The organism is Micromonospora sp. NPDC005299 (assembly GCF_042872345.1).
Taxonomy (GTDB): domain Bacteria; phylum Actinomycetota; class Actinomycetes; order Mycobacteriales; family Micromonosporaceae; genus Micromonospora.
This window is the reverse complement of record NZ_JBIAKG010000001.1, coordinates 848,498-903,611: the sequence shown is the minus strand read 5'-3', so window position 1 is coordinate 903,611 and position 55,114 is coordinate 848,498. Positions and strand designations below refer to the sequence as shown.

The 55,114-nt window shown below is 74.4% G+C and carries 54 protein-coding genes, 1 tRNA gene and 4 pseudogenes (2 of these 59 cut by a window edge); 34 read left to right on the top strand and 25 right to left on the bottom strand.

What is annotated here, in order from left to right; all coding sequences use genetic code 11:
* On the top strand, nt 1-284 hold the final stretch of the coding sequence (locus ACFYPD_RS04415) for an HAD family hydrolase (RefSeq protein ID WP_387108697.1). It extends 415 nt beyond the left edge of the window; only the last 284 of its 699 coding nucleotides appear in the window; its start codon lies beyond the left edge, outside the window; the stop codon is at nt 282-284.
* A pseudogene (locus ACFYPD_RS04410) lies at nt 232-650 on the top strand (serine protease); the annotation flags it as partial. The gene ACFYPD_RS04415 and the pseudogene ACFYPD_RS04410, both read left to right, overlap by 53 nt.
* 40 nt (nt 651-690) lie before the next feature.
* Here ACFYPD_RS04410 and ACFYPD_RS04405 read toward each other — a convergent pair.
* Together ACFYPD_RS04405 and ACFYPD_RS04400 are read right to left on the bottom strand one after the other, a co-directional pair.
* Nucleotides 691-1,806, bottom strand: coding sequence for an endonuclease domain-containing protein (locus tag ACFYPD_RS04405; protein ID WP_387108695.1), 1,116 nt, complete (start codon nt 1,804-1,806; stop codon nt 691-693).
* Between the two features lie 153 nt (nt 1,807-1,959).
* Nucleotides 1,960-2,607: an IclR family transcriptional regulator gene (locus ACFYPD_RS04400; RefSeq protein WP_387108692.1), complete on the bottom strand. Its 648-nt coding sequence runs from the start codon at nt 2,605-2,607 to the stop codon at nt 1,960-1,962.
* Nucleotides 2,608-2,670: 63 nt separating this feature from the next.
* On the opposite strand from ACFYPD_RS04400, the gene cysS reads away from it, so the two are divergent.
* Nucleotides 2,671-4,086, top strand: a complete 1,416-nt coding sequence (cysS, locus tag ACFYPD_RS04395; RefSeq protein WP_387108689.1) for a cysteine--tRNA ligase — start codon at nt 2,671-2,673, stop codon at nt 4,084-4,086.
* Nucleotides 4,086-5,207 carry a 23S rRNA (guanosine(2251)-2'-O)-methyltransferase RlmB gene (gene rlmB, locus ACFYPD_RS04390; RefSeq protein ID WP_387108686.1) on the top strand — a complete coding sequence of 374 codons (1,122 nt, stop codon included), beginning with the start codon at nt 4,086-4,088 and terminating at the stop codon, nt 5,205-5,207. Before cysS ends, rlmB begins: the two co-directional genes overlap by 1 nt.
* A 58-nt stretch (nt 5,208-5,265) precedes the next feature.
* Here the strand turns inward: rlmB and ACFYPD_RS04385 are convergent, their stop codons facing one another.
* Nucleotides 5,266-6,357 carry an ABC transporter ATP-binding protein gene (locus tag ACFYPD_RS04385; RefSeq protein ID WP_151463544.1) on the bottom strand — a complete coding sequence of 364 codons (1,092 nt, stop codon included), beginning with the start codon at nt 6,355-6,357 and terminating at the stop codon, nt 5,266-5,268.
* Between the two features lie 365 nt (nt 6,358-6,722).
* On the opposite strand from ACFYPD_RS04385, the gene ACFYPD_RS04380 reads away from it, so the two are divergent.
* A tRNA-Thr gene (locus ACFYPD_RS04380) sits at nt 6,723-6,799 on the top strand.
* Nucleotides 6,800-6,917: 118 nt separating this feature from the next.
* Here ACFYPD_RS04380 and ACFYPD_RS04375 read toward each other — a convergent pair.
* The 3 genes from ACFYPD_RS04375 to ACFYPD_RS04365 form a co-directional block, all read right to left on the bottom strand.
* The gene (locus tag ACFYPD_RS04375; RefSeq protein WP_387108684.1) at nt 6,918-7,505 is read right to left on the bottom strand and encodes a histidine phosphatase family protein; all 588 of its coding nucleotides are present in this window, start codon (nt 7,503-7,505) and stop codon (nt 6,918-6,920) included.
* A 65-nt stretch (nt 7,506-7,570) separates the two neighbouring features.
* On the bottom strand, nt 7,571-8,353 hold the full coding sequence (locus ACFYPD_RS04370) for a methyltransferase domain-containing protein (RefSeq protein ID WP_387108681.1): 783 nt from the start codon (nt 8,351-8,353) through the stop codon (nt 7,571-7,573).
* A gap of 372 nt (nt 8,354-8,725) precedes the next feature.
* Nucleotides 8,726-9,190 carry a carboxymuconolactone decarboxylase family protein gene (locus ACFYPD_RS04365; RefSeq protein WP_387108678.1) on the bottom strand — a complete coding sequence of 155 codons (465 nt, stop codon included), beginning with the start codon at nt 9,188-9,190 and terminating at the stop codon, nt 8,726-8,728.
* A gap of 142 nt (nt 9,191-9,332) precedes the next feature.
* Between ACFYPD_RS04365 and ACFYPD_RS04360 the strand changes: the two genes are divergently transcribed.
* Nucleotides 9,333-10,199 carry a sigma-70 family RNA polymerase sigma factor gene (locus ACFYPD_RS04360; protein ID WP_387108676.1) on the top strand — a complete coding sequence of 289 codons (867 nt, stop codon included), beginning with the start codon at nt 9,333-9,335 and terminating at the stop codon, nt 10,197-10,199.
* Complete coding sequence (locus tag ACFYPD_RS04355) at nt 10,196-10,624, top strand: helix-turn-helix domain-containing protein (RefSeq protein ID WP_387108673.1); 429 nt, start codon at nt 10,196-10,198, stop codon at nt 10,622-10,624. Before ACFYPD_RS04360 ends, ACFYPD_RS04355 begins: the two co-directional genes overlap by 4 nt.
* Here ACFYPD_RS04355 and ACFYPD_RS04350 read toward each other — a convergent pair.
* Nucleotides 10,593-12,476 (bottom strand): hypothetical protein, encoded by a 1,884-nt coding sequence (locus ACFYPD_RS04350; protein ID WP_387108671.1) that lies wholly within the window; start codon nt 12,474-12,476, stop codon nt 10,593-10,595. The genes ACFYPD_RS04355 and ACFYPD_RS04350 overlap by 32 nt on opposite strands.
* Nucleotides 12,477-12,674: 198 nt before the next feature.
* Between ACFYPD_RS04350 and ACFYPD_RS04345 the strand changes: the two genes are divergently transcribed.
* Both ACFYPD_RS04345 and ACFYPD_RS04340 read left to right on the top strand, forming a co-directional pair.
* Nucleotides 12,675-13,094, top strand: coding sequence for a VOC family protein (locus ACFYPD_RS04345; RefSeq protein WP_387108668.1), 420 nt, complete (start codon nt 12,675-12,677; stop codon nt 13,092-13,094).
* 67 nt (nt 13,095-13,161) lie between these two features.
* Complete coding sequence (locus ACFYPD_RS04340) at nt 13,162-13,773, top strand: histidine phosphatase family protein (protein ID WP_387108665.1); 612 nt, start codon at nt 13,162-13,164, stop codon at nt 13,771-13,773.
* Between the two features lie 90 nt (nt 13,774-13,863).
* Here ACFYPD_RS04340 and ACFYPD_RS04335 read toward each other — a convergent pair whose 3' ends face one another.
* Nucleotides 13,864-14,316, bottom strand: a complete 453-nt coding sequence (locus ACFYPD_RS04335; RefSeq protein ID WP_387108662.1) for a protealysin inhibitor emfourin — start codon at nt 14,314-14,316, stop codon at nt 13,864-13,866.
* Between the two features lie 171 nt (nt 14,317-14,487).
* Between ACFYPD_RS04335 and ACFYPD_RS04330 the strand changes: the two genes are divergently transcribed.
* The 4 genes from ACFYPD_RS04330 to ACFYPD_RS04315 all read left to right on the top strand — a co-directional run bounded on the left by ACFYPD_RS04330 (nt 14,488) and on the right by ACFYPD_RS04315 (nt 18,716).
* Nucleotides 14,488-16,887, top strand: coding sequence for a M4 family metallopeptidase (locus tag ACFYPD_RS04330; RefSeq protein WP_387108659.1), 2,400 nt, complete (start codon nt 14,488-14,490; stop codon nt 16,885-16,887).
* 100 nt (nt 16,888-16,987) lie between these two features.
* Complete coding sequence (locus ACFYPD_RS04325) at nt 16,988-17,755, top strand: enoyl-CoA hydratase/isomerase family protein (RefSeq protein WP_387108657.1); 768 nt, start codon at nt 16,988-16,990, stop codon at nt 17,753-17,755.
* Between the two features lie 59 nt (nt 17,756-17,814).
* Nucleotides 17,815-18,423, top strand: coding sequence for a hypothetical protein (locus ACFYPD_RS04320; RefSeq protein ID WP_387108655.1), 609 nt, complete (start codon nt 17,815-17,817; stop codon nt 18,421-18,423).
* A gap of 143 nt (nt 18,424-18,566) precedes the next feature.
* Nucleotides 18,567-18,716, top strand: a complete 150-nt coding sequence (locus ACFYPD_RS04315) for a hypothetical protein (RefSeq protein WP_387108652.1) — start codon at nt 18,567-18,569, stop codon at nt 18,714-18,716.
* 126 nt (nt 18,717-18,842) lie between these two features.
* Here the strand turns inward: ACFYPD_RS04315 and ACFYPD_RS04310 are convergent, their stop codons facing one another.
* The 4 genes from ACFYPD_RS04310 to ACFYPD_RS04295 form a co-directional block, all read right to left on the bottom strand.
* Nucleotides 18,843-19,283, bottom strand: coding sequence for an HNH endonuclease (locus tag ACFYPD_RS04310; protein WP_387108649.1), 441 nt, complete (start codon nt 19,281-19,283; stop codon nt 18,843-18,845).
* Between the two features lie 214 nt (nt 19,284-19,497).
* Nucleotides 19,498-20,640 (bottom strand): hypothetical protein, encoded by a 1,143-nt coding sequence (locus ACFYPD_RS04305; protein ID WP_387108646.1) that lies wholly within the window; start codon nt 20,638-20,640, stop codon nt 19,498-19,500.
* 73 nt (nt 20,641-20,713) lie between these two features.
* A complete protein-coding gene (locus ACFYPD_RS04300; RefSeq protein ID WP_387108644.1) occupies nt 20,714-22,243 on the bottom strand; it encodes an FAD-dependent oxidoreductase in 1,530 nt (509 codons plus the stop codon).
* 38 nt (nt 22,244-22,281) lie between these two features.
* Nucleotides 22,282-22,770: an MSMEG_6728 family protein gene (locus ACFYPD_RS04295; protein WP_387108641.1), complete on the bottom strand. Its 489-nt coding sequence runs from the start codon at nt 22,768-22,770 to the stop codon at nt 22,282-22,284.
* 141 nt (nt 22,771-22,911) lie between these two features.
* On the opposite strand from ACFYPD_RS04295, the gene ACFYPD_RS04290 reads away from it, so the two are divergent.
* Nucleotides 22,912-24,642, top strand: a complete 1,731-nt coding sequence (locus ACFYPD_RS04290) for an NAD-binding protein (protein WP_387109181.1) — start codon at nt 22,912-22,914, stop codon at nt 24,640-24,642.
* Between the two features lie 6 nt (nt 24,643-24,648).
* Here the strand turns inward: ACFYPD_RS04290 and ACFYPD_RS04285 are convergent, their stop codons facing one another.
* Nucleotides 24,649-25,890 carry an APC family permease gene (locus ACFYPD_RS04285; RefSeq protein WP_387108639.1) on the bottom strand — a complete coding sequence of 414 codons (1,242 nt, stop codon included), beginning with the start codon at nt 25,888-25,890 and terminating at the stop codon, nt 24,649-24,651.
* Between the two features lie 9 nt (nt 25,891-25,899).
* Entirely contained in the window at nt 25,900-26,667 is a 768-nt protein-coding gene (locus ACFYPD_RS04280) for a phosphatase PAP2 family protein (protein ID WP_387108637.1), read from the bottom strand.
* Nucleotides 26,668-26,779: 112 nt separating this feature from the next.
* On the opposite strand from ACFYPD_RS04280, the gene ACFYPD_RS04275 reads away from it, so the two are divergent.
* On the top strand, nt 26,780-27,991 hold the full coding sequence (locus ACFYPD_RS04275; protein ID WP_387108635.1) for a DUF4032 domain-containing protein: 1,212 nt from the start codon (nt 26,780-26,782) through the stop codon (nt 27,989-27,991).
* Between the two features lie 15 nt (nt 27,992-28,006).
* On the opposite strand, the gene nagA is transcribed toward ACFYPD_RS04275, so the two are convergent.
* The 3 genes from nagA to ACFYPD_RS04260 form a co-directional block, all read right to left on the bottom strand.
* The gene (nagA, locus tag ACFYPD_RS04270; protein ID WP_387108632.1) at nt 28,007-29,116 is read right to left on the bottom strand and encodes an N-acetylglucosamine-6-phosphate deacetylase; all 1,110 of its coding nucleotides are present in this window, start codon (nt 29,114-29,116) and stop codon (nt 28,007-28,009) included.
* Entirely contained in the window at nt 29,113-30,045 is a 933-nt protein-coding gene (locus ACFYPD_RS04265; protein ID WP_387108630.1) for an ROK family protein, read from the bottom strand. Before ACFYPD_RS04265 ends, nagA begins: the two co-directional genes overlap by 4 nt.
* A gap of 114 nt (nt 30,046-30,159) precedes the next feature.
* Nucleotides 30,160-31,089 carry an SIS domain-containing protein gene (locus ACFYPD_RS04260; RefSeq protein WP_387108627.1) on the bottom strand — a complete coding sequence of 310 codons (930 nt, stop codon included), beginning with the start codon at nt 31,087-31,089 and terminating at the stop codon, nt 30,160-30,162.
* 198 nt (nt 31,090-31,287) lie between these two features.
* Between ACFYPD_RS04260 and ACFYPD_RS04255 the strand changes: the two genes are divergently transcribed.
* From ACFYPD_RS04255 to ACFYPD_RS04180, 16 genes and pseudogenes are all read left to right on the top strand, one after another.
* Nucleotides 31,288-32,073 carry a DeoR/GlpR family DNA-binding transcription regulator gene (locus ACFYPD_RS04255; protein WP_387108625.1) on the top strand — a complete coding sequence of 262 codons (786 nt, stop codon included), beginning with the start codon at nt 31,288-31,290 and terminating at the stop codon, nt 32,071-32,073.
* A gap of 208 nt (nt 32,074-32,281) precedes the next feature.
* Nucleotides 32,282-33,202 carry an ATP-binding cassette domain-containing protein gene (locus tag ACFYPD_RS04250; RefSeq protein WP_387109178.1) on the top strand — a complete coding sequence of 307 codons (921 nt, stop codon included), beginning with the start codon at nt 32,282-32,284 and terminating at the stop codon, nt 33,200-33,202.
* Nucleotides 33,199-34,215 (top strand): ABC transporter permease subunit, encoded by a 1,017-nt coding sequence (locus tag ACFYPD_RS04245; protein ID WP_387108623.1) that lies wholly within the window; start codon nt 33,199-33,201, stop codon nt 34,213-34,215. Before ACFYPD_RS04250 ends, ACFYPD_RS04245 begins: the two co-directional genes overlap by 4 nt.
* A gap of 106 nt (nt 34,216-34,321) precedes the next feature.
* Nucleotides 34,322-34,738, top strand: coding sequence for a DUF3263 domain-containing protein (locus ACFYPD_RS04240; protein WP_387108620.1), 417 nt, complete (start codon nt 34,322-34,324; stop codon nt 34,736-34,738).
* Between the two features lie 88 nt (nt 34,739-34,826).
* Nucleotides 34,827-35,729 (top strand): hypothetical protein, encoded by a 903-nt coding sequence (locus ACFYPD_RS04235; protein ID WP_387108617.1) that lies wholly within the window; start codon nt 34,827-34,829, stop codon nt 35,727-35,729.
* A 151-nt stretch (nt 35,730-35,880) separates the two neighbouring features.
* Entirely contained in the window at nt 35,881-36,390 is a 510-nt protein-coding gene (locus tag ACFYPD_RS04230; protein ID WP_387108614.1) for a GNAT family N-acetyltransferase, read from the top strand.
* A 291-nt stretch (nt 36,391-36,681) separates the two neighbouring features.
* Nucleotides 36,682-37,149 carry a hypothetical protein gene (locus tag ACFYPD_RS04225; protein ID WP_387108612.1) on the top strand — a complete coding sequence of 156 codons (468 nt, stop codon included), beginning with the start codon at nt 36,682-36,684 and terminating at the stop codon, nt 37,147-37,149.
* 2 nt (nt 37,150-37,151) lie between these two features.
* Nucleotides 37,152-38,417, top strand: coding sequence for an SRPBCC family protein (locus ACFYPD_RS04220; protein ID WP_387108610.1), 1,266 nt, complete (start codon nt 37,152-37,154; stop codon nt 38,415-38,417).
* A 35-nt stretch (nt 38,418-38,452) separates the two neighbouring features.
* A pseudogene (gvpJ, locus tag ACFYPD_RS04215) lies at nt 38,453-38,641 on the top strand (gas vesicle protein GvpJ); the annotation flags it as partial.
* Nucleotides 38,642-38,849: 208 nt separating this feature from the next.
* Nucleotides 38,850-39,605 carry a GvpL/GvpF family gas vesicle protein gene (locus ACFYPD_RS04210; protein WP_387108608.1) on the top strand — a complete coding sequence of 252 codons (756 nt, stop codon included), beginning with the start codon at nt 38,850-38,852 and terminating at the stop codon, nt 39,603-39,605.
* A 3-nt stretch (nt 39,606-39,608) separates the two neighbouring features.
* Nucleotides 39,609-39,953, top strand: a complete 345-nt coding sequence (locus ACFYPD_RS04205) for a gas vesicle protein GvpG (RefSeq protein ID WP_387108606.1) — start codon at nt 39,609-39,611, stop codon at nt 39,951-39,953.
* Nucleotides 39,950-40,297: a gas vesicle protein gene (locus tag ACFYPD_RS04200; protein WP_387108603.1), complete on the top strand. Its 348-nt coding sequence runs from the start codon at nt 39,950-39,952 to the stop codon at nt 40,295-40,297. The genes ACFYPD_RS04205 and ACFYPD_RS04200 overlap by 4 nt, the downstream gene beginning before the upstream one ends.
* A gap of 1 nt (nt 40,298) precedes the next feature.
* Nucleotides 40,299-40,499: pseudogene (gene gvpJ, locus ACFYPD_RS04195) on the top strand (gas vesicle protein GvpJ); the annotation flags it as partial.
* A 160-nt stretch (nt 40,500-40,659) separates the two neighbouring features.
* Complete coding sequence (locus ACFYPD_RS04190) at nt 40,660-41,460, top strand: GvpL/GvpF family gas vesicle protein (protein ID WP_387108601.1); 801 nt, start codon at nt 40,660-40,662, stop codon at nt 41,458-41,460.
* Nucleotides 41,451-41,672, top strand: a complete 222-nt coding sequence (locus ACFYPD_RS04185; protein WP_387108599.1) for a gas vesicle protein — start codon at nt 41,451-41,453, stop codon at nt 41,670-41,672. Before ACFYPD_RS04190 ends, ACFYPD_RS04185 begins: the two co-directional genes overlap by 10 nt.
* Nucleotides 41,669-42,022 carry a gas vesicle protein K gene (locus tag ACFYPD_RS04180; RefSeq protein ID WP_387108596.1) on the top strand — a complete coding sequence of 118 codons (354 nt, stop codon included), beginning with the start codon at nt 41,669-41,671 and terminating at the stop codon, nt 42,020-42,022. The genes ACFYPD_RS04185 and ACFYPD_RS04180 overlap by 4 nt, the downstream gene beginning before the upstream one ends.
* Nucleotides 42,023-42,034: 12 nt before the next feature.
* Here ACFYPD_RS04180 and ACFYPD_RS04175 read toward each other — a convergent pair whose 3' ends face one another.
* The 7 genes from ACFYPD_RS04175 to ACFYPD_RS04145 are packed head-to-tail and all read right to left on the bottom strand — an operon-like array spanning nt 42,035 to nt 50,267.
* A complete protein-coding gene (locus ACFYPD_RS04175; protein WP_387108594.1) occupies nt 42,035-44,257 on the bottom strand; it encodes an AAA family ATPase in 2,223 nt (740 codons plus the stop codon).
* A gap of 56 nt (nt 44,258-44,313) precedes the next feature.
* The gene (locus ACFYPD_RS04170; RefSeq protein WP_387108591.1) at nt 44,314-44,787 is read right to left on the bottom strand and encodes a hypothetical protein; all 474 of its coding nucleotides are present in this window, start codon (nt 44,785-44,787) and stop codon (nt 44,314-44,316) included.
* 44 nt (nt 44,788-44,831) lie between these two features.
* A complete protein-coding gene (locus ACFYPD_RS04165; RefSeq protein WP_387108589.1) occupies nt 44,832-45,584 on the bottom strand; it encodes an ATP/GTP-binding protein in 753 nt (250 codons plus the stop codon).
* Nucleotides 45,562-46,011: a DUF742 domain-containing protein gene (locus ACFYPD_RS04160; protein ID WP_387108586.1), complete on the bottom strand. Its 450-nt coding sequence runs from the start codon at nt 46,009-46,011 to the stop codon at nt 45,562-45,564. Before ACFYPD_RS04160 ends, ACFYPD_RS04165 begins: the two co-directional genes overlap by 23 nt.
* Nucleotides 46,008-46,472, bottom strand: a complete 465-nt coding sequence (locus tag ACFYPD_RS04155; RefSeq protein ID WP_387108584.1) for a roadblock/LC7 domain-containing protein — start codon at nt 46,470-46,472, stop codon at nt 46,008-46,010. Before ACFYPD_RS04155 ends, ACFYPD_RS04160 begins: the two co-directional genes overlap by 4 nt.
* Nucleotides 46,469-49,102: a nitrate- and nitrite sensing domain-containing protein gene (locus ACFYPD_RS04150; protein WP_387108581.1), complete on the bottom strand. Its 2,634-nt coding sequence runs from the start codon at nt 49,100-49,102 to the stop codon at nt 46,469-46,471. The genes ACFYPD_RS04155 and ACFYPD_RS04150 overlap by 4 nt, the downstream gene beginning before the upstream one ends.
* Nucleotides 49,089-50,267 carry a hypothetical protein gene (locus tag ACFYPD_RS04145; protein ID WP_387108578.1) on the bottom strand — a complete coding sequence of 393 codons (1,179 nt, stop codon included), beginning with the start codon at nt 50,265-50,267 and terminating at the stop codon, nt 49,089-49,091. Before ACFYPD_RS04145 ends, ACFYPD_RS04150 begins: the two co-directional genes overlap by 14 nt.
* A gap of 376 nt (nt 50,268-50,643) precedes the next feature.
* On the opposite strand from ACFYPD_RS04145, the gene ACFYPD_RS04140 reads away from it, so the two are divergent.
* The 3 genes and pseudogenes from ACFYPD_RS04140 to ACFYPD_RS04130 all read left to right on the top strand — a co-directional run.
* On the top strand, nt 50,644-53,514 hold the full coding sequence (locus ACFYPD_RS04140; RefSeq protein WP_387108576.1) for an alpha/beta fold hydrolase: 2,871 nt from the start codon (nt 50,644-50,646) through the stop codon (nt 53,512-53,514).
* On the top strand, nt 53,514-54,392 hold the full coding sequence (locus ACFYPD_RS04135; protein WP_387108573.1) for an ABC transporter permease: 879 nt from the start codon (nt 53,514-53,516) through the stop codon (nt 54,390-54,392). Before ACFYPD_RS04140 ends, ACFYPD_RS04135 begins: the two co-directional genes overlap by 1 nt.
* 31 nt (nt 54,393-54,423) lie before the next feature.
* A pseudogene (locus ACFYPD_RS04130) lies at nt 54,424-54,537 on the top strand (hypothetical protein); the annotation flags it as partial.
* Nucleotides 54,538-54,842: 305 nt separating this feature from the next.
* Here ACFYPD_RS04130 and ACFYPD_RS04125 read toward each other — a convergent pair.
* On the bottom strand, nt 54,843-55,114 hold the end of the coding sequence (locus ACFYPD_RS04125; RefSeq protein WP_387108570.1) for a DUF4232 domain-containing protein. 379 nt of this gene lie beyond the right edge of the window; the window shows 272 of its 651 coding nt (coding positions 380-651); the start codon falls outside the window, past its right edge; its stop codon occupies nt 54,843-54,845.

Genomic DNA, 55,114 nt, shown 5'->3' with positions numbered 1-55,114 from the left:
TCACCTTCGAGCTGTACGCGCACGAGAACGGCCTGCCCAAGAAGCCGGCGCCGGAGTTCTACGCGGCCGTCGTGGCGGCCGCCGGGATTGCCGCCGAGCACGTCGTTTACGTGGGGGACTCGCCGGAGCACGACGTGGTCGCGGCCCAGCGCGCCGGGCTGCGCGCGGTCTGGTTGAACCGGGGTCGGTTGCCCCGCCCGCCGGGGCTCACCCCGGACGCCGAGGTGTCCACCCTGGCCGAACTGCCGGACGTGCTCGGCCGCCTCGAACCCGCGACAGCCTGATTGCGGTCTACATCGGACGATCATCGAGGCCATGAAGCGGGCGCTGAACTTCGCCCACCGCAAGGGCGTCACCCTGGTCGGCGCGCTCGGCGACAACAACGAGGATCTCGGCGACCCGCGCACCGACGTGAGCAGCCCGAACTACGGGGCCGACCCGTACCCGCGGCCGATCGACAACGCGAGCTGGGACCTGCCGACCGAGGGCCGCACGTGATCGGCGTGTCGGCGCTCGGTCCGTCCGGCAAGAAGGCCGACTACTCGAACTACGGCACCGAGCAGATCTCGGTCTCCGCGCCGGGTGGCTGGTTCCGGGACGGCTTCGGCACCGACACGTACCGCACCGACGCCAACATGATCCTCTCGACGTAACCTTCCGGGTGCCGCCACGTCGGCGTCGGGGCGTGCCTCACGGCCGCCAGCCTCGCGCCACCAGCGCGGCCCGGACCTCGCGCACCAGGGCCGGGAAGTTCCGGTGCAGGCGGTGGTCGGTCACGGGCAGCACCAGCCAGCCGGCGGCGACGAGCTGCTGGATCCGGTGTCGATCCCGGAGCTGCTGATCCGGGTCTAGGCGCCACTGGCCGTCGTGCTCGACGGCGACGCGGAACTCCGGCCAGGCCAGGTCGGGGTGCAGGACGAGACCCGACGGTCCACGCACCGGGTGATGCGCCACCGGGCGGGGCAGGCCGGCCAGCACCAGCCGGACCCGCAGGTGCGACTCGGTCGGGGACTGCGCCCCGGGATCCGCCAGGCCGAACACCCACCGCGCCCGCCGGCCACCGGGTCGGCCGGCGTTCCGGTCCGTGACGTCGGCCAGATCCGCCCGGCTGACCAGGCCCATCAGCAGCAGCGCGTCGACGACTCCGACCGCCCGCACCGGGTCGGACCAGACCGCCGTCTGCCAGGCACAGGCAGCCGGCTCGGTCCGGGGCAGCCGGCAGGGTCCGCTCGGCGGGCTCGGCTCGCCGCCCACCGGCCCGACCGCTGTTGCCCGGGCCCTCCCCGCCAACACGACGGCACCGCCGTCCGCGCCGGAAGTGGCGCCGGCCGCACCGCTAGCAGGGCCGCGCCGGGTGGGGGTGGTCTCCGCCGAACCGCCGGCGGGGCCGTGCCGGGTGGTGGTGTTCACGGAGCGGGGAAGGGTGCCGGCCGAGACGAGGAGACCGATGCGTTCGGGCGACGACGGGGCCTGGTGCACCCGGACGCCGGGCTGGGCGTCGGCCCGCGCCGTCGACGGCAGCAGGACGTGCACGTCGTCCTGGAGGGCGGCGGCGTGCTCGACCCCGTGCAGGTAGGCCGCCGAGGGCCCGGCGAGCAGCGTGCCCGGCGGCAGGCGGAGCAGCGCGGCGCGGCAGGCCAGCGCGTGGTCGCGATCAAGGCGGGCGTCGGCGTAGACGTCCTGCCGGAGCCGGACCCAGGAGGCGCCCCGGAGCTGGTGCCGGGTCAGCAGCCCGCGCCGGACCGCGTCCGAGCCGCGGAAGACCTGCCAGGCCAACTCGGGCGGTCGAAGGGGTTGAGGTGGCATGCCGACCAGCCTGGCGGCGACGAACCGCGGCCCGACACCCCTGTGGACAACGGCTCCCGCCCAGGACCCGGCGTCCTGTGGACAACGACCACCGGGTCCGGCCAATGTGCTAGCGGCACGCGGCGCCCGAGCCGGCAGCGCCCCGGGGCGACGTCAGGACAGCGCCGCGGCGATCGACTCGGCCGCGGCGGCAACCTGAGTGCCGACCTCGGTGACGTCGAGCGGGGTCAGCGAGACCACCCCGACGCTCGCCTCCAGGCCCGGCACGCCCAGCACCGGCGCGGCCACCCCGTACGCCCCGGACTGCAGTTCGCCGCTGGTGCTCACCGGGGCGCTCGCGCCGGCGCGGCCGGCCAGGATGGCCCGTCCGGCGGCGCCCCGCTCCAGCGGGTGCCGCGATCCCGTCCGGTACGCCACGTGGAACGAGGTCCAGCTCGGCTCGACCACCGCGAGGGCCACCCCCTCGCCGCCCTCGACCACGGTCAGGTGGGCGGTCGCGCCGGCCTGCTCGGCGAGCCGGCGCAGCGCGGGCAGCGCCCCTTCGGCGAGCAGCGGCTGGGCCCGCCGGGCCAGGTGCAGAACGCCGGCGCCGAGCCGGAGCCGGCCCTCGCCGTCGCGGCGCAGCATGCCGTGGTCGGTCAGCGCGCCGACCAGCCGGTAGACCGCCGCCCGGCCGATGCCCAGCCGGTTCGCCGCCTCGGTGACGGTCAGCCCGCCCGGCGCGTCGGCGACCAGGTGCAGCAGGCGCAGCCCCCGGTCCAGGGTCTGCGCCGTCTCTCCCGCCCGTGCCGCCGTGTCCACAGCACGCAGCGTACGACCCGGCTCCGGCCTACCCCGAAATGCGCGGACGGCTACCCTTGTACGGTGACGCTACGCCTGTATGACACCGCCACCCGTTCGGTGCGGGACTTCGTCCCGCGGGAAGCCGGCAAGGTGGGGGTCTACCTGTGTGGTCTCACCCTCCAGGCCCCGCCGCACATCGGCCACCTTCGTTCCGGCGTCAACTACGACGTGCTGCGCCGCTGGCTCATCGCCTCCGGTTTCGAGGTCACCTTCATCCGCAACCTGACCGACATCGACGACAAGATCCTCGTTAAGGCGACGGAGCAGGAGCGGCCGTTCTGGTCGATCGCCTACGCCAACGAGCAGATCCTGGCCGACTCCTACCGGGCGTTGAACGTCCTGCCGCCGACCTACGAGCCGCGGGCCACCGGGCACATCCCGGAGATGCACGAGCTGATCGCCCGGCTGATCGAGACCGGTCACGCCTACCCGGCCACCGACGGCTCCGGCGACGTCTACTTCGACGTGGCCTCCTGGCCGGCCTACGGCTCGCTGTCCGGCCAGTCGCCGGAGGACATGCAGTCCGCCGGTGACGCCCCGGAGCGGGGCAAGCGTGACCCGCGTGACTTCGCGCTCTGGAAGGGCGCCAAGCCGGACGAGCCGGCCGACGCCTACTGGCCGTCGCCGTGGGGCCGGGGCCGGCCGGGCTGGCACATCGAGTGCTCGGCGATGTGCTGGCGCTACCTTGGGCCCGAGTTCGACATCCACGGCGGTGGGCTCGACCTGACCTTCCCGCACCACGAGAACGAGATCGCCCAGTCCCAGGCCGCCGACCTGCCGTTCGCCCGCTACTGGGTCCACCACGGCCTGCTCGGCATCGGCGGCACCAAGATGGGCAAGTCGCTGGGGAACACCCTCGACCTCGACTACGTGGCGTCCCTCGGGGTGCGCCCGGTGGAGCTGCGCTACTACTACGCCGCCGCGCACTACCGGTCCCGCATCGACTACTCGGAGGACGCGCTCCGGGAGGCCGCGGTCGCGTACCGGCGGGTCGAGGGCTTCGTGCAGCGGGCCGCCGAGCGGGTCGGCGCGGGCCAGCTCGGCGAGCTGCCCACCGGCTTCGTCGCGGCCATGGACGACGACCTCAACACGTCGGCCGCGCTGGCCGTGCTGCACGAGGTGGTCCGGGACGGCAACACCGCCCTGACCGGCGGCGACGATGTGACGGTACGCACCACCCTCGCCGCTACCCGGGCGATGCTGGATATCCTCGGCGTCGACCCCCTGGACCCGGCCTGGACCGGCGGCGGCCGCGCGGACGACCTGCGCGGCGTGGTGGACTCCCTGGTCGCGCTCGCTCTGGAGCAGCGCGCCCAGGCCCGCAGTCGCAAGGACTGGGCCGCCGCCGACGCCGTACGCGACCAGCTCAAGCAGGCTGGCGTGGTCGTCGAGGACACCGCCCAGGGCCCCCGTTGGACTATTGGAGAGCAGGACTGATGGCCGGCAACTCGCAGCGCCGTGGCCGGCGACTGACGCCGAAGGCGGGCGCCTCGAAGGGCTCCGGCGGCAAGAACAAGGACTCCCTCGCCGGCCGGGGCCGCACCCTCCCCGCCGACGAGCGGCCCTGGCACAAGGCCTACTCGGGCACCGAGAAGCTGCCCCAGCGCACCGCCTGGAAGCAGGACAAGGAGCGCCGCACGGCGGCCGAGGAGGGGCGCGCCCCCAAGATCGGCCAGCCGGGCAGCAAGGACACCACCTGGGGCAAGGGTGGGGGCCGGGGCGTCCCCGCCGCCACGAAGGGCCGTGGCGGCAAGCCCGCCGGCCGGTCCGGGCCGCGGGTCGCCCCCGGCCGCAAGTCGAACCCGGCCAAGGACAGCCCGGAGCTGCTGGTCGGGCGGAACCCGGTGCTGGAGTCGCTGCGCGCCCAGGTGCCGGCGACCGCCCTCTACACAGCCCAGGGCATCGACATCGACGACCGGGTCAACGAGATCATCCGCACCGCCGCCGACCGGGGCATCGCGATCCTCGAGATCAGCCGGGCCGAGCTGGACCGGATGACCGGCGGCGTGCTGCACCAGGGCGTCGGCCTCCAGGTGCCACCGTTCGCCTACGAGCCGTTCGAGGACCTCATGGCGGCGGCGCTGGAGCAGGCCGCCCCGCTGCTGGTCGCGCTCGACGGGGTCACCGACCCCCGCAACCTGGGCGCGGTCATCCGGTCGGCCGCCGCGTTCGGCGCGCAGGGCGTCTTCGTACCCGAGCGGCGGGCCGCCGGGATTACCGCGACCGCCTGGCGGACCAGCGCCGGCGCGGCCGCGCGGGTGCCGGTCGCCCAGGTCACCAACCTCACCCGGTCGCTGAAGGCGTGCAAGGACGCCGGCTTCATCGTGGTCGGCCTGGACGCCGACGGGCAGACCGACCTCTACGACCTGGAGGCCGCGGTCGGCCCGCTGGTCGTGGTGGTCGGCTCGGAGGGGCGCGGGCTGTCCCGCCTGGTCGGGGAGACCTGCGACCTGACCGTCAGCATCCCGATGGTCTCCGACGTCGAGTCGCTCAACGCCAGCGTCGCCGCGGCGGTCACCCTCGCCGAGGTCGCCCGCCGCCGCTCCGTCGAGGCGTAACGACGGCACGAAAAAGGGGCGGTCCGCCGTGGCGGGCCGCCCCCTTTCTCTGCGTACGTCAGATCCGGTTGCCGGTGGCGGCGTGGAAGACGTGGCTGCGGCCGGTGCGCGGCTTGACGAACACGGTGTCGCCCATGTTCGGCATCGAGCGCCGGTCGGTGCGGACCACGAAGCGCTCGTTGTGGCCCTCCAGTGCGGCGTGGCCGTAGACGTTGGCGTCGGAGCCCAGGTCCTCGACCAGCTCGACCACGACCGGCATGCCGCCCTCGGTCGGGCTGACCAGGTCGCAGTCCTCCGGACGGAAGCCGACGGTCACCTTGCCGTCGCCGCCCTCGGCGCGGGCCGCCTCGACCTGCTCGCGGGTCAGCGGCACGTTCAGCTCGGCGAACGCGGCGCCGTTGTCGTTCAGCGGCACGGTCTTGATGTTCATGGCCGGGGAGCCCATGAAGCCCGCGACGAAGACGTTGGACGGGGTGTCGTAGAGCGCCCGCGGGGTGTCCACCTGCTGGAGGACGCCGTCGAGCATGACCGCGACCCGGTGACCCATGGTCATGGCCTCGACCTGGTCGTGGGTGACGTAGACCGTGGTGACGCCGAGCTTGGCCTGGAGCGACGCGATCTGCGTACGGGTCTGCACGCGGAGCTTGGCGTCGAGGTTCGACAGCGGCTCGTCCATGAGGAAGACCTGCGGCTCCCGGACGATCGCGCGACCCATGGCGACCCGCTGGCGCTGACCACCGGAGAGCGCCTTCGGCTTGCGGCTGAGGAACTCCTCCAGCTGGAGCAGCCCGGCCGCCTCCTTGACCCGCCGGTCGATCTCCGACTTCGAGGTCTTGCGCAGCTTGAGGGCGAACGCCATGTTCTCGTACACCGTCATGTGCGGGTAGAGGGCGTAGTTCTGGAAGACCATCGCGATGTCGCGGGCCTTCGGCGGGAGGTGGGTGACGTCCCGGTCGTCGATGTAGATCGCGCCGTCGTCGACGTCCTCCAAGCCGGCGAGCATCCGGAGGCTGGTGGACTTGCCGCAACCCGACGGGCCGACCAGGACGAGGAATTCCCCGTCGCCGATCTGGAGGTCGAGCTGGTTGACCGCGGGGCGTTCGGTGCCCGGGTAGATCCGGGACGCCTTCGCGTAGGTAACCGTAGCCATGGTGGAGCGCTTCCTTTCACCGGCAGGAACGTGCCGGACGATCCGAGTGGAAGGAGCGACCGGCACCCGAGGTGCCGGCCAGCGGACGGTCGACCGGGCAGCCGAGGCCAACCGGAGTGTCGTCCGTGTCACTGCACCGTAAACGGGTTTGGCGAGCCTGCCAAGACGAGATGTAGCCGGTGGGACCGACTGCATAACGCATAACGGTCAGGCGGGCACGGGGAGGTATCAATCTCCACCGCCTTCGGACCGCATGGGCGTCGATCCGTTGGTGTCGAGGTCGGGAAATTGACGTTTTCCGTGCTCGGGAGGCCTGCTGAACGGGAATTCCGGCGCTCAGTCGCTATGCTGACCCCGGACCACGCGCCCCTGTAGCTCAGCTGGCCAGAGCACTCGCCTTGTAAGCGAGATGTCGCCGGTTCGATCCCGGCCGGGGGCTCCAATTCCACCAGGCATTTCGCGGCGGCAGCCGCCGCGAAACGGCCGGTTGGCAGCAACGCGGCTCACCACAGCCTGCCGCCGTATGCGGCGAGCAGACTCCTGCGCCGGACCGAAGGCCATCAACAAGCCGATACCGGCCTGGGCTCGGTCCTTTCCGGCCGATCATGCGGGTCGGGCATCCGGTACTCCCAGCCTTCCCGCCAGGCGAAGTCGGCGTTGATGAGGTCCTCCAGCGGGACCCCGTTGATCCAGTGATCGAAGGCCCATCGGGTGGCGACGTGCCCGATCACCAGAACGCGCTGGCCGGCCCACCGCAGCGTCACGTCATCGAGGAAGCGTCCGACCCGATGGACCGCCTGCCGCCAGCTTTCGCCGCCGGGGTAGGGCTCATCGAGATGCCGGTCCCGATGCTCGTGCAGTTGGGCGGCGGGCATGCCGTTGCGCTCGCCGTAGTCGCATTCCCGTAGCCGCCAGTCATACAGCACCGGGACCTGGGTTCCCGAGAAGGCTATGTCGGCCGTCTCCGCTGCCCGGCGGAGATCCGAGACGAAGACTGCGGCGACGCCGTCGTCTCGCCTTCGCTGACCGAGTTCCGCTGCCAGCGCTCGTCCTCGCGGGGACAACCGGCCGGGCAGCCACCCGGTGGCAACCCCACGGTCGTTGTCCTCGCTCCAGGAGTGAGTCTCAAAGACGATCTCGGTCGACATCAGGCGAGGTTACCGGTGAGGGGAGACCTCCGGGGGCGGCCGGACTCCCATCGGGTGCTTCCGTCTCAGGTGACCGTGGCGGCGGTGAGGAAGAACGTGACCGCGTAGGTGAACCGGCGCGCATTGACGGAGTCGTCGAACTGGTCCTCGAACGCACGGGCTTCGGCCGGGTCGAGTGCGCCCCGTTGAGCAGCGGTGGCAGCCCAGGTACGGAGGCCGAGAACGTTGTCGACGGCGGTCGGGTTCCGAACCAGCAGTGTTCGGGGTTCGACGGTGACGTCGACCAGGCCGTGTGCGGCGAGAAGGCCGGCATGTTGATGGGCCAGGGCGCCGTTGCGGAGGAGGGAATCAGTCCGGAATCTGAGCACGCGCCGGGCCAGACTCTGGTCGGCGATGTCGAGTACCTGAGTGTCGTAGTCGGGGTCTGCGAGGACGACGCGGCCACCCGGCTGGACAACGCGGATGAGTTCCTTGATCGCGGCGCGTGGATCGGCGAGGTGTTGCACGGTGCGATCTGCCCATGCCCCGTCGAAGGAGTTGCTGAGAAAGGGCAGGTGATGGGCATCGGCGACGGTGCACTGGGCCAGGCCGCGGGCTCGTGTGGCAGCGGCCATGGTCAGTGCATGGTCCACGGTTGCCACGCTGACACGGTGATCATCTCTCAGCTGGGCTGCGCTTGCCCCGGTACCAGCGCCCACATCAAGGTAGCGGTGGCCACGGGCCGGATGGAGCAGCTCACGGACCCGCTGCTGGTATGCCTGGTAGAAGGGCTCCTCGGCGAGACGGTCCAGTACCCCGACCCACGAGTCCGGGTCTGACTGGCGGTCGACGTCGGTGAAGCCATGCACAGCAACGAGGATCCCAGGTCAGGTGGTTTTCGGGGAGCCGTCGAGCGGCAGGCGGCGGGCCGCCGATCCGGCAGTGTGCCGGCGTTCGGCACGTGCAGCCCGTCGAGGGCCAGTTCGAGGTAGCGGCGCCAGGCCTGCGGCTGCGCGGCCAGCAGGGGCGCTGCCGTCTGGTGAATGCCGCCGAGCAGCAGCACGATGTCGGTTCCGGACGCGGTCGCGGCGACGCGGTCCACGCCGCCCTGCCCCACCTGCTCGCGGCCAAGGGGGCGGTGGTGCAGATCTCCTCCACGTCGGGCCGCACCGCATCGGCCGCGAGCGGCCGGACCCGTGCGGGGCGGAGGTGCGCACACCCCCGCCCCGGCCGGCCGTCGGTCAGCCCCAGTTCTGCGGGGCCGGCTGCCGGGTGGTGGCGTTGATCCGGTTGAAGAAGTTGGTGGTGGCGATCCAGAGCACCAGCGCCGCCAGTTCCTTCTCCCCGAAGTGCCGGGCCGCCTCGTCCCACACCGGGTCCGGCACCGCGTCGCCCCGGTCGGCGAGCCGGGTCGCGTGCTCGGCCAGGGCGAGCGCGGCCCGCTCGGCGTCGGTGAAGTACGGCGTCTCCCGCCACACGGCCACCGCGAAGAGCCGCTCCTCGGTCTCGCCGTTCTTCCGGGCGTTGCGCGCGCCGGAGTCGACGCAGGCGCTGCACCCGTTGATCTGGCTGGCGCGCAGGTGGACCAGTTCCAGGGTGCTGGCCGGCACGCCGGCCGAGTGCACCGCCTTGTAGAGCAGGTTGACCGCCTTCACGGCGTCGGGGAGGAGAGCCGCCGGGTTCTGGATGCGAGCCTCGAGAGACATTTCATCCGTCCTTGTCCTGTTAGGCTGGCCGGCGTTCGTCGCGCGGCCGCTGTCGTCGTCCGTCACCGGGTTGACGGGGGCGGGGCCGACCGCGTGACACATGTGACGGCGGTCACCCGGAGGCCGCGGGGATGGCGAGGCCGTGAGCGACACCGACCTGTTGGTCCGCAGCTTCGAGGAGCAGCGCCCCCGCCTGCGGTCGGTGGCCCACCGGATGCTCGGTTCGGCCGCCGAGGCCGACGACGCCGTGCAGGACACCTGGCTCCGGCTGAGCCGCGCCGACGTCGGCGCCATCGACAACCTGCCCGGGTGGCTGACCACCACGGTCGGCCGGATCTGCCTGGACCGGCTGCGCTCGGCCAGCGCCCGGCACGAGGAGGCCACCGACGAGGCGGGGGACGGGCCGGCGGGGGAGGCGGCCGGCGGGCGCGACCCGGAGCAGGAGGCGCTGCTCGCCGAGTCGGTCGGCCGGGCTCTGGAGGTCGTGCTGACCACCCTCGGCCCCACCGAGCGGCTGGTGTTCGTGCTGCACGACATGTTCGCCGTCTCCTTCGAGGAGATCGCACCGGTGGTGGACCGCACCACTCCGGCCGTGCGGCAGATCGCCAGCCGGGCTCGCCGCCGGGTGCAGGCCGGGTCGGTCGACCCGGTCAGCGACCCCGCCCGCCAGCGCCGGGTGGTCGAGGCGTTCCTCGCCGCGTCCCGGGACGGTCGCTTCGACGACCTGGTCACCCTTCTCGATCCCCACGTGGTGCTGCGCGCCGACGCCGCCGCGGTGCGGATGGGCGGCACCGCCGAGTCGCGCGGCTCGTCGGCCGTGGCCAGCTTCTTCAACGGCAAGGCCCAGGGTGCCGTCCCCGCGTTCGTGGACGGGCTGCCCGGCGCCGTGGTCGTCGTGGACGGCCGGACCCGCCTCGTGCTCAGCTTCACGGTCACCGACCGGATCATCGGCATCGAGGTGGTGGCCGACCCCGACCAGCTCCACGAGCTCGACCTGGTGGTCGGGTGAGCCGGGCCGTCGAGGAGTCGAACCGGGCGATGCTGCGCGCCCGGGACGCCATGGACCGGGCGTACGCGGAGCCGCTCGACGTGCCGGCGCTGGCCCGGATCGCGCACGTCTCGGCGGCGCACTTCATCCGCACCTTCCGGGCCACCTTCGGCGAAACCCCGCACCGCTACCTGCAACGGCGGCGCGTCGAGCGGGCCATGTACCTGCTGGTGCAGACCGATCAGCCGGTCACCGAGATCTGCCACCTGGTCGGCTTCGGCAGCCTCGGTACGTTCAGCCGGACGTTCCACGACATCGTCGGTGAGTCACCGTCGGCCTACCGGCGACGCAGGGCGGCGGCGGTGGGCGTGCCGAGTTGTTTCACCATGGCGTGGATGCGGCCGAGCCCCGCGGTCACCGTCCGCGAACGCGACGCCGCACGGTGACCCAGAGCCGGTCGCCCAGCCGGGTCCGCCGAATCCAGCGCAGCGTGCCCAGCCGGCCCTTGTCGGGAGTACGCGGACGCGGCGGCGCGGTCACGCGCGCGTAGGTGGCGCCGGTCGACGGGCGCGTGGTGCCGGGTTCGAGCCGCTCCGAGGCCACCGCCAGGGCGGTGAACTGCTGGAGGATCCGGGGGTCGGGCCGGCCGCCCCGGACCGCCTTGCGCAGCGCCTGCTCCACGGCGGGACGGCGCATGAGCCCGGTGAGCGGCCCGTGTGCGGTGTCCAGCAGGTCGGCGACGGCGGTCACGCCGTCGCCCTCCCACACCCGGGTGGCGGTGGACGGCCCGGTGGCGGCGCTGACGAAGGGCACCTCCGCCCACTCCGGAACGAGCCGGGCGATCAGCGCCGTGTGCAGCAGCCGGTCGCGTTTCTGGGCCACGCTGAGGGCGAAGGTGGTGGCGACGAAGCCCGGCGCCAGGAACGGGGTCACCATCCCGGTGAGGTACGCCGAGGTGCACCACCTGCGCATCCGCTCGACCAGGTAGAGGTAGTCGACCAGATGCTCGTCGTGCAGGCCGAGGTCGCGGGCGTGGGCCAGCACGGCGGTGACCCGGTCCCGTTCGGCGGCCAGCGCCTCGGGTGCGGCGGCCGCGTGCGGCACGCCCGCCAGCAGCTTGGTCAGGCCGGCCTGTTCGGGAGTGGGAGCGGGATCGGCGCCGGCCGCCGGGTACCAGTAGCCGACCGCGAGTTCGCCGGCCGCGCCGGTGAGGCTCGCGGCGCGGGTCTGCTCGGGCAGCCGGGCGTGTGCCGCCGGCCGGACCAGGTAGGTGGAGGGGAACTGGTGGTCGTGCAGGTGTGCGAGGCGTCGGGCCCGCTCGCCCAGGCCGGTGCCGAGCACGCTGGCCGGGGCGCCGGCGAGCTGGGTGTGGTGGTCCAGGTGCAACCCCCGCCTGTCCCGGACGAGTTCCACCAGCCGGCGGGCCACCTCGCCCTCCGCCCGGGTGTCGTCGTTGGTGACCAGCCGGGGCGTGCGGCCGGCGGCGATCAGCGTGGCGGCGATGAGCCGGGAGTCCTTGCCGCCGGAGAGGCCGACGGTGATCTCGCCGTCGTGCAGCGGGTGCAGGCTGGCCGCGGCCCGGGTGAGGGCGTCGGCCGCCCGGTCCAGCCGCTCCTCCACCGGCCGCCCCTGCTCGGCGTGCCCGCCGCACACCACGTCGTCGGTGGCGTACCGCAGCTCGGTGTCGAGGTGCCAGCCGCCCTCGGCCCGGCGGCGGCCGGTGACCCGCTCGCCCGGGCGGAGCAGCCGGGTGCCGGCGACCGGCGAGAGGTCGCCGCCGAAGTGCCCGCAGAGGGTGTACGACGTCCAGCCGGCCAGGTCCGGCCGGGCCTCCCCGTGCAGGAACGCGGCCAGCAGGCCGGGGCGGGTGCACCAGGCGGTCACCTCGTCGGCGGCGCCGGTGAACACGCGGGCCATGCCGAGCCAGTCCTGTTGCAGGGCGAACCGGTCCGGGTCCAGCGCCAGGAGACCGAACGGCGGCACCACCTCGCGGTGCACGTCCTCCCCGGCGAGCAGTCGCCGGGCCAGCGCGGCCGGGCCGGCCGCCGCGTCGAGCCCGACCGGGATCCCCAGCGACACGGCGGTGACGGCGCCCTCGGTGGCGACGGTGGGCCACCGGTACGCGCCCGGATCGGCCGGGTGCCGGACCACCACGCCCCAGTCGGGACCGCCGAACTCGTGGCGCCGCCAACTGTCGGGCACCACCTCGGCGGCGGCGCGCTCGAACCGGCCCACGCGAGCGGCCCGCACGGGCTCCGACAGCGGAGCGGCGGCGAACCAGGCAAGCATCACATGCATCTGCGATCCCTCGGAGTCGCCGGACGAACAGCTGCGTGGCCCGCAAGTTAACAATGGATCACGGCGGGCGCTGTCCCCTGGGGACAAACGGCGCAGCGCGGACCTTGTCGCTGTCCCCGCCCTCCGGTGGGGGATGGCGGGAGAACCGGTCACTTTTGGATAAGCAGCAGGTCAGCGGGCTGCTCTAGCGTTCCAGGCATGACGATGACCTCGATTTCCCGCTCCCAGATCTACGTTCTCGACCAGGACGAGGCGCTCGACTTCTACGTCGGCAAGCTCGGCCTTGAGGTGAACACCGACCAGGACCTCGGCTTCATGCGGTGGCTCACGGTCAACGTGCCGGGCGATTCGGCGCACGAGATCCTGCTGGAGAAGCCCGGGCCGCCGGCCCTCGACCCGGCCACCGCCGAGCGGGTCCGGGAGTTGCTGACCAAGGGCGCCATGAGCGGCTGGCTCTGCCTCACCACGGACGACGCGCGCAAGACGTACGAGGACCTGGTGGCCAAGGGCGTGGACATCACCGACGAGCCGACCGAGCGGCCGTACGGGATCGACTTCGGGATCCGCGACCCGTTCGGCAACCGGATCCGCATCGGCCAGATGCACCCACGCGCCTGACCGGCGGGCCCCCAGGGTCGGGAGTCGGCGGCTAGTCTCGCCTCTCCCGACCCTGGAGGTGACCCGAGTGCCCAGCCGACTGCTCTACCTGGTCCGGCACGGCGAGCAGGACCGACCGGAGGAGGAGGCGGACACCGGCCTGTCGGCGCGTGGCCGACGGCAGGCGACGCTGCTGGGCGAGCGTTTGCGCGGCACCGACTTCGCCGCCGTCCACCACGGGCCGGCCCGCCGCGCCGCGGAGACCGCCGCGCTGGTCGCCGCCGCACTGCCGGGTGTCCCGGTGTACGAGGACGACCGGGCCGGGGACCACATGCCGCACGACACCGATCCGGCCGGGCTGCCCGAGCCGTTCGCGGCTTTCCTGGCGGGGTTCACCGAGCGGGAACGACTCGACGGACCGCGCGTGACGGCGGAGGCCGTTGCCCGCTTCGCGACCGCGCCCGCCGAGGGCGACGTACGGGAGTTGATCGTCACCCACAACTTCCTGGTTGCCTGGTTGGTCCGGCACGCGCTGGAGGCCCCGGAGCCCCGGTGGATCGGCCTGAACCACCAGAACGCCGGCCTGACCGTCATCCGCTACACCCCCGCCGCCCCACCCACCCTGATCGCCCTCAACGACGTCGCCCACCTTCCCGCGGACCTCCGCGCCACCGGCCTCCCCCCGGCCTACCGCCTCTGAACCCCGGCACCCCGCCGTCGATCCTGAGGTCGGCGGCGTCGAAGCGGACACTCCGCGCCGGCAACCTCATGATCGCGCAGGCGGGTGGGGTCAGCCGGTGGCGCGGGTGAGCAGGTCGACCACGGCGGCGGTGGCGGGCGGCGGGGTGGCCTGGGGCGGGCAGTCCACGTAGCCGGTGGTGGTCGGGCCGACGGTGAGTCGGTAGCTGAACGCGTCCGCGCACATGGTCGCCGGGACGGTGGCGGCGGCCTCGGCGGCGAGCCGCGAGTCGGTGGCGAGGTGCCGCAGGCGGTCGAGGTCGGCGTCGCTGAGCCGGCCGGTGCGGGAGGCGCCGGCCCGGTCGACCCGGGTCCACCGGCCGTCGGGCTGCACCGTGACGGTGTCCTTGAGCCCGACGATGCCGCCGGACTTCGTCAGCACCACCGGCCCGGCGGTGGCCGGTGCCGGACCGTCGGACGCGGGCGCGCCGCCGTTCTGGGCGCAGGCGGCGAGCGGGGTGAGAAGCGCGGCGAGGAGGGTCGCCGCGACGGGGGTGGCTCTCATGCCGATCGGACGCACGGCGGGGCCACCCGGTTCCGACACGCTCCGTCGCATCGTCCGAACGGTCAGTGTCTCCGGCAGGAAAGCGCTCGCACCCTTTCACGTTCTTCGATGTATCGCTATATCTACATCAGTGACTACCCCCGTCACAACTTCCCCCCTTCAGGAGGGCCCGTGAAAAGATCCCTCGCCGCCGTCAGCGCAGCGCTGCTCACCAGTGGCGTGCTGACCTGCGTCACCACCACGGCGCACGCGGCAACCCCGAGCGCCCCGTCCCCCGAGTCCGCCGCCGCAGCCCGGGCGGAGAGCCTGCTCCGCGCCAACCCCGGTGCCGTCCAGGGTGCCGCCGGGGAGGCGTACCAGGCCGTCCGCACGAAGGTGGACTCCTCCGGGGCCACCCACACCCGCTACGCCCGGACCTACCACGGCCTGCGCGTCTACGGCGGCGACTTCGTCATCCACACCGCCCCGAACGGCACGCTGGCCGGGACGTCGGTCGGCCTGGCCGCGCCGCTCACGCTGGGCACCACCGCCACGGTGGGCTCGGCCGCGGCCAAGGTCAGCGCGCGCAAGGCGTTCTCCGGCTCGCTCACCTCGGTGGGCGCCCCGGAGCTCTTCGTCGACGCCAGCTCCGGCAGGGGCCGGCTGGCCTGGGAGACCGTCGCCACCGGCTGGCGGGCGGACAAGCAGACGCCGTCCAAGCTGCACGTCGTCACGGACGCGACCACTGGCAAGGTGATCGGCTCCTACGACGAGATCGAGATGGTGGTCGGCAGCGGCCAGGGCATCTACACCGGCACGGTCAGCATCGACACGACGCTCTCCGGCAGCACGTACCAGATGGTGGACCCGTCGCACGGCAACGGCCGCACCTGCGACATGAACAACACCACCGGCGGCACCTGCACCACCTTCACCGACCCCGACAACAACTGGGGCAACGGCACCAACTCGAACCGGCAGTCCGCCGGGGTCGACGCCCACTTCGGGGCCGCGAAGACCTTCGACTACTTCAAGAACACGCACGGCCGCAACGGCATCTTCGGCAACGGCACGGGCGTGCCCAGCCGGGTGCACTACGGCAGCAATTACGTCAACGCCTTCTGGGACGGCTCCCAGATGACCTACGGCGATGGCTCGGGCAACTCCCGCCCGCTGGTCTCGCTCGACGTCGCCGGGCACGAGATGAGCCACGGTGTCACCGAGGCCCTCGCCGGCCTGGTCTACTCCGGTGAGCCCGGCGGCCTCAACGAGGCCACCAGCGACATCTTCGGCAACATGGTGGAGTTCTACGCCGCCGCGCCGAGCGACCCGGGTGACTACCAGGTCGGCGAGAAGATCAACATCAACGGCAACGGTACGCCGCTGCGCTACATGTACAACCCGTCGCTGGACGGCTCGTCCGACTCCTGCTGGAGCACCAGCACGAAGAACAAGGACGTGCACTACTCCTCCGGCGTGGCCAACCACTTCTACTTCAACCTCGCCGAGGGCACCGGCTCCACCGCGTACGGCACGTCGCCGGTCTGCGGCTCGGCGCCGGCGGTGACCGGCATCGGTCGCGCCAAGGCGGAGAAGATCTGGTACCGGGCGCTCGACGTGTACTTCACCTCGAACACCTCGTACGTCAACACCACCACCCCGTCGAACACCGCCCGGGCCTACACGCTTCGGGCGGCGACCGACCTGTACGGCAACTGCTCCACCGAGTACAAGACCGTCCAGGCGGCGTGGACCGCGGTGAACGTGGCCGGCAACGACGCGCCCTGCGGCTCCACCGGCAACGACTTCTCCGTCTCGCTCTCCCCGACCTCCGGCTCGGTGACCGCGGGCGGTTCCACCTCCATCACCGTCGCCACCGCCACCACCAGCGGGACCGCGCAGACCGTGACGTTCTCCGCCTCGGGCCTGCCGACCGGCGCCACCGCGTCGTTCAGCCCGTCCTCGGTGACCTCGGGCGGCTCGTCCACGCTCACCATCGCCACCTCGGCGGGCACCCCGGCCGGCACCTACTCGGTGACCGTCACGGGCGCCGGCTCCGTGAACCACTCGGCGACCTACACGCTGACCGTGAACGGCACCGGCGGTGGCTGCACGGGTGCCGGTCAGAAGCTAGGCAACGCCGGCTTCGAGTCCGGCAACACGGTCTGGTCGTCGACCTCGGGCGTCATCGGCCAGTACGGCTCCAGCGGCCAGCCGCCGCGGACCGGCACCTGGAACGCCTGGCTCGACGGCTACGGCAGCACCCACACCGACACCCTGGCCCAGTCGGTGAGCCTGCCCAGCGGCTGCACCTCGTACAACGTCACCTTCTGGCTGCACATCGACTCGGCCGAGACCACCAGCAGCGTCCAGTACGACAAGCTGACCGTGCAGGTGCTCAACTCGTCCGGCAGTGTGCTGGCGACCCTGGCCACCTACTCGAACCTGAACAAGGCCACCGGCTACAGCCAGAAGTCCTTCTCCCTGGCCCCGTACGCCGGCCAGACCGTCACCCTGAAGTTCACCGGCACCGAGGACTCCTCGCTGCAGACCTCGTTCGTCATCGACGACACCGCGGTCAACGTCTCCTGACCTGACCGCCCGACCCCGGGGCCCGGCGGCCACCCCACGCGGGTGGTCGCCGGGCCCCGCCGCTACGGTCGCCACAGGACCGGCGGTGCGAGGGGGAGACATGTCGGACGCGGAGCTGACCGTCACGGTGGACGGGCCGGTGGCGACCGTGGTGATCCGGAACCCGGCGCGCCGCAACGCCATGACGCCGGCCATGTGGCGGCAGCTCCCGGTGCTGCTCGACGGCCTGGAGGCGGACCCGGCGGTGCGCGTGCTGGTGCTCACCGGCGCGGGCGGCACCTTCTGCGCCGGCGCCGACCTGGGCGACCTGGACGAGCTGCTGGAGGCGGGGGACGGCAGCATCGCGGTGGCCGCCGAGGAGCGGCTGGCCGCGTTCGGCCGGCCCACCGTGGCCGCGATCGAGGGTGCCTGCGTCGGCGGCGGCTGCCAGCTCGCCGTCGCCTGCGACCTGCGCCTCGCCGCGGCGGACGCCCGGTTCGGCGTACCCCCGGCGCGGCTGGGGCTGGTCTATCCGGCGCCGACCACCCGGCGGCTGGCCGGGCTGGTCGGGCCGTCCGCGGCCAAGCACCTGCTGTTCACCGGCGAGCTGGTCGACGCCGAGCGGGCGCTGCGGATCGGGCTGGTCGACGAGGTGCTGCCGGCCGACGGGCTCGCGGCTCGGGTGGCGGCGATGAGCGCCACCATCGCCGAGCGTTCCCGGCTGACCGTGGCGGCGGCCAAGGAGATCGTCGACGGGCGCGCCGACGACGATCGCATCGCCTGGTGGCACGGGCAGGTGCGGGAGAGCGGCGAGGCCCGCGAGGGGATCGCGGCGGTCACCGGCCGCCGGTCGCCGCGTTTTGGCTGGACCCCGCCGGCGGCCGGCTGACCGCCGTTTGACCGGCACCCCTCGACGGGTACGTCTTGACGCGTCGAACGGGGGCCATTATGGACGATGCCCGGGAACGCCAGGAGATTCGCCGGAGGCGTCGGCGGTTCCGGCTGCTGCTCGTCGGGACGGTGGTGGTCTTCGCGCTGGTGTCGCTGCTGGTGGGACTGCTGGCGGGCGGCTTCCCGACGACCTGGTGGGAACGTGGCGACCCACCGGGCTGGGTGGCGATGATCGGCGCGGTCTTCGCGGTGTCGGGTCTGGTGGCCGAGGTCGCCGCGCTGGTGTGGATGGTCCGGAGCGGCGGCTACCGAGCCGATCGGGAGTCCCGGCTCTGGACGCTGGGTTGGGGCCGTCGTCGTGCGCTTGCGCGGGCGGTCCGCCGTGGGGTTGTGGACTCCCCGGACGACCTGCCCTGGCTGCGGACGACGGCCGCGCAGATGGTTCGCCAACGACGGTTCGTCCTGCTGCTGGGTGGTCTGACGACGATGAACCTCGGCCAGGCGCTGCTCAGCTTTGCTCCGGTCTGGCTGGTCCTGCTCGGCATCACCGGGGTGATGTTCGGTCTCAGCTGCTGGCAGATCCTCCGCGACGCACGCCACGCCGCGGCGTTCCTGCGGGCGCATCCCGCCGATCCGGCAGTCACCGCACCAACCGGCTCCCGCTGAACGAGACGGAGCAACGGTCCTACTCGTCATCGTCCGCCGGGGGACGGGGTCGGCGGTAATCGGCAATGTACCGCTCCACGTCGGAGCGCAACCACACCGAACCGGCCTGCAGGGTCTGGAAGGGTCGAGGGAAACGGGGGTGCATGACGATCTGCCGGAACCGCGACCGGCTGACCCCGAGCATGTCCATGATCTCGAAACCGCCGGACGCCTTCGAGATGTACGGCAGGTTCCTGGGCTGGACGCGGCGGGGGGTGCGAGACCTGTCCCGGAATCACGGCTACTTCGACTAGCAGGAGCGGCGCCGGCGAGCCCGGCCCCCGGGTCGGGGCTCCCGGGCCTGGCTGACGATGGGAACCGGCGGGCGCCGCGCCGGAGGCGTACCTCCGACGCGACCCCCTGTGCCCGCCGGCCGTCCGTCACCGCGCCAGCGAGGCCCAGCTCGGCGTCATCGGCTCCCGCCGCAGCGGCATGCCCGCCTCGGCCGGGGTCCGGTCGCCCTTGCGCTGGTTGCACCCGTAGCAGGCGGCGGTGGTGTTCCCCCAGGTGTTCCGGCCGCCGCGCGAGCGGGGCAGGATGTGGTCGATGGTGCTGGCCGGGCCGTCGCAGTAGGCGCACCGCCGGCCGTCGCGGCGCAGCACCCCGCCGCGGGACCAGGCCGGGCCGGCGCTGAACCGCCAGCGGGTCACCACGTACCGGACGAGGCGGACCACCCGCGGCATCGGGAAGACCCCGATCACCTGGTCCGGCTCGGCCTCGTGGATCTCGGCGACCCGCCGGCAGAGCATCCGGATCGCGTGCTGGACGGTGACCCGGTGCAGCGGGCCGAGGTCGGCGTTGATGACGAGGACGGCGTCCACCGGGCTCTCCCTTCACGATCGGTGGTACGGCAGCAAAAAGCCGCCCGGTCCACGGGACCGGGCGGCGACGACGTGGACGCGCAGGCGCGTCAGTCGGACCGTCCGGCAGGCGGACCTTCGGCTCGGCAGCCGTCGCTGAGCAGCCACGACGGCATCGTGGTGGGGTGGCGCAGCGACATCGACGGCTCCCGGAGCGATGGTTGACCTTGCGCGCTCACGGTAGATCCACGCCGGAAACGCGGGCAACGTATTTCGATCCACCGTCGGACGGGGGCCGCTGCCGTCCGGCCCGCCCGGCCGCTCGCGCGACGGCGAGCGGCCGGCCGACCCGGGCGGCCATCTGCACCACCAGCTCGCTCTCCAGCAGCGGCCGGTTCACCTCGGCGGCCACCGACAGCGTCGGCGTGGAGACCGACCGCCAGATCGCGGTCAGCCCGGCGCCCAGGCCGACCAGAGCCACCGCCGCCCGGGTGGTGGGGGAGCCGGCCGCCGCCGCGGCGCTCACTCCGACCACCGCCAGCAGCACCACCAGCAGGGGTACGAGCACCGGCCAGAAGATTCCCCGGGCCGCCTGCACCACCAGCTTCCGGTCCCGGATGATCACGTTCCGGGCCACCACCGCCCAGTTCTCCTCGTCCAGCAGGTCGCGGGGGTGCAGGCCGCCGGTCAGCACGCCCCGCCACAGCTCGCCCTGGTTGCGCAGCTCGCGGGCCAGCTCCGCCAGCCCGGCCTCGCCCGGATCGCCGACCGCGGCCCGGGTGACCGCCCCCGCCCAGGCGGCCAGCGAGTGGCGCACCACCGCCGCCGAATACGGGGGCAGCACGGTGGCCAGCTCGTCCAGCCACCGGCTGAGCTGGATCTGCCGCCCGCCGAACCGCCCGACCAGCTGGTCGGCGTCGCCGTGCCGGACCGTGTCGGCGAGCGACCGGCCGAGCCGGTACGCCAGCCCCACCCGGTGGTTGGTGGCCATCGTCCAGCGCAGCACGTCCACGTTCAGCTCGTCGAGGGCGAGCAGCAGCGGCTCCCGGTCCGCGCCGATGGCGGCCCGGGCGGCGGCGGTGGACGGCAGCGGCCGGCCCGGCGCGGTGAGCGCGGCGATCTGGGCGAGCGCCACCTCCACCCCGTCCAGGTTCATCCGGAGCCGGAGCCGTCCCGGCATCTCGGTGACGTTGGAGAGCTTCGGCGGGGCGGCCACGGGCCGGTCCGCGCCGTCGACCAGGTCGGCGGTCTGCGCGTGGTGGTAGGTGTCCGCCATCGACCAGCCCAGCCGCAGGGCGGTGACGACGCAGGCCCGCTCGTCCCGGAGCAGCCCGTACGCGTCGTCCCGCTCGTCGTCCACCCGCAGCGCCGTGCTCACCCTCCCGACCTCCCGTGCCGACGGAGTCAGTCGAGCCTAGTGCAGCCTTTGATGGCTTATGACCGGTTTCGGATCAGCGCTGGCCGGCCAGCAGGCCGCGTGGGCGGACCGAGTGGACCGGCTCGGCCGCCGCCCCCTCCGCCCGCAGGATGTGGTTGGCGGCCACGATCCCGGTCGCCGCCGACCGTTCCATCAACGCGCTGGGGAACCCGGTGCGGATCCCGTCGCCCGCCAGGTAGAGGCCGGCCGCGTCGGTGCGCACCCCGGGCCGCCCGGCGTGACTGCCCGGGGTGAACGCCGGAGCCTGCGCCGCCACCCGGGCGCGCAGCGCGCGTACCCGCAGGCCGGCCGCCTCCGGCCAGAGCGCGGTCAGCTCCGTCCGCATCCGCTCGGCCAGCTCCTCGGCCGGCACGTCCGGCTCGCAGGCGTACGCGTGCAGCTCTACCACCGAGCCGCCGGTCCGCTCCGCCCAGCGCCGCGGCTCGTCCTCCAGCCGGTGGTAGAGGGTCACCGAGTCCAGGGTGGGCTGCCGGGACACCCCGCTGAACACCGCCCGGTCCGCGCGCACGTCGCCGTCCATCCAGTAACGGGCCACCGCGTACGGGGGGCCGGGCCAGCCGAACGCGGGCATCCGCGCCACCAGCTCGGGTGCCGCCGCGAGCAGGCCGGGAGAGGCGGCGACCAGCGCGGCGAGCGCGGGCGGGTCGACGGCCAGCACCACCTGCCCGGCCTCGTGGGCGTCGCCGTCGGCGGTGGTCACCCGCCAGCCGTCCGGCGTCCGGTCCAGCCGGGCGGCGGCCGTGCCGGTGCGTACGCGGGCGCCGTGCCGCTCGACGTGCCGGGTGAGTGGCTCCCAGATCGCCGTGGCGTAGTCCCGGTCCGGGCTGTCGAAGGCCAGCCCCTCCGGGTTGCCGAGCAGGTAGAAGTGGAACTGGGCGATCATCTCGGCGGCCGACATCTCGGCCTCGTGGTTGAAGAACGAGTGCGAGAAGACCTCGAAGAGCATGGCCCGGGCCCGGTCCGGGAGCCGCAGCGAGGTGAGCAGTTCGTCGGCGGTCCGGGTGTCGAACTCGGCGTAGGTGCGCACCGGGTCGTAGGTGAGCAGCGGCAGCGCCGCGTCCCGGTCCATGGCCCGCAGGTCGGCCAGGCGCAGGCTCGGGCTGCGCAGCAGCAGGGCGAGCAGGTTGGCCGGCGGCGTGGGCGGCAGCCGGCCGAACTCCTCGGCCGGCCACTGCGCGGAGAGGATCGGATAGCCGGGGACCGGCTTGAGGAAACCCAGGCCCGGGTCGGCCCGGCGGAGGATGTTCCGCCAGTTCCAGTACTGCCGGAAGAAGGCGTGGAAGCCGTGCTCGTTGCGCTGGGCGCCGTCCGGCAGCTCCTCCGGCCAGGCGCCGAGCCGGCCGCCCAGGTGCGGCGCCGCCTCCAGCACGGTCACCTCGACGCCGCGTTCGGCCAGCACCACCGCCGCCGACATGCCGGCGATGCCGCCGCCGACCACCAGCGCCCGCACCGGCCGCGGCACGCGCGGGGCGCCACCGCCGCCCGGGTCCACCAGGTGCCGGCGTACGCCGATGAGCCGGCCGACCACTCGCGACAGTGCCATGCGCACCTCCGCCCGACGGGGGCCTCCAGTCTGCCGGCTCAGGCCTCCGGTAGCAGACAGCGGCGCGGCCGGTCGGAGGCCGGCCAGACGTACTCCAGGTCGGGCGGGACGCCGTCGAACTGCGGGCCGTAGTGGGCCGGGTCCTTGCGCATCAGCGACGACCGGTGGCTGAGGTGCAGGTCCTCCCGGCCCAGCCAGGGCGGCAGCTCGCCGGCCCCGGCCAGCTCCGCCTGGGTCCGGATGAGGGCGATGCCGCAGGCCGAGGCGAGGTCGGTGGCCATCGTGGCCGCGCAGGTGTCCGCCCGCCCCGGCTCGCACCACACGGCGCACATGTCCAGGCCGTACCGGGTCAGCGCCTCCTCGTACCCGGCCCACATCTTCACCGCCGGATGGTTGCGCCAGCCGTAGTCCGGCCGGGTCAGCCCGCGCAGCACCTGGATGGTCTCCACCCGCTGCTTGCCCAGCCGCTTCTGGTCCAAGGTCCGGGCGCTGGCCAGGAAGTCCGGATACGGCAGGAACGTCTGCATGCCGGTGCTCTACCCGTACTGGGGGACGCCATGCGTTCATGATCGAGGGGGCTGCGCGCACTGCGAGCGACTGACTACGATCCGGGCATGGCCGAGCCCCTCCGCGACCGCGCGCGCCGGGCGACCGGATGGCGGCTGAAGATGAACGGCGACGTCCGTCCGCACTACGTGGTCTGCGGCTCGGACCCGTTGGCCTACTGGGTGGTCCGGTCGCTGCTCGCCACCGACCCGCCCGCCGGCCGGGTCCGGGTGACCCTGGTCGTGCCCGAGCGCCGCCGCTCCGACGGGCCCGACGGGCGGGACATCCCGGGCCTCCAGGTCGTCCGGGCGGACCGGCTCGACGAGGCCACCTTCCGCCGGGCCGGGCTGGCCGGGGCGGACGGGCTGGCCCTGCTGCACCAGGACGACGTGGGCAACATGCACGCCGCGCTCTGCGCCCAGGAGGTCGAGCCCCGGCTGCGCCTGGTGGTCCGGATGTTCAACACCAGCCTGGCCAACGGCGTGCGGCAGCTCTTCCCCGACTCGGCGGTGCTCTCCGACGCCTCGATCTCCGCCCCGGCCTTCGTGGCCGCCGCGCTCGGCGAGCTGGCCCCCACCCATTTCCGGCACGCCGGCCGCACCCTCTACGTGGCCCGCCGCGCCGACGTACGCCCGCAGGACGTGCTCACCGGGCTGGCCGTCACCACCGACCCGGAGCTGGTCCGGGTGCTGCCCGCCGACGAGTCCTCCGCCGACGTGGTGCTGGCCGAGGCGACCGGCCGGCCCCCCGGCACCGAGCTGGCCGCCCGCCGGCTGGTCCGGGCCCGCCGTCGCCGGCAGCCGGTCGCGGTGCTGCTCCGCGCGGTCCGCAGCTTCGCCACCCGCAAGATCGGCCTGGCCGTGCTGGTGCTGCTGGCGGTGATCGCCGTGCTCGGCTGGCTCAACGCCCGGGCGGCGGACGTGACCTGGTCCGAGGCGCTCTACCTGACACTGGTCACCACCCTCAGCGGGCAGGACCCGGACGTCAACAAGGCCCTCGCCGCCCAGATCATGCAGGTGGTGCTCAACCTGGCCGGGCTGGCGCTCATCCCGCTGATCACGGCCGCCGTGGTCGACGGCATCGTCAACGCCCGGCTCGCCCTGCACGCCGGCCGGATCCAACCCGACCGCTCCGGGCACGTGGTCGTGGTCGGGCTGGGCAACATCGGCACCCGGGTGATGGCCCAGCTGCACGACTTCGGGGTCGAGGTGGTGGCCATCGACAAGAACCCGGACGCGCGCGGCGCGCCGCTGGCGCACCGGCTCGGCGTGCCGCTGATCATCGGGGACGCCGGCCAGGAGGAGACCCTGCGGGCCGCCTCCGTCGACACCAGCCAGGCGCTCGTGGTGGTCTCCACCGACGACGGGGTGAACCTCCGCGCCGCGCTCAACGCCCGCTCCCTCGACCCCGACCTGCGGGTGGTGCTGCGCCTCTTCGACGGCGACTTCGCCGAGCGGATCCAGCAGGCGTTCGGCATCGGCATCTCGCGCAGCGTGTCGTACCTGGCCGCCCCGGCGTTCGCGGCGGCCATGCTGGACCGCGCGGTGATCGCCACCATCCCGGTCGACCGGCACGCGCTGCTGGTCACCGAGGTGCCGGTGGTGGCCGGCTCCCCGCTCGACGGGCGGCCGCTCGGCGCGGTGGCCCGCCCCGGCGAGGTGCGCCTGCTGGCCCACACCCGGGCCGGACAGAAGACGGAGTGGTCCACCGACCCCCGGATGGTGATCCACGCGGGGGACCGACTGACCGTGGTGGCCCGGCGGGCCGGGCTCACCGCCCTGCTCCGGGAGACCACGCCGGTGCCGCCACCCGCACCGGCCGGCGCGCCGGTCCCCCGCCAGCCGGACGAGTGACCGGCGTCAAATCGCGCGGGTGGCGTGGCGGAGCGCGTACCAGGCGGCGCCGAGGGCGAGCACGCCGAAGCCGCTGAGCGCGCTGGCCGGGGGCAGGTTGACCGCGAGCACCAGGCAGCCGACCAGCCCCAGCGCGGCGAGCAGCTGCACCGGCAGCTTCCGGGCCGGATCCCGGCCCAGGGTGAGCGCCGAGGCGTTGGCGATCGCGTAGTAGACCAGCACCGTGCAGCTGGAGAAGCCGATCGCGCCCCGGACGTCGGCCAGGGACACCACGACGATCACCACGGCGGCCACGGCCAGCTCGGCGCGGTGCGGCACCCGGTGGCGCGGGTGCACGGCGGCCAGCGCGCCGGGCAGGTCCCGGCGGCGGGCCATCGCCAGCGTGGTCCGGCCGACCCCGGCCAGCAGGGAGAGCAGCACCCCGGTCACCGCCACGGTCGCCCCGGCCCGGACCAGCCAGGCCAGGCCGGGCAGCCCGGCGGCGGTCACCACCTCGGCCAGGGGTGCGGTCGAGGCGGCCAGCCGCTGCCGGCCCAGCACCCCGAGGGCCACCACGGCCAGCACCAGGTAGATGGCCAGCACCACGCCGAGCGCCAGCGGCACCGCCCGCGGGATGGTGCGCTCCGGGTCGCGGACCTCCTCGCCGAGGGTGGCGATCCGGGCGTACCCGGCGAAGGCGAAGAAGAGCAGGCCGGCGGCGGTGAGCACGCCCCGGACGCCGGTGTCGGCGAAGTCGGCGAGCCGGTCGGGTGCGACGTGCGGCGCGCCCGTCACCGCCACCACGGCGAGCACGGTGAGCACCACGCCGACCAGCATCCGGGTGGCGGTCGCCGTCTTTCCCACCCCGCGCAGGTTCACGGCGGTCACCGCCACCACCGCGAGGACCGCGACGAGCCGCGCCCGGCCCGGCCAGAGGTACGCCCCGATGGTCAGCGCCATGGCGGCGCAGCTCGCCGTCTTGCCGATCACGAACCCCCAGCCGGCGAGGAACCCGGCGAACGGGTGCAGCCGCTCCCGGCCGTAGACGTAGGTGCCGCCGGACTCCGGGTAGCGGGCGGCGAGCCGGGCCGAGCTGGTCGCGTTGCAGAAGGCGATGAGGCCGGCGAGGGCCAACGCGGCCAGCAGGCCGGCGCCGCCGGCCGCCGCCGCGGCGGGGGCGAAGACCACGAAGACGCCCGCCCCGAGCATCGACCCCAGCCCGATGACGACCGCGTCGGGTACGCCCAGCCGGCGCGCCAGTTCAGCCATGAGCGCAGGCTAGGGGGCGGAGGTGAACGGCCGGTCCCGATTTCGCAGCGGGCCGGGCAGCGGCAGGTCGTCCCAGGGCACCCGGCGCAGCAACCGGTCCAGCAGCAGGCCGAGCATCAGCCCGGCGACCGAGTCGGTCAGCCAGTGCCAGCCCAGGTAGATGGTGGTGCAGAAGACCACGAGCGGCGGCACCACCCGGATCACGGTGACCAGTCGGGGCGGGACGGTCCGGCCGAAGGTGCGCAGCAGGGGGGCCAGCAGCAGGGCGAGCACGCCGTACCAGACGATCGCGTTGGCCACGTGCCCCGACGGGTAGGACTGGGCGAAACGCACCGGCAGGTCCTGCTGGAACAGCGGCAGGGTCTGGTCGGGCGCCAGGAACGGCTCCTTCACGCTGGCGCTCGGCGCCGGCCGCGCGGTCCACACCTTCAACGGCCCGATGGTCAGGTAGGTGAGCACGAACGCGGTCACCGGCGGCAGCACCGGGCGGACGGAGCGGAGCCGGACCGCCAGCAGCACGCCGAGCCCGGCCGCGAGCAGGGTCAGCGGGGTGCCCTGGCCGAGCAGGTTGAGCGCCATCGCGGCCCACCGGGCGGCGGTCGGCCGGTGCTCGGCGGACCAGTCGGCGACGGCCCGGTCGAGCCCGAAGAGGTGCCCCTCGGCCAGCGCCACGGTGAGCGCCACGAGGGCGGCGAGCAGCAGCCCGTCCCACCACCAGCCGGCTGGCCGGACGCGCCGGAGCCGCGGCTTCCGGCGTACCCCGGTTGTCTCCCGCACGCGACCACGCTACCGGCCGCCCGCGGCGCCGGGCCCGCGCGGGCGTGCGGCGGCTGTGGGCCCAACCACGAAGGGAAGCGCTTCCCGGGGGTCAGCGGTCACACTGGTCCCCGTGCGGATCACCTCGGCCCTCGTCGACCCGGCGCTGCTCGACCTTCCCTGGTCGACCCCGCTGGAGGAGTGGCCTGCCGAACACCTGGTCGCGCTCCCCCAGGGCATTTCGCGGCACATCGTGCGTTTCGTCCGGCTCGGCGGCTACGTCTACGCGGTGAAGGAGACCGGCGAGCGGGTCGCCGAACGGGAGTACGACCTGCTCCGGGCGCTGGAGCGGATCGACTTCCCGTCGGTCGAGGCGATCGCGATCGTGGCCGACCGGCAGACCGACGACGGCGAGCCGCTCGACCCGGTGCTGATCACCCGGCACCTGCAGTTCTCGCTGCCCTACCGGGCGCTGTTCTCCCGCACGCTGCGGCCGGAGACCATGACCCGGCTGCTCGACGCGCTGGCGGTGCTGCTGGTCCGGATGCACCTGACCGGCTTCTTCTGGGGCGACTGCTCGCTGTCCAACACGCTGTTCCGGCGGGACGCGGGCGCCTTCGCCGCCTACCTGGTCGACGCGGAGACCGGCGCGCTGCGCCCCTCGCTCTCCAACGGCCAGCGCGGTGAGGACCTGGAGATCGCCCGGGTCAACATCTTCGGCGAGGCGCTGGACCTCCAGGCCGCCGGCCTGCTGCACGAGTCGATCGACCCGGAGGAGGTCTGCGAGCAGGTCGTGCAGCGCTACGAGCGGCTCTGGCACGAGATCACCTACGAGCAGCAGATCGAGCGGGAGGCCCGGCACGACATCGAGGGCCGGATCCGCCGCCTCAACGAACTGGGCTTCGACGTCGCCGAGGTGGCCATGTCGACCGTCGACAACGGGCGCTACCTGGTCCGGCCCAAGGTGGTCGACGCCGGCTACCACACCCGGCGGCTGCTCCGGCTCACCGGCCTGGACGCCGAGGAGAACCAGGCCCGCAAGCTCCTCAACGACCTGGACGCGTACCGGGTGGAGAGCGACCTGACCGACGAGCAGCAGGCCGCGCACCGCTGGCTGACCGAGGTGTTCGAGCCGGTGGTCCGGGCGGTGCCCGCGCACCTGCGCCGCAAGCTGGAGCCGCAGGAGCTGTTCGCCCAGATCATCGAGCACAAGTGGCTGCTCTCCGAGCAGGCCGGCCGGGACGTCGGGATGCGGCAGGCGGTGCAGTCCTACCTGGCGGACGTGCTGGTGCACCGCCCGGACGAGCAGGCGGTGCTCGGCGTCGAGGTGCCCACCGCGGGCTGACCGCAGCCCGCCGCGTCACTCCACCCAGGCGCCGGCGCGCATCACCCGTACCACGTTGAGGTCGTCGTCGAGGACGACCAGGTCGGCCCGGAGGCCGGTCTGGAGCGCGCCCACCCGGTCGCCCAGGCCGATGGCCCGGGCCGGGGTGGTGGCCACCATCCGGCAGGCGTCCGGCAGGGCGACCCCTGCCCCCACGGCGTGCCGCAGCGCGGCGTCCATGGTCAGCGTGCTGCCGGCGATCGCGCCGTCCCGGCTGAGCCGGGCCACCCCGTCGGCCACCGTGACGGCCTGGCCGCCCAGCTCGTACTCGCCGTCGGGCATGCCGGCGGCGGCCATCGCGTCGGTGATCAGGGCGGCGCGCTCCGGGCCGGCCACCGAGGTGGCGAAGCCGAGCATGCCGTCGTGCAGGTGCACCCCGTCGGCGACCAGCTCGCAGACCACGTTCGGGGCGTCCAGCAGGGCCACCACCGGCCCCGGCTCGCGGTGGTGCACCGGGCGCATCCCGTTGAACAGGTGGGTGCCGACGCTCGCGCCGGCCGCCACGGCCGCCCGGGTCTGCTCCCAGGTGGCGTCGGTGTGCCCGACCGCCGCCACCACGCCCTGCCCGACCAGCAGCTTGATCGCCTCCAGCGCGCCGTCGCGCTCCGGGGCCAGGGTGACCATCCGGACCGTCCCGCCGCCCAGCTCGATCAGCTCGGCCAGCTCCTCGGTGGACGGGTCGCGGAGGAACTCCGGGTTCTGCGCGCCGCAGCGGGCCGCGGACAGGTAGGGCCCCTCGAAGTGGACGCCGGCCAGCACCCCGGACTCGACCAGCGGCCGGTAGGCGGCGGTGGCCTCGCGCATCAGCGGGAACGGGGAGCTGACCAGGCTGGCCAGCAGCGTGGTGGTGCCGTGCCCGAGGTGGAAGTCGGCGGCCTGTCGGGCCGACTCCGCGTCGCCGGTGGTGAAGGTGTGCCCGCCCCCGCCGTGGGTGTGCATGTCCACGAAGCCGGGCATGATCCAGTGCCCGTCGCGCACCGTCGGGTACTCGGCGACGGCCCGGATCCGGTCGCCGGCGATCTCCACGCAACCCTGCCGGATCACGCCGTTCGGGGTCACCACCTTGCCGGTCACGCGCAGGGTCATCGGCTCTCCTTCGCCAGGGTGTCCAGGGCCAGCAGGGCGGCGCCGAGGCAGCCGGCCTCGTCGCCGAGGGCCGCCGCGACCAGGCGCGGCTCGCGGTGGAAGGTCAGGCGCTCGCGTAGCGCCGCGCGCAGCGGGTCGAACAGTCGGGGGCCGGCCTGGGCCAGCCCGCCGCCGATCACGATGGTCGCCACGTCGAAGAGCGCCTGACCGGTGGCCAGACCGTCGGCGAGCGCCTCGACCGCCTCCCGCCAGACCCGGCCGGCCAGCGGCTCACCGGCCGCGGCCCGGTCGGCCACCTCGGCGGCCGTGGCCTGGGCGCCGGACAGCTCGGCGTACCGGCGGCCGATCGCCGAGGCCGACGCCACCGCCTCCAGGCAGCCGGGGCGGCCGCAGCCGCAGCGCGGGCCGTCGGGGCGTACCAGGATGTGGCCGATCTCCCCGGCGGCGCCGTGCGCGCCGACGGCGGCCGACCCGTCGACCACGTGGGCGGCGGCGATGCCGGTGCCGATCGCGACGAACAGCACGTGCCCGGCGTCCCGCCCGGCGCCGAGCCGCGCCTCGGCCAGGCCGCCCACCCGCACGTCGTGGCCGAGCGCCGTGGGCAGGCCGAGCCGCGTCCGCGCCAGCTCCCGCAGGGGTACGTCCCGGAAGCCCACGTTCGCCGACCAGACCGCGACCCCGCGGGCCTCGTCGACGACCCCGGGCACGGCGACGCCGCACGCCACCGGGGTGAGGCCGTCGGCGCGGGCCTTGCCGGCCAGCCCCTCGGCCACGTCGAGGATCGTGGCGACCACCGCCTCCGGGCCGCGCGCCGCGTCGGTGGCGTGCCGCTCGGCGTGCACGGTGGCGCCGTCCGGGCGGACCAGGGCGCACTTCATCCCGGTGCCGCCCACGTCCAGCGCGACGACGACCTCGCCGCCTGGCGTCACAGTGCCTCCTGTGTTCGCGACTGCGGGGCTCGCAACCCCGGCTCACTCCTCGCGCTCACGGTGCCTCCTGTGTTCGCGACTGCGGGGCTCGCAACCCCGGCTCACTCCTCGCGCTCACGCCAGCACCACGGAGCGGGTCAGGTGTCGCGGCGCGTCGGGGTCGAGGCCGCGGCTGGTGGCCAGCGCGACGGCGAAGCGCTGGGCGAGGATCAGGTCGGCCATCGGGTCGACCGGGTTGCGCCCGGCCGCCCAGCTCGTCAGCACCGTGTGGCAGCCGTGCGTGCGGCTGTGCACGAAGGCGGCGCCGGTCGCGGCCACGTCCTCCGCCAGCCCCTCCGGGATACCGCCGAACGCCCAGACCAGCCGCCCCGGGGCGGCGATCGAGATCGGGCCGTGCCGGTAGTCCATGGCCGGGTACGCCTCGGCCCAGAAGGTGGCCGCCTCGCGGCACTTCAGCGCGGCCTCCTGGGCCAGCCCGACCGTCCAGCCACGGCCGAGGAAGGTGACCTGCTCGATGGTGGCCGGGTCGATCGGCAGCGGGGCCCGGACGGCGACCTCGGCGTCGGCGGCGAGTCGGCCCAGGTCCTCGCCGAGGTGGGCGCGGAGCAGCGCGAGCGCCGTGGTGGCGAACCGGGTCTGCACGACCGAGCGCTCGTCGGCGAAGGGCAGCGGCACCGAGGCGTCGGCCAGCTCGACGGCCGGGGAGGCCGGGTCGCCGACCAGGACCGTGGTGGGCAGCTGCCCGCGCAGCGCGGCGAGCAGGTCGAGCACCTCGGTGGTGGTGCCGGAGCGGGTGATCGCGATGACCCGGTCGTAGCGGCGGCCGGTGGGGAACTCGCTGGCCTGGAAGGCGTCGGTCTCGCCCTGGCCGGCCTGTTCGCGCAGCCCGGCGTAGGCCGCCGCCATGAACCACGACGTGCCGCACCCGACGACGGCGACCCGCTCGCCGGAGCGCGGCAGGCGGTCGGCGACGGTCGGGGCGAGCCGCGCCGCCTCCCGCCAGCAGTCGGGCTGGCTCGCGATCTCCGCGTGCACGTACGCCATGACAACTCCTCGCCAGGGGAGACTTTGCGCAATACGGCGCGATACGGCCGCCTTTCGCGCGTCATTCTGCGCGATTCGGGGTGGCCGTGGCAACCGGCTCCCACATCGCGCAGGACAGGGTTTTGCGCCTGGCCAGTTTCGCGCACTACTGTGCACGCAATCAATCACCGTTCGTGCAGAGTCAGTGGAGGCCCCGCGGTGGACCGCTACGCCCGATGGAACGCGCTGCTCGAGATGCTGACCGACAGCGGCCGGGTCAGCGTCGAGGAGGCGGCCGGGCGCCTGGACGTCTCCCAGGCCACCATCCGGCGTGACTTCGACCAGCTCGCCCAGCAGCAGATGATCACGCGGACCCGGGGCGGCGCGGTCGCCAACGGCGTCTCCTACGACCTGCCGCTGCGCTACAAGACGGCCAAGCACTCGGCCGAGAAGCAGCGGATCGGCGCGGCCGCCGCCGCGCTGGTCTCCCCGGGCACGGTGGTCGGTCTGAACGGCGGCACCACCAGCACGGAGGTGGCCCGGGCGCTGGCCGTACGCCCCGACCTGAACACCAGCGCCGAAGGCGCCCAGCTCACCGTGGTCACCAACGCGTTGAACATCGCCAACGAGCTGCTGGTGCGCTCGCGGATGAAGGTGGTGGTGGCCGGCGGCGTGGTCCGGCCCAAGTCGTTCGAGCTGGTCGGCCCGCTGGGCGGGGCGCTGCTGCGCGAGGTCACCCTGGACGTGGCGCTGCTCGGCGTGGACGCCATCGACCCGCAGCTCGGCGCCGCCGCCCACCACGAGGGCGAGGCGGCCATGAACAGCCTCATGGTGGCCCGGGCCAAGCGGGTCGTGGTCATCGCCGACTCGTCCAAGTTGGGCGGGCACGCCTTCGCCCGGATCTGCCCGGTGGACCGGGTGGAGACGCTGGTGACCGACTCCGGCGCGTCCCCCGACGTGGTGCAGGCGTTCCGCGACGCGGGCGTGCACGTCGTCTGCGCCTGACGCGGCTCTCCGGCGCGCCCGACCCCGAATCCGGGAAAACCCTGATGCATACCGGGTATTGTCTCCGGCTGCATACCGCGTATGGTGTCTCGCTGTCACCTACTTATCGGGGGAGGTCAGCTTGTCGGCTGTCCTGGAGATCGAGGGTCTCCGCAAGACGTACCGGAGCCGGAAACGCGGGGTCCGCCACGCGCTCGACGGCTTCGACATGCGGGTCGAGGCCGGCCAGGTGCACGGCTTCCTCGGCCCCAACGGCTCGGGCAAGACCACCACGCTGCGGACGCTGCTCGGCCTGATCCGGCCCAACGGCGGCCGGATGGCCATCCTCGGCCAGGAGCTGCCGCAGGCGCTGCCCGCGGTCGCCGGCCAGGTCGGGGCCATCGTGGAGAGCCCGCAGTTCTTCCCGCACTTCTCCGCCCGGGACACCCTCGGGCTGCTCGCCCAGGCCGGTGAGCTGCCCCGGCAGCGGGTCGACGAGGTGCTGGAGCTGGTCGGGCTGCGCGACCGGGCCGGGGAGCGGGTGAAGACCTACTCGCTCGGCATGAAGCAGCGGCTCGCGGTCGCCTCCGCGCTGCTGAAGAACCCGAAGCTGCTGATCCTGGACGAGCCGGCCAACGGCCTCGACCCGGGCGGCATCCGGGAGATGCGCGGGCTGATGCGCGACCTCGCCGCCGCCGGGATGACCGTCGTGCTCTCCAGCCACATCCTCGGCGAGATCCAGCTCATCTGCGACTCGGTCACCATCATCTCGCTGGGCCGGCGGGTCGCGTACGGGCCGGTCGACGAAGTGCTCGCCGCGCACTCGCAGGGCTCGGTGCGGGTCCGCCTGGAGGCGGTCACCGACCTGCCGCAGGCGGCCGAGACGCTGACCCGGGCCGGGATCCGGGTCGCCGCCGAGCCCGACCACCTGATGCTCTCCGGCGTCGACAAGCCGGCCGCGGTCAGCCGCGTCCTCGCCGAGCAGGGCCTCTACGTCAGCGAGCTGACGCCCGTCGCGGTCGATCTCGAGAGCGTCTTCCTCGAACTGACCGCCACCGCGCCGGTTCCCGGCCAGCACCGGCAGGTCGACCAGTCCACGAAGGTCGGTGAGCCGGGCAGCGGCGTCGCCGGAGGAGGTTGGGGCGCATGAGCCTCTACGTGACCGAACTGCGCCGGCTCAGCAAGCGCCGGCTCACCCGGCTGCTGCTGGTCCTGCTGCTGCTCGGCCTGGCCACAGTGGCCACCGCGTTCAGCTTCTCCAGCCACCAGCTCTCCAAGGAGACGGTGGCGGCCGCCCAGGTCGAGTCCGACGCGCAGTACCAGCGGGCGCTGGCGGACTGGAAGAAGAGCGTCGCCGACTGCGATGCCGCCAAGGCCGGCGGCGACCAGAACACCGAGGACCGGTACGGCCCGAACTGCGGCCGGGACTGGCAGCCGCAGCCGGAGATGTTCGACCCGAAGTGGAACCTGCCCTACCAGTTCGACTTCCGGGCCGAGTTCCCCATGTTCATCGCGGTCTTCGCCGGGGCGGTGGCGCTCTTCGCGTTCATCGTCGGCGCCTCCTACGTTGGCGCCGAGTGGAGCACCGGCGGGATGATGAACCTGCTGCTCTGGCGGCCGAAACGGCTCGCCGTGCTGGGCACGAAGCTGGCCGCGCTGCTCACCACGGTGCTCGGGGTGAGCCTGGTGCTCGGTGCCTTCTGGACGCTCGCCTTCTGGCTCATCGGCCGCTACCGGGGGACCACCGCCAAGGTGACCGGCGGGGTGTGGCAGTCCATCGGCCTCGACGGCCTGCGGGCGGTCGGGCTCATCCTGCTCGTCGGCGCGGTCGCCTTCGCGCTCGCCTCCCTGGGGCGGCACACCGCGATGGCGCTCGGCGCGGCCGTGGCGGTCTTCGCGATCAGCGAGATCGGCATCCGGATCGCGGTGGCCGTGCTCTCCGTACCGTTCGGCGACCGCTATGTCCTCTCCACGTACGCCCAGTCGTGGTTCATGAAGAAGGTGGAACTCTTCGACTACGACACCTGCCAGTTCGCCAAGGGCGCGTGCGAGCCGGCCAAGCTGGTGGTCACCTGGCAGCAGTCCGCGCTGGTGCTCGGGGTGGGGGCCGCCGCGGCGCTGATCGGCGCGTTCTGGTCGATGCGCCGGCGGGACATCGCCTGACCGGCGCGGACTCCGCGTCCGATGCGGGCCGGGCGGACCCTGGTTAGGCTGGGGTCCCCCGGCCGGCGTCGTCGCGCCGGTCGCCCCGTCCTGCTGAGGAGCGCCATTGCCCGCCGACGCCACGGAGCGGGCCGCCACCAACCGGCCCGAGCCGTCGGGGACCGCCGACGTCGCGCGCCGGGAGGCCGGCGTCGCCGTCCCGCCACCCCGCTCCGCCCCCGCGGTCGAGGCCGCGCCGCCGGACGACGGGCCGGCGGAGGCGGCTCCGGCCGCGGAGCCGCCTCGGGAGGCCGACGGGCTGACCGAGCGGGAGCGACAGATCCTCGCCTTCGAGCAGCAGTGGTGGAAGCACGCGGGCGCCAAGGAACAGGCCATCCGGGACACCTTCGGGCTCTCCGCGACCCGCTACTACCAACTGCTCAACGCGCTGCTCGACCAGCCGGCCGCGCTCGCCGCCGAGCCGGTGCTGGTGGGCCGGCTGCGCCGGCTGCGCTCGTCCCGGGCCCGGAACCGGCGGCGCTGACCGGCCGCACGACCCGTGGGTCCGGCCGGCCCGGCATGGGCTCCGGCGCTCCGGGTAGGCGGCGGACGGCGACGGAGGGAGCAGACGGATGGGGGCACCAGACCGGCGGTACCCGATCGGCAGCCGGCCGGCCCGGCCGGTCGGGACGGCGCCCATGATGCGGGTACGCTCCGCCTCCGATCCGGCCCCGGGCCGGCTGGAGAACGAGGACCTGGTCTTCCGGTTCGGCCCGCTGGTCGGCGTCCTCGACGGGGCGACCGTGCCGGAGGGTTTCGACACCGGTTGCGTGCACGGCCCGGCGTGGTACGTCCGGCACCTGGCCGCCCGGATCGGCCTGGCCGTCGCGGCCCGCCCGGCGGCGACGCTGATGAGCAGCCTGGCGGCCGCGATCCTGGCGGTGCGGGCGGACCACGGCGGCGAGTGCGACCTGGACCACCCGGGCACCCCGTCCTCCACCGTCTGCCTCCTGCGGGAGGGCGGCGACCAGGTGGACTACCTGGTGCTCTGCGACAGCCCGCTGGTGCTCGACACCGGGGACCGGATCGGTGTGGTCTCCGACGACCGGCTGGACGCTGCGCTGGCGGACCTGCGCCGGACGGCCGCCGCGTTGCCGGACGGGGACGTCGACCCGGCGACCCGGTTCCGCCGGGCGGTGACCGTGCAGCGGACCCGGATGAACCGGACGCACGGCTACTGGGCGGCCGCCAGCGACCCGGACGCGGCGTACCACGCGGTGACCGGCACGCTGCCGCTGCGCGGGCCGGGGGCGTTGCGACGGGCCGCGCTGCTCAGCGACGGCGCCTCCTGCGCGGTCGACCAGTTCGGCCTCTTCGACTGGGCCGGCCTGCTCGACGTGACGGCGGCCGAAGGCCCGGAGGGGCTGATCGACCGCGTCCGGGCGGCCGAGCGGGACCACTCGGACCGGTTGCGCCGGCGTAAGCGTACGGATGACGCCTCGGTGGTGCTCTGCGACTTCGCTCCGGCGGGGTGAGCACCCTCACCGTCGAAACGGACCGGTCGGCTGACAACGGAGCGTGAGGCGGAACACCCCGGGGGTACGACCGGCCGACCCCCTCCGCCGGACCGGCAGTCCGGGCCCAAAGGGGTGGACTTGGGCCGGTACGACCGGCAGACTGCGGCTCGTGATGGGTGCGGTACGACTGGAGCCGGTGGACGAGCGAAACCTGGAGCCGTTGCTCTCCGTAGCGGCTGCCGAGGCGGAGCCGGAGGACGTCATGCCCCCGGTCCAGGCCCCGGCCGGGTGGTCGCTGGCGCGCCGGGAGGCCTTCCGCGAGTTCCATCGGGCGAGCTTCGGCGGGTTGGACGGCCCGACCCGTACCCAGATGTACGCGATCGTGGCCGGCGGCGAGGTCGTCGGCATGGTGCGGATGACGCGCTGCGGCGAGCCGGGGACGGTGGAGACCGGGATGTGGCTGGGCCGCTCGGCGCGCGGCCAGGGGCTCGGCGCGGCCGCCCTGCGGGAGCTGCTCCACGCCGCCGCGGCGGCCGGCATGCGCACCGTCGTGGCCGAGACGACACCGGACAACCAGGGCGCCGTCTCGGTCCTTCGTAAATGTGGCGCGGAATTGCGTGAGAAGGACGGGAAGCTTCGCGCAGAAATGTGTCTCGATTCCGCCCTGCCGGCCCATTAGATTCTCACTCGCCTTTGTGCAACGTTTGACTTTTCCCTGCTCAACTGGTCTTCTCTGACCGTTTTGCGCCGTCTCCGCCTCTCCTGAGCCGCCTATCCAATTGCGCGGTGACAGACGTCTCGGCAATTCCGCCGAAATGTTTTGGGCATGGCTGGACGGGTACTGCCCGCCGGGTCCGCTGATACGGGACGCCGGTCGCAGGCCCATTTCCCGCTGATCCCCGGTAGCTGCTTTCCCGGGCCTGCTCCATGCATGAGGTGTCCGCTTCCGCCGGGGAGCGAAGGAGAACTGATGAAGAGCGGAGCACGGGTGGCGCTGGCGGTGGGCTTCGGCTACCTCCTCGGGCGCCGGAAGAAGATGCGTACCGCGCTGACCCTGGCCGCCGCCGTCGCGGCCGGGCGGGCCAGCCAGCGCCCGGGCGGCCTGAAGCAGCTCGGCACGGACCTGTTGAACGTCCCCCAGCTCGGCGGCCTCGGCAAGCTGGGCGTCCCGCTGGCCACGGCCGGCAAGGCCGCGGCGACCGCCGCCGCGGGCAGCGGTATCGACGCGCTCAGCGGCAAGCTGCGCGGCAGCGCCGACGCGCTGCGCCGGAAGTCCGGCGGCGGCCAGTCCGACGCCGGCCGGCCGGACGAGGAGCCGGCGGACGACGAACGCTCGGCCCCCGACGACGAGGAGGAGCTGGACGAGCAGCCGACGGCGGAGGACGAGACGGACCGTGGCGGGCGCCCGGCCGTCGCCCGACGGCAGCGGGGGCGATGACCATGGCGACCAGCAACCTCGCGGACAAGGCCCGGGACCAGCTCGGCGGCGAACTGCGCAACCTCGCCTCCGCCATCGGCGAGCGGGCGATGCACGTGGTCACCGAGCGGCTCACCGGCGCCACCGGGCGGCTCAGCGAGTACGCCAGGCAGGGCGGCGGCCCCGGCTTGGTCGCCGCCGCCACCGGCGCGCAGAAGCTCGCCGAGGGCCACTCCCCGGTCAAGGCCATGTTCCATGCCGGCCTGGCCGGCGGTAAGGAGAAGTTGATGTCGGCGTTCGGCGGCGGCAAGGGCGGCAAGGGCGGCGGCAAGAAGCTCAAGGTCACCAACATCGTCGAGACGATCGAGGTCGGCGTGCCGGTACGGGTCGCGTACAACCAGTGGACCCAGTACGGCGACTTCCCGAGCTTCATGAAGAAGGTCGAGCAGGCCAACCGCGACTCGGACGAGAAGATGACCTGGAAGGCGCAGGTCTTCTGGTCGCACCGGACCTGGGAGTCGACCATCGTCCGGCAGATCCCCGACCGGCTCATCCACTGGCGGTCCAAGGGCGAGAAGGGTTCCGTCGACGGCACGGTCAGCTTCCACGAGGTCGGCCCCGAGCTGACGAAGATCCTGGTGGTGCTGGAGTACCACCCGCAGGGCCTCTTCGAGCACACCGGCAACCTCTGGCGCGCCCAGGGCCGCCGGGTCCGGCTGGAGCTGAAGCACTTCGTCCGGCACGTGATGACCCAGACCGTGCTCGACCCCGACTCGGTCGAGGGCTGGCGCGGTGAGATCGAGGACTCCCAGGTGGTCAAGGACCACGAGACCGCGCTCCGCGAGGAGCAGGAGGCTGAGGAGCAGGAGGGCCGCGAGCAGGAGGGCCGCGAGGAGCAGCGGGGCCGCGGGGAACAGCGGGGCCGCGGGGAACAGCGGGGCCGCGCCGAGGAACCCGAGGAAGAGCCGGAGGAGGAGCCCGAGGAGGAGCCGGAGGAGGAGCGCCGGCCCGCCGGTCGCGGCCGCCGCCGGCCGCCGCCGCCGCGTCGCCGTCCCACCCCCGACGAGGAGGAGTACGCGGACTACGACGAGGGCGACGACTTCGACGACGACGAGTACGCCGAGGAGCCCGAGGAGGAGGAGCCGCCGCGCCGCCGCGCGCCCGAGCGGGCCCGCCGCCCCCAGCCGCGCGAGGAGCGGGAGGCGCGCCCCGAGCGCCCGGCCCGCCGGGCTCCCGAGACACCGCGACGTCCGGTGGTCCGCCGCCGGCGAGAGGAGCGTGAGGAATGACCATGTCCACCACGACGGGACAGTCGGGCAGCGCCCTGGAGCGCACCGGCGGCGGCGGCGGCGGCGGGGGCACCCTCGCCGACGTCGTGGAGACCGTGCTGGACAAGGGCGTGGTGATCGATGCCCAGGTGTCGATCGCCGTGGTCGGCATCCAGCTCCTGGAGATCAACGCGCGGATCGTGATCGCCAGCGTCGACACGTACCTGCGGTTCGCCGAGGCGGTCGACCGGCTGAGCATCGTGCCGAAGGGCCAGAAGGGCCTGCCGGACCTGGTCGGTGACGCGGCCGGCGCGGCCACCAAGGGCAAGGCGGTCTCCGGGCTCGGCAAGGCGGCCCAGGAGATCAGCGGCGCGGTGGCCGATTCGATCCGGGACCGCGGCTCCGAGCGGGAGCGGGAGCGGCCGCGCCGGCGGCGGGACGAGGAGCGCTGAAATGGCTCAGGAGAACGGGCTGTTCATCTACGGCATCGTGCCGTCCGACGTGGAGCCGACCCCCGAGGCCGAGGGGGTCGGCTCCCCGCCGGGCGAGGTGACCGCGGTCCGGCACGGCGAGCTGGCCGCCCTGGTCAGTGAGGTCGGGCTGGAGGAGGCGCTGGGCCGGCCGGCCGACCTGACCGCGTACGAGCGGCTGCTGGACGGGACGGCGGTGGTCGCGCCGGTGCTGCCGGTCCGGTTCGGCACGGTGGTGACCGGCGCGGACGCGGTCGAGGACCTGCTCGCCGCGCACCACGACCGGTTCGCCGCCGCCCTCGACGAGCTCGAGGACCGGCTCCAGTACACGGTGCACGGGCGCTTCGACGAGCAGGAGTTCATCAGCGGGTTCCTGGCGGAGAACGCCTCCGCCGCGGCCCTCGCCGACGAGGTGCGCGGCCGGCCGGAGATCGAGAGCCGGGAGCAGCGGATCCGGCTCGGCGAGATGATCAGCCAGGCCGTCGAGCTGCGCCGGGAGGCGGAGAACCGCGACCTCATCGACGCCGTGGGCCGGTACGCGGCGGCGGACGCCCCCCTCCCGCCCAGCCACGAACTGGACGCGGTGCGCGTCTCCTTCCTCGTGGAGGGCGACGCCGAGGACGAGTTCGTCCAGGCGGTGGAGGACTTCGCCGAGCGGCGGCGGGACCTGATCCGGATGCGGCTCATCGGCCCGCTCGCCCCGTACGACTTCGTCAGCGCGCACCAGCTGGTGGAGTGACGCGTGGACATCCTGTGGACGCTGCTGACCCTGCCGTACGCGCCGGTGCGCGGGCTCACCGCGCTGGTCAAGGTGGTGGCGCGGGAGGCGGAGTCGCAGCAGTACAACCCGGTCAACATCCGGCGCGAGCTGGAGGAGCTGGACCGGGCGGCGGCGGCCGGTGACATCACGCCGGAGGAGCGGGACCGGGGACAGCAGCAGGTGCTGGACCGGCTGACCAGGCCGGCCGCCGGCGCCGGCCGCATCCCGCCGGGGCGTAACGGCGCGCCCCGGCGGCCGGCGCCCGACCGGCAGGGGACCGGCGGCCGCCGCGGCGAGCCGCGTCGCGGACGAGGGGGAGGGCGATGACAGCACGGATCCGGGGTGACGGCGACCGCGAGCGGTGGCGGGACCGGGGCGCGCGGGCCGAGGAGCGGTATCTCGGCGAGGACGACGAGGAGGCGGTCAGCGCGGCCGAGGCGGCCCGGGAAGGGCTGCGCCAGATCGTCGCGCTGACCGGCCGGGACCCGCTCGGGATCACCTCGATCCAGCCCACCGACGACGGCTGGCGGGTCGGGGTGGAGGTGGTCGAGGACCACCGCATCCCGGCGTCGACCGACCTGCTCGGCCTCTACGAGGTCGAGCTGGACATGACCGGAAGCCTGCTCGGCTACCGGCGGACGCGCCGCTACCAGCGCGGCAAGGGGGACTGAGATGACCATTGGGCGGGCTCCGTCGGTCGTGCAGAACTCCGGTCAGGTGCTGCCGGCCGGGCACGAGCCGGCGAACCTCGGCGACATCCTGGAACGGGTGCTGGACCGGGGCATCGTGATCGCCGGTGACATCCGGGTCAGCCTGCTCGACATCGAGCTGCTGACGCTGAAGCTGCGGCTGGTCATCGCCTCGGTGGACACCGCACGGCAGATCGGCATCGACTGGTGGGAGCACGACCCGTGGCTCAGCTCGCGGGCCCGGCCGCCGGTCGAGCCGGGCCCGCGCGACCCGGAGGAGGTCGAGGCGTCCCGCCGGCCGCGGGTGGCGGCCCGGGCCGAGCAGGCCGCGACGGAGGACTGGCATGACCACGAACTCTGACCCGACCCGGGACACCGGGACTGCCGTCTGGCTGCACGGGGTGGTCGCCGGGACGGCCACGCCCGCCGGGCTCCCGGGCATCGCCGGCACGCCGGTCCGGGCGGTGGCCGCCGCCGGCCTCGTCGCCGTGGTCAGCGACGCCCCGCTCAGCGAGTACGGCGAGGCCGCGCTGCGCCGCAACCTGGAGGACCTGGCCTGGTTGGAGCGGGCCGCCCGAGCTCACCACGCCGTGGTGGACGCGCTGTCCCGGTCCGGCGCGGTGGTGCCGGCCCGGCTCGCCACCGTCCACCGCGACGACGACCGGGTGGCCCGGGTGCTGGTCGAGCGGCACGACGAGCTGGCCGGCACGCTGGCCCGACTCGCCGGCCGCGCGGAGTGGGGCGTCAAGGGGTACGTGGTGCCCGGCGCGACCCCACGGGTCGAGGAACCCGCAGACGGGGGCGGGGCCGGCGCGGCCTACCTGCGGCGGCGCCGGGCCCAGCTCACCGCCCGGGAGGAGGGGCAGCGGGTCGCCGCCGACGGGGCCGCCGCCGTGCACGCCGCCCTCGCCGGGTACGCGGTCGCCGCCCGGCGGCACGCCCCGCAGGACCGGCGGCTCTCCGGCGCGCCCACCGCCATGGTGCTCAACGGGGCGTACCTGGTCGACCGCGACCGCTGGGACGGCTTCGCCGGGCTGGCCCGGGAGCTGGCGGAGCAGCACCCGGAGCTGCGGCTGGAGCTGACCGGCCCCTGGCCGCCGTACTCCTTCGTGGCGGAACCGGAGGCGGAGCCGGCATGGGCGTGACCGCGCTGGCGCCGAGCAGCGCCGACGACCCGCTGACCTACCGGCCGGTGGCCCTGGTCGACCTCCTCGACCGGGTGCTCGCCACCGGCGTGGTGATCACCGGGGACATCACCCTGGCCATCGCGGACATCGACCTGGTCCGCATCTCGCTGCGCGCGCTCATCGCCTCGGTCGGCGCGCTCGCCCCGCCCGAACCGGAGGCCGCGCCGTGACCGGCCGCGACGAGGCGGCCGAGCTGGCGGCGGCGCTGGGCGAGCCGCGGTGGACGGCACCCCGGGTCCGGCCGCTGGACCGGCGGCTCGCCGTGGACCAGGACTCGGTCGAGCGCGGGCTGGCCAGCCTGGTGCTCACCGTGATCGAGCTGCTCCGGCAGCTCATGGAACGGCAGGCGCTGCGCCGGGTCGACCTGGGCGACCTGACCGACGAGCAGGTCGAGCGGATCGGCACCACCCTGATGGCGCTGGAGGAGCAGATGACCCAGCTCCGCGAGTACTTCGGCCTCGCCCCCGAGGACCTGAACCTCGACCTCGGCCCGCTCGGCCCCTTGCTGCCCACCGACTGAACCGCTCCCCGCTCACCGGCGCGTGGCCGCGTAGCCCTCCAGGCGGGCGAGCTGGACCGGGTCCAGCGAGGGGCGGACGCGGGTGCGGGCCGCCTCGACGTGCGCGGCGGTGACCGTGCTGGCCGCCAGCGACTCCCGCATTGCGGCGAGGGCCGCCTCCCGGATCAGCGCGGCGCAGTCGGCTGCGGAGAAGCCGTCCAGCGCCGTGCCGAGCGCGGTCAGGTCCACGTCGGGCGCGAGCGGGACGTGCCGGGCGGACGCGTGGAGGATCTCGGCACGGGCCGGGCCGTCCGGCGGCGGGACGTACACCAGGCGTTCCAGCCGGCCGGGGCGGAGCAGCGCCGGGTCGACCAGCTCGGGGCGGTTCGTCGCGCCGACCACCACCACGTTGCGCAGCGCCTCCACCCCGTCCAGTTCGGTGAGCAGGGCGGCGACCACCCGGTCGGTGGTGCCCCCGTAGCTGGCCTGGCCGCGGACCGGGGCGAGGGCGTCCACCTCGTCGAGGAAGACGAGCGTGGGCGCCGCCTCGCGGGCCCGGCGGAACAGCTCGCGGACCGCGCGTTCGCTCTCACCGACCCACTTGGAGAGCAGCTCCGCGCCCTTCACCGACAGCACGTTGGCCCGGCCCGAGCCGGCCAGCGCGGTGACCAGGTAGGTCTTGCCGCAGCCGGGCGGCCCGTAGAGCAGCACCCCGCGCGGCGGCGTCACGCCCAACCGGGCGAAGGTGTCCGGGTAGGTCAGCGGCCAGAGCACCGACTCGGTCAACGTCTGCTTGACCTCGTGCAGGCCACCGACGTCGTCGAGGGTCACCGAGGCCAGCTCCAGGGTGGACGCGGCCATCGTGGTCGGCCGGACCACCTCCAGGGCGGCGGCGAAGTCGGCCATCGCCACGGTCGGCGTCTCCGCCGCCTTCTGCCGCAGCGCGGCCCGCACCCCGGCCTCCCGGACCAGCGCGGCCAGGTCGGCGGCGACGAACCCCGGCGTACGGGCGGCCACCTCGTCCAGCCGGACGTCGTCGGCCAGCGGCACCTGACGGGTGAGCACGGTCAGCTGCTCCCGGCGCAGCGCCGCGTCGGGCAGCGGCACGGTGATCCGCAGCGAGAGCAGGTCCGGGGCGCGCAGCGCCGGGTCCACCGCCTCGGGGCGCCCGGTCGTGCAGACCACCGCCGCCCCCGCCTGGACCGTCTCGGCGACCACCTGCCGGAACACCGTGGCCAGCGGGCCGGGCTCGTCGGCCGGGGCGACCGCCTCCACGTCGGTGACCAGCAGCACGGCCGGGCCGTTGGCGCGGACCGCCGCGGCGGCCTCGCGCAGCCGGCGGGCGGCGGCGTCGTTATTCAGCGCGGCCAGTTCCGGGCCCCACAGCGGACGGACCCGGGCGCGGACCCGGGCGGCGACCGCGCGGACCAGCGCCGACTTGCCCGAGCCGGCCGGGCCGCCGACGAGCACGCCGAGCGAAACCGTGGTGCCGAGCCGGCCCAGCACCTCCCGGTGGTGGAAGCCCAGGTCGAGCAGTTCGGTCAGCTCCTCGGCCTGGGCCCGCAGCCCGGGCAGCTCGTCCACGTCGGGAGCGTCCTCGGGACCGAGCAGGCCGTCGGCCGGCGCGGGTGCGGCCGGGGCCGCCGGGCCCGTTCCGCCGGCCGGGCCGGAGCCGCGGGTGGCCGCGCCGTGCTCCCAGCCGACCACGGTGTCCATGGTGACCAGCGCGCCGGTCGCCGGCTCGGCCGCCACCACGGTGAGCAGGGTGCTGGTCCAGGCGTACCCGACGGTGGTGGCCAGGCTGCGGCGGGCGGCCTCGACCAGGCCGCGGAGCGCGGCATCGGGGAGCACGTCCTGGGGCAGCAGCGAGACGTCGTCCCCGGCGGTGACCACCTTGCCGAGCAGGGCGAGCCGGAGCATCTCCGGGGAGACCGCGGCGACGACGCCGACCGGGCCGGCGAGGGTGAGCCGACGCGCCGGGGCCGCCGGCAGCGGGCTCACCGTGACCTGCCCGCCGTCGCGCAGGCCCAGGTTGCCCAGCAGCAGGTCGTCGGCGTAGAGCAGGACGCTGCTCGCGGTCGGGTCGGCCGGCGCGGCGATGCCGGCGGTCACCCGGCGGCCGGCCAGCCGCACCGGGTCGCCGGGGCGCAGCGCCAGCGCCGTCAGCACCTCGGGGTGCAGGCGGACGACGCCGCGCCGGGCGTCCAGCGCCGCCGGCCGCAGGATCGCGGTCAGGGTCAGGTCGGGTTCCGCCACCCGCCCGACAGTAGCCGCCGACACCCCGTCGTGCCGGCGGGCCCGGTCGGTGCGCGTCAGAGCGGGCCGGTGTCCTCCAGCAGTGAGGGATCACGCCGGATCATCTCGGCCAGCCGGGCCGCCGGGTCGGTGACCATCCCGTCCTGCCCGGGGGCCGGCACCGTCTTCACCGACATCGGCCAGGCCGGCGGGGGCGTCGGCGCGGGCGCCCCGCCGACCGTCACCTCCGGGCCGGACCAGGCGACCCGCAGCGGGTACGCCTGCCCGCCCAGTTCCACCCGCACGACCACGGCCAGCCCGGGGTGCTCGGCCACCACCCGGCGGACCGCCTCGGCCACCTCCTCGACCGGGTCCCGCCGCTGCGGCCGGTCGCCCCCACGCAACCGGTACGCGCCGTGCCCCGCCCGCCCGTCCACCGGCCCGTCGCGCTCGGCCTCCTCGTCGTGCTCGCCGGGCAGCGGCGCCCGGCGGCGCAGGGCCTCCTCGCGCCGGGCCAGCCGGGCCAGGGTCTCGTCCAGATCACCTCTCATCACGTCCACCCCTTCCGTGATTACGGGTCGAACCGACGGCCGGTTCAGGCCCCCTTCTCCCGGGTCGCCCGGTCCAGCGCCCGGTCCAGGACTACCAGCAGCGCGTCCCGTACGGAGAGCCGGTCCCGGGCGTCGAACTGCACCAGCGGCACGTGGTCGCCGATCGCCAGCGCCCAGCGGATCGAGGGCAGGTCGAGGGCCAGCCGGCCGTCGAAGGCGTTCACCCCCACCGCGAACGGCAGCCCGGCCCGCTCGAAGAAGTCGATCGCCGGATAGCAGTCGTCGAGCCGGGCGCTGTCCACCACCACGAGCGCGCCGAGCGCGCCCCGGGCCAGGTCCTCCCACATGAACCCGAAGCGGGCCTGGCCGGGCGTGCCGAAGAGGTAGAGCTTGAGACTGCGGTCGATGGTGACGCAGCCGAAGTCCATGGCCACCGTGGTGGTGGTCTTGTCCGAGACCGCGCCCGGGTCGTCGACGCCGATCCCGGCGCTGGTCATCTCCGCCTCGGTGGTCAGCGGGGCGATCTCGGAGATCGCGCCCACCGTGGTGGTCTTGCCCACCCCGAAGCCACCGGCGATGAGGATCTTCACCGGGATCGGTGGGCGCGGCGCGGGCACCCGGCTGACCGTGGGGGCGGCCACCTCGGGCGGCCGGTACGGCGGCGGCGGAGCCGGAGTGGTGGCCCGCCCGGCCGGCGGGGCGGCGGTGGCCGGGGCGGCGTAGCGGGTGGCCGCGCTGTTCGCGGCGGGACCGCCCGCGGCGGCAGCCGGCCATTCAGGAGATCGCACGGAGTCCATCAATCACTCGCAGGATGAGGTCGGGGTCGAGGGCGTCGCCGGCGTCCGCGAGATGCACGTCGAGGTGACCGGCGGCGCGGAGGTCGCCGACGAGCACCCGGGTCACGCCGAAGTGCATCCGCGCCCGGGCGGAGATCTCCGCGACCGAGATCGGTTCGGCGCAGAGCGCCACGATCGTCGCCAGTTCCGGGGCCAGCCGGGCGATCACCGCCCACGAGCCGCTCTCCGGCCGGGCGGTCACCTGGGTCTCCAGGCCGATCGCCGGATCGCCGTCCACCCGGCCGGCGGTCAGCACGAACGGACGCGGGCCGGTCGGCTCCCCGTCGCCCGTGTCCGGCCCCGGGTCGGGGGAGGGCGCGCGCAGGAAGGGGCGGACCCGGGTGCAGGGCTCCGGCTCCGGATCCTCGCCGGCCGCCTCCGGGGTCATTGCTGGACGGCGTTCTTCAGTTCGGCGATCAACCGGGGGCTCAGGGCGCCGCCGGCCCGGCCGGCGAAGAGCGTCATCTCGTACGCCACGGTGCCCAGGTTGGCCGAGCGGTCGGCGACCACGCCGAGCACCGAGCCGCTGCTGATCGCGCTGATCAACAGGTAGCCCTCGGCCATGTCCACGATCACCCGGTTCAACCCGCCGAGGGCGTACCAACTGGCCGCGCCCCCGGCGAGGCTGGTCATGCCGGAGACGACCGCGGCCAGCCGCTCCGCGTTGGACCGGTCCTTGATGGCGGACATGGCCATCAGCAGCCCGTCCGAGGAGACGGCGATGGCCTCCATCACCCCGGCGGTGCTGGAGGTGAACGAGTCGAGCAGCCAGTTGAAGGTGCGCGCCTCGGGGCTGAGGCCGCCCGTGGTGGTCTGGTCGGCGTTGTCGTGCAGGAACGGGCTCGTCACCGTGATGCGTCCTCTTCGTAGCGGTCTGGACTGACTTCGCGCAGAGCACGGGCGACGCCCGCCTCGAAATCGGTGATGAGGTCCCGGACCTCGGCCGGGTCCCCCGGCGGCGGGCTGGCCGGTGGGACGGTCCGCACCGGGGACACGGCCAGGTTCGCCCCGGGCACCCGCTGGCTGAGCCGGGGCCGGCCGGGGGTGGGCACGGCCGGGGCGGCGTCGTTCTCGGCCCGGCGCACGCCGTCCTGGAACGCCTCGACCAGCGCCCGGACCGTGGCCGGGTCGGTGGTGGCGGCGGTGACCGGCCCCGCCACCGGTCCGGCGGGCGGCAGGTTCGCCCCGGGCACCCGCTGCCGGATCAGCGGCCCCGTCCAGGCCGGCCCGTCGGGCGGGGGCGCGAGGGCCGGATCGGCGGGCGGGAGGCCGGTCGCCGGCCCGGCGGCCGGGGGAGCGGCCGGTGCCGGGCCGACGACCGGGGTCGGCGCATCCGGGGTGCCGGGACCGGGAGTGGCCGGCGCCGGAGTGGGGGGCGCCACGATGGGCGGCCAGGCGCTCGGCGGCCCGCCGGTGGACGTGTCGGGGTCGGCGGACGTGCCGCGGTCGGCGGCCGGGTTGCCGAAGGCGTTCCAGGACTCCCCGGCCTCAAGGCTGCGGGAGGCCCGGCTCAGCAGCGCCGCGTCGAAGCCGGTCGGCTCGTCGACGGCCGGGGTCCGGGCGGACTCGGGCAGCGCTCGCCGCTCCCGCGACGGCACGGCAGCCCGCGCCACGGCCGCGCCGGCCCGCTCGGGACGGCGGACCACCAGCAGGGCGGCCGGGATGTCCAGGTGGGCGGTCACCCCGCCACCGGCGGTCGCGGCCAGCCGGACGCTCCATCCGTGCCGGCGGGCCAGCCGGCCCACCACGAACAGCCCGAGCACCTCGGTCGGCGCCAGGTCGAGCCGCTCCCGGCGGGTGAGCCGCGCGTTCTCCGCGGCGAGGCGCTCCTCGGTCATGCCGATGCCCCGGTCCACCACGGTGAGCCGGGCGCCGCCGCCGGTCTGTTCCGCGGCCACCAGCACCCGGGTGTGCGGCGGGGAGAAGGCGGTGGCGTTCTCCATCAGTTCGGCCAGCGCGAGCACCAGATCGCCGGCGGTCGCGGGCCCCGCCGACACCCCGGGCGGGACCTGCACGTCCACCCGGGTGTAGTCCTCGATCTCACCGAGCGCCAGCCGGACCAGGTCGGCCAGCGGGACCGGCGCGACGTGCCCGTCCGACCCGGTCGCGCCGGAGAGCACCACCAGGCTGCCGGCGTTGCGGCGCAGCCGGCTGGAGATGTGGTCGAGGCGGTACAGGTGCTCCAGCCGCCCCGGATCGGTCTCCTGCCGCTCCAGCCGGTCGATCAGGGCGATCTGCCGGCCGACCAGGTTCTGCGTACGCCGGCCGACGTGGCCGAACATCTGCGCCACGTTGCGACGGCCGGCCACCTGCCGCTCGACCAGCCGGGCGGCGGTGCGCTGCACCCGTTCGAACGCCCGGGCCAGGTCGCCGATCTCGTCCCGGGCCCCGATGTCGATCGGGTCGAGGCGGACCGGTGGGACGGTCTCGGCCTCGTCGTCGACCACCCGGGTCAGCTCCGCCTCGGCGACCCGGGCGACCCGGTCCGCGGAGCGGGTGAGCCGGGTCAGCGGCCGGGCCACCGTCCGGGCCACCGCCATGCCGAGCAGCACCACGGTCAGCAGGATCAGGGCGGCCGCCGCGCTGACCAGCCAGGCGGCGGCGAGCGCGTCCCGCTGCTCGCTCCGGGTCTCGGCGATGACGTCCGCGACGATCTTCTTCTCCACGAACTGGCCGAGGGTGATCATCGAGCGGACCGAGGGGAACAGCGCGTCGATCGGCACCGCCGCGATCGCCGCCACCGGGTCCTTGACGCTGTCGACCAGGAAGGTGGGGCTGGTCCGCGCGGCCACCGCCGCGTCGTCCAGCATGGCCAACCGGTACTGCTCCGGCGTGATCAGGCTGCGGAACCGCTGGTTGTCCACCAGGAGGGCGGCCATGCAGGCGATGTACGAGCCCGCCACCTTCGGGTCGCCCGTCGTCTTGACCAGCACGATCAGCGTGGCGCAGGCGCCCAGCCCTTCGTCGGCGCGGAGCAGCGCGTCCAGCGCCAGCACCTGCCGGCCGGCCGAGGTGCCGGTGTCCACCTGGAACGGCAGCCGCAGCGCCTCGATCAGCGCCATGTCGACCGTGCGGAACGCCGTCATGATCTCGTCCGGCGTGGCCTTGCCGGCGAGCACGGCGGTACGCAGGTCGGCCAGCGTGCGTACCCCGTCGAGGGCCGCCCGGACCGGCGCCGGCAGCGACTCGGCCCGCAGGTCGGCGACCCGGTCGTCGACGGTGGCGGATTTCTGGATCAGCTCGGTGCGGGTCACCCGGCCGAGCAGCAATCCCACCGAGAGCAGCCGTTCCTGCTGGAGGTCCTGCACGAGGCTGCCGATGCGGCTGGCCACCCGGACGGTGTCGGCGGTGTCGGCGGCCCGCTGGGCGGCGGCGATCCGGTCGAGGACCACCGGCACGGCCAGCCCGACCATGCTGAGCAGCGGGATGATCACCAGCAGGGCGAGCCGGCCCCGGATCCGGAGCCTATTGAGCAGCATCGAACGGCCTCCACCGCTCGGGGTCGCCGGCCCGTCCGCCGCCGACCGGCAGGAGTTCGCCGTCTCCCGGGAACACCGGCGGGTCCGGGCGGATCGCGGCCGGCGGCCGGCCGGCCTCGGCAGGCTCGCGGTCCGCCTCGGCGGCCCGGCGGCGGGCGCGTCGCAGCGCGGAGAGCAGCACTCCGGCCAGCGCGGCGAGCAGCACCCCGGCCACCGCCACGGCACCCCGGGCCAGCCAGCGGTCCCGGTCGAGGCGGTCGAGCCGCTCCGCCAGCAGCGCGTCGAGCTGGTCGAGGATGACCTGCCGGAGCTGGGCGGCGGCGGACTGCGCCCCGCGCCGCGCGGCGCCGAGCTGGACCGGGTCGGGACCGGCCGCCCCGGCGGGCGCCGAGAACGCGGCGAGCGCCTCCACCGAGCGCTGGTAGGTGTCCAGCGGGGTGAGCACGGTCGGGCCGAGGTCGGTGCTCTCCGAGCTGTCCACGGCGGCCCGCAGGTCGTCCACCAGGTCGGTGGCGGGCCCGAGCGCGGCGACCCGGAGTTCGGCCAGCTCGGCGACGGTTTTCGGGCGGTCCGCCGCGGGCCGGTTCTGGGCGAGGGCGGCCACGTCGGCGAGGCGACCGGCGGCGACCATGGCCGCGGGCAGGTCCGCGCCGATGGCGTCCTGCACGAAGAACGAGTCGGAGCGCGGGTCGCGGACCAGGCCGGAGGCCTCCCGGACCTTCCGGTGCAGGGCCAGGAGCAGGTCGGTGACCTCGGCGTACGCCTGGAAGGCCGCCTCCGGGTCGGCGAGCCCGCGCTCCGGCAGCGCCTCCAGCTTGGCCCGTACGCCCGCCCAGCGTTCCCGCGTGCGGAGCCGGTCGCCGACCTCGCCGTCCACCTGCGCCGCCTGCTCGACGGCGGCGGTGAGCGCCGCCCGGGAGACCGGCCGGCCGGCGACCGCCGTGCTCTGCGCGTCGGTCAGCGCGTCGGTGACCGGCCCGAGCGCGCGCAGGTAGCGGACGCCGAGCCGCTCCCGGGCGGCCAGGTCGCGGTCGTCGCCGGTGTGCCCGTCGGTCTGGGCGAAGAGCAGCCCCAGCGGGGCCAGCAGCGCCATCACGAGCAGCAGGGGCAGGGTGCGGCCCGGCACGGAGTGCCGCCGGCGGACCCGCGGCGCGGGGACGGTCATGGTCTGTCTCCTCCGGCGACGGCGGGGGACGGTCCGGAGCCGGGGGTCGCCGTTCACGCAGTCCCGTGCACCGGACCGGAAAAGTAATCGAACCGGGCGCGGGTGGGAGCGTGGTCCGCGAGTCGGCTTCACGTCACTTTCGGTCCCGTCACGTGTGGTGGGCCTGGCACCTACGGAGCGTCCGATATGGCCGGGGGGAAGGTGGCATCGGCGGCATTTGCGAGCGTAGATGTGAATTCACGGAATCAGAATTCATCCCGCTGGGACGCTCTGGACCTTCCGCGGTCGACGGGACCCGGACAACGAACGGTGCAACCGGACGGACGTACGGCGGATCTCAGGGAATGCTCAGCCGGCGGCCCGTACCGTGTGCCGCATGAGATCACCGCTGCCCGTCGCGCGGGTCCGGCGTGCCCTGGCCCGCCGCCCTCGCCGGCTCGTCGCCGCGGTGGTGGTGGTCGTCCTGGTCGCCGCCGCCCTGGTCTGGGCGGCCCGCCCGGACCGACCCGGCTTCCGCACCGAGTCGGCCCTGGTGACCGTCCGCTCCGGACCGGCCGGCGACCAGCCGGTCGACCTGGACACCACGCTCTACCTGCCCGGCGACGCCTCGGCCCGGCACCGGGTCCCGGCGGTGCTGCTGGCCCACGGTTTCGGCGGCACCAAGGAGTCGGTCCGCTCCGACGCGGAGGACCTGGCCGCCCGGGGGTACGCGGTGCTCACCTGGACCGCCCGCGGCTTCGGCCGCAGCGGTGGCGAGATCCACCTGGACAGCCCCGACTACGAGGTGCGGGACGCCGAGCGCCTGCTGGACCGGCTCGCCGCCCGCCCGGACATCCGCCTCGACGCGGCCGGCGATCCCCGGGTCGGGGTGGTCGGCGGCTCGTACGGCGGCGGCCTGGCCCTGCTGCTGGCCGCGCAGGACCGCCGGGTCGACGCGATCGTCCCGATGATCACCTGGAACGACCTGTCCCGCGCCTTCCTGCCGGAGAGCACCGGCAAGGCGCCCACCGAGGGCGTGTTCAAGAAGGGCTGGGCCGGCATCTTCTTCGGCGGCGGCGGCAACGCCGGCTCCGGCCCGGCCGGTCTCTCCGGCACCACGGCGGCCCAGCCGGAGGGTGCGCCGGCCTCGGCCGGCGCGGCCAGCCCGCAGCCCGGCTCCGGTCCGGGCACCGGCCCGGGTCGCGCCCAGGCCGGCGCCGCCGACCCGTCCTGCGGCCGGTTCGCCGCCGATGTCTGCGCCGCGTACCTGCGGATCGCCACCACCGGGCGGGCCGACGGCCCGGCGGTCGAGTTGCTGCGCCGCTCCTCCCCGGCCGGCGCGCTCGACCGGATCACGGCACCCACCCTGCTGGTGCAGGGCGAGGCGGACACCCTGTTCCCGCTCACCGAGGCCGACGCCAACGCCCGCGGCATCGCCGCCAGCGGCACCCCGGTGCGGGTCGCCTGGTTCACCGGCGGCCACGACGGCGGCGCCGGCCCGACCTCCGACTCCGACCGGGTGAAGTTCCTGACCGCGCAGTGGCTCGACCACTACGTCAAGGGCGAGGGGGAGGCCCCCGGCGACAGCTTCACCTTCTCCCGGATCGCCGGGTTCGACGCGCTCGACCGGGGGCTGGTGGCCACCGGCTACCGCACCGCCGACTACCCGGGCGTGACCGGGCAGGGCCACCGCGAGGTGACGCTGGCCGGGCCGGCCCAACCCATCGCCAACCCGCCCAACGGCAACCCGGCGGCGATCTCGTCGGTGCCGTTCGCCGGGGCGCTCGGCTCGCTGCTGGACGGGGTGGCCGGCGACATCCCCGGCCAGCACGCCCGGTTCGAGTCCGCGCCGCTGGCCGACCCGGTCGACGTGGTCGGCGCGCCGACCGTGCGGATCCGGGCCGCCAGCGCGACCGGCGAGGCGGTGCTCTTCGTCAAGCTCTACGACGTCGACCCGCAGGGGGCGGCCACCCTGCCGGACGGCCTGGTCGCGCCGGTCCGGCTGACCGGCCTGCCGCGGACCGTCGAGGAGGCCCGGCCGGTCACGGTCACCCTGCCGGCGATCGTCCGCCGGATCGAGGCCGGCCACCGGCTGCGCGTCGTGGTGGCCACCTCCGACCAGGCGTACGCCACCCCGGCCGAGCCGGCCGTGCACACGGTGGCGCTCGGTGACGGCCCGCTGGTGCTGCCCACGGTCGACGCCACGCCCATCCCCACCACCGCCACGGTCTGGCGCTGGGTGCTGGCCGGCCTGCTCGCCGCGATCGCGGTCGGGCTCGTCGTGGTCGTCCTGGTCGCCCGCCGCCGGCACCGCCGCCAGGACAGCTCCGTCCACCCGACGTACGCGGGCGTCCCCCTCGCGGTCCGCAACCTGCGCAAGGAGTACGCGGACGGCTTCGTCGCCGTCTCCGACGTGGACTTCGAGGTGCACCCCGGCCAGGTGGTCGGCCTGCTCGGGCCGAACGGCGCCGGCAAGACCACCACGCTGCGGGTGCTCATAGGGCTGACCCAGCCCACCGCCGGCGAGATCTACGTCTTCGGGCACCGGCTGGTGCCCGGCTCGCCGGTGCTGTCCCGCATCGGCGCGCTGGTCGAGGGGCCGGGATTCCTGCCGCACCTGTCCGGGATCGAGAACCTGCGGGCGTACTGGCGGGCAACCGGCCGGCCGTGGGCGGACGCGCACTTCGACGAGGCGCTGGAGATCGCCGGGCTGGGCGACTCGGTGCACCGGCGGACGAAGAACTACAGCCACGGCATGCGCCAGCGGCTCGCCATCGCGCAGGCCATGCTGGGCCTGCCCGAACTGCTGGTGCTCGACGAGCCGACGGACGGGCTCGACCCGCCGCAGATCGCCGAGATGCGCCGGGTGCTCCAGCGCTACGCCACCGACGGCCGGGCGGTGCTGGTCTCCAGCCACCTGCTGGCCGAGGTGGAGCAGACCTGCACCCACGCGGTGGTGGTGAACAAGGGGCGGATCGTGGCGTCCGGCCCGGTCGAGGAGATCGTCGGCGAATCGCCGAGCGTGCTGTTCGAGGTGAGCGACCCGGACGCGGCGCGCGGCGTGCTCGACCGGCTGGCCGGGGTGCGGGTGCTGCCCGACGGCGACGGTGGGCTGGTGGTGGACACCAACGGCACCGCCCGCAGCGAGGTGGTGGCCGAGCTGGTCCGGGCCGGCATCGGAGTGGACCGGGTGGTGCCCCGGCGGCGCCTGGAGGACGCGTTCCTCGCCCTGGTCGGCGAGAACTCTCGGGGAAGCGGGGACCGGTGATGGCGCAGTCGTCTTCCGTGGGACCGGTCGGGGCGGCAACCGGTTACCGGCCGTCGGCCACCCTGCCGTTCCTGGCCGAGTTCCGGCGGCAGGCATCGCGGCGGCGTACCCAGCTCGCGCTCGGGTTCATGGTGCTGCTGCCGCTGATCATCCTGGTGGCGTTCCAGTTCGACTCGGGCGGTGACGACGACAACGGGCGGGGCGAGTTCGCCAGCCTGGTCGACCTGGCCACCTCGGGCGGGCTGAACTTCACCCTCTTCTCGATCTTCGTGTCGTCGTCCTTCCTGCTGGTCGTCGTGGTGGCGCTGTTCTGCGGTGACACGGTGGCCAGCGAGGCGAGCTGGGGCAGCCTGCGCTACCTGCTGGCCGTCCCGGTGCCGCGGGCCCGGCTGCTGACGGTGAAGCTGGTGGTCGCGCTCGTCTACTCGGCGCTGGCGCTGGTGCTGCTCGCCGGCACCGCGCTGCTCGCGGGCACCCTCCGGTACGGCTGGTCGCCGCTGCGCAGCCAGGTCGCCGCCGAGTTGGCCCCGGCCGAGGGTCTGGTCCGCCTGCTGGGCGTGCTCGGCTACCTGGCGGTCGTCCTGCTGGTGGTGGCCGGCCTGGCGTTTCTGCTCTCGGTGACCACGGACGCCGCGCTCGGCGCGGTCGGCGGTGCGGTGCTGCTCTGGATCCTCTCCAGCATCCTCGACCAGATCACCGCGCTGGGCGGGCTGCGCGCGTTCCTGCCCACCCACTACAGCAGCGCGTGGCTGGGTCTGCTCTCCACCCCGGTGCAAACCGACGACGTGGTGCGCGGGGCCATCTCGGCGATCGCCTACGCGACCCTGTTCTGGGGGCTGGCCTTCTGGCGGTTCACCCGCAAGGACATCACGAGCTGAGCCGGCGGGATACGCGTCCTTCTTCGGCGTCCTGGGCGGCAACCCGATCACCGGCGAGGCGGTCCCGGTCGGCGAGTGGCCGGGCTGGTGGGCCGCCCTGATCCAGCTCGTCTGCGGCGCGCTGGTGCTCGTCGGCCTGCTCACCCGGCCCGCCGCGCTGCTCGCCTCCGGCTCGATGGCGTACGCGTACTTCGTGGTGCACCAGCCGGACGGCCCGCTGCCGCTGCGCAACGGCGGCGAGCCGGCGGCGCTCTTCTGCTGGTCGTTCCTGCTCGTCGCGGGGACACCTGGGCCCTGGACGCGCTGCTCTCCCGGGGCAGCGGAGCCATCACCGAAGCGGACCCCACCACGCGCCCCTCGGTCCCCGCCTGACCCCACCCGTCCCGAGGTCTTGGTAGGAAGTGGCCCATCCAGGGACCGTTTGCTACCAAGATCTCGACGGGGGATGGCTCAGAGGCGGCTGTCGGGGGTCGGTGTTGAGGAGGGTAGGTCGCTCGGGGCGGGTGGCCGGGTCGAGGACGGGCCGTCGTACCGCTTCCAGGCGCTGACGCCCAGGCGGCCGGTGTTGCCGAGGTCGATCGGCCCGTCCAGCTCGACCGGGTACGCGGGCCGGCCCGCCAGCGGGGCGACGTCGAGGTGGGCCCCGTTGCTCGCGACCACGGTGGGGTCGGTGACCAGGTTGCGCCAGATGAGCGCCGCGCCGGCCCGCTCGCCGGGGCGCA

Coding starts and splice junctions, on each gene's coding strand:
- ACFYPD_RS04225 (WP_387108612.1), top strand. CDS start 36,682: ATGAAGAGCGGAGCACGGGTGGCGCTGGCGGTGGGCTTCGGCTACCTC.
- ACFYPD_RS04320 (WP_387108655.1), top strand. CDS start 17,815: ATGGACGATGCCCGGGAACGCCAGGAGATTCGCCGGAGGCGTCGGCGG.
- ACFYPD_RS04210 (WP_387108608.1), top strand. CDS start 38,850: ATGGCTCAGGAGAACGGGCTGTTCATCTACGGCATCGTGCCGTCCGAC.
- ACFYPD_RS04170 (WP_387108591.1), bottom strand. CDS start 44,787: ATGAGAGGTGATCTGGACGAGACCCTGGCCCGGCTGGCCCGGCGCGAG.
- ACFYPD_RS04135 (WP_387108573.1), top strand. CDS start 53,514: ATGGCGCAGTCGTCTTCCGTGGGACCGGTCGGGGCGGCAACCGGTTAC.
- ACFYPD_RS04385 (WP_151463544.1), bottom strand. CDS start 6,357: ATGGCTACGGTTACCTACGCGAAGGCGTCCCGGATCTACCCGGGCACC.
- ACFYPD_RS04185 (WP_387108599.1), top strand. CDS start 41,451: ATGGGCGTGACCGCGCTGGCGCCGAGCAGCGCCGACGACCCGCTGACC.
- ACFYPD_RS04220 (WP_387108610.1), top strand. CDS start 37,152: ATGGCGACCAGCAACCTCGCGGACAAGGCCCGGGACCAGCTCGGCGGC.
- ACFYPD_RS04165 (WP_387108589.1), bottom strand. CDS start 45,584: ATGGACTCCGTGCGATCTCCTGAATGGCCGGCTGCCGCCGCGGGCGGT.
- ACFYPD_RS04365 (WP_387108678.1), bottom strand. CDS start 9,190: ATGTCTCTCGAGGCTCGCATCCAGAACCCGGCGGCTCTCCTCCCCGAC.
- ACFYPD_RS04190 (WP_387108601.1), top strand. CDS start 40,660: ATGACCACGAACTCTGACCCGACCCGGGACACCGGGACTGCCGTCTGG.
- ACFYPD_RS04250 (WP_387109178.1), top strand. CDS start 32,282: ATGCGGGTCGAGGCCGGCCAGGTGCACGGCTTCCTCGGCCCCAACGGC.
- ACFYPD_RS04200 (WP_387108603.1), top strand. CDS start 39,950: ATGACAGCACGGATCCGGGGTGACGGCGACCGCGAGCGGTGGCGGGAC.
- ACFYPD_RS04375 (WP_387108684.1), bottom strand. CDS start 7,505: ATGTCGACCGAGATCGTCTTTGAGACTCACTCCTGGAGCGAGGACAAC.
- ACFYPD_RS04140 (WP_387108576.1), top strand. CDS start 50,644: ATGAGATCACCGCTGCCCGTCGCGCGGGTCCGGCGTGCCCTGGCCCGC.
- ACFYPD_RS04350 (WP_387108671.1), bottom strand. CDS start 12,476: ATGCATGTGATGCTTGCCTGGTTCGCCGCCGCTCCGCTGTCGGAGCCC.
- ACFYPD_RS04285 (WP_387108639.1), bottom strand. CDS start 25,890: ATGGCTGAACTGGCGCGCCGGCTGGGCGTACCCGACGCGGTCGTCATC.
- ACFYPD_RS04335 (WP_387108662.1), bottom strand. CDS start 14,316: ATGAGAGCCACCCCCGTCGCGGCGACCCTCCTCGCCGCGCTTCTCACC.
- nagA (WP_387108632.1), bottom strand. CDS start 29,116: ATGACCCTGCGCGTGACCGGCAAGGTGGTGACCCCGAACGGCGTGATC.
- ACFYPD_RS04160 (WP_387108586.1), bottom strand. CDS start 46,011: ATGACCCCGGAGGCGGCCGGCGAGGATCCGGAGCCGGAGCCCTGCACC.
- rlmB (WP_387108686.1), top strand. CDS start 4,086: ATGGCCGGCAACTCGCAGCGCCGTGGCCGGCGACTGACGCCGAAGGCG.
- ACFYPD_RS04145 (WP_387108578.1), bottom strand. CDS start 50,267: ATGACCGTCCCCGCGCCGCGGGTCCGCCGGCGGCACTCCGTGCCGGGC.
- ACFYPD_RS04150 (WP_387108581.1), bottom strand. CDS start 49,102: ATGCTGCTCAATAGGCTCCGGATCCGGGGCCGGCTCGCCCTGCTGGTG.
- ACFYPD_RS04260 (WP_387108627.1), bottom strand. CDS start 31,089: ATGGCGTACGTGCACGCGGAGATCGCGAGCCAGCCCGACTGCTGGCGG.
- ACFYPD_RS04235 (WP_387108617.1), top strand. CDS start 34,827: ATGGGGGCACCAGACCGGCGGTACCCGATCGGCAGCCGGCCGGCCCGG.
- ACFYPD_RS04315 (WP_387108652.1), top strand. CDS start 18,567: ATGACGATCTGCCGGAACCGCGACCGGCTGACCCCGAGCATGTCCATG.
- ACFYPD_RS04245 (WP_387108623.1), top strand. CDS start 33,199: ATGAGCCTCTACGTGACCGAACTGCGCCGGCTCAGCAAGCGCCGGCTC.
- ACFYPD_RS04325 (WP_387108657.1), top strand. CDS start 16,988: ATGTCGGACGCGGAGCTGACCGTCACGGTGGACGGGCCGGTGGCGACC.
- ACFYPD_RS04300 (WP_387108644.1), bottom strand. CDS start 22,243: ATGGCACTGTCGCGAGTGGTCGGCCGGCTCATCGGCGTACGCCGGCAC.
- ACFYPD_RS04345 (WP_387108668.1), top strand. CDS start 12,675: ATGACGATGACCTCGATTTCCCGCTCCCAGATCTACGTTCTCGACCAG.
- ACFYPD_RS04295 (WP_387108641.1), bottom strand. CDS start 22,770: ATGCAGACGTTCCTGCCGTATCCGGACTTCCTGGCCAGCGCCCGGACC.
- ACFYPD_RS04290 (WP_387109181.1), top strand. CDS start 22,912: ATGAACGGCGACGTCCGTCCGCACTACGTGGTCTGCGGCTCGGACCCG.
- ACFYPD_RS04405 (WP_387108695.1), bottom strand. CDS start 1,806: ATGCCACCTCAACCCCTTCGACCGCCCGAGTTGGCCTGGCAGGTCTTC.